Below are 56,046 nucleotides of genomic sequence, written 5' to 3'. Positions count from 1 at the left end.
GTACTGGTTCGCGCTATCCGGCAGATATTTTTTGCCAAATTTGTCGCTGATGTAGCCGCGAACCATGTTCAGCGCGTCCTGACTCAGGTTGGTGGAGTCGGTACGCATATAGGTGATGTGCCCTGCCTCATAGAGTCGCTGAGCCATCATCATGGTCTTTTTCACGCCGAAGCCCAGACGGGTGCTGGCCGCCTGCTGCAGGGTGGAGGTGATGAACGGCGCGCCCGGCTTGCTGCTGGTCGGCTTATCTTCACGCTCCAGTACGCTGTAGCTGGCTTTTTCCAGCAGCGATACCGCCGCCATGGTCTCATCACGGCTGACCGGACGGAACGGCTTATCATCCTTATGGGTTACCTGCAGCGGCAGGGCGTCACCGCCCGGCGTGGTGGTGCTGGCGTCGACTTCCCAGTACTCTTCCGGGACGAACGCTTTAATTTCACGTTCACGCTCCACCACCAGGCGGACCGCGACGGACTGCACGCGCCCGGCAGAAAGACCACGGGCGATTTTTTTCCACAGCAGCGGCGAAACCATATAGCCCACCACGCGGTCCATAAAACGACGCGCCTGCTGGGCGTTAACCCGATCGATATTCAGTTCGCCCGGCTTTTCAAAGGCCTGACGAATAGCGTTTTTGGTGATCTCATTGAACACCACGCGGCTGTAACGCTGTTCATCGCCGCCGATGACTTCCCGCAGGTGCCAGGCAATGGCTTCCCCTTCGCGGTCAAGGTCGGTTGCGAGATAGATGTGGTCAGCTTTTTCCGCCAACTGTTTGAGTTCTGAAACTACCTTTTCTTTACCCGGAAGTACTTCATAGTGCGCATTCCAGTCATGCCATGGGTCCACGCCCATACGGTTAACCAGAGCACTACGTTCGTCCTTTTTAGGCTTTTTAGCCCCTTTGGTGGCGGTAGAGTCGGCGCTCTTTTTGGAAGCTGATCCACTGGTCGGCAAATCGCGGATATGACCGACGCTGGATTTCACCACGTAGTCATTACCCAGATACTTATTGATCGTTTTGGCTTTTGCCGGGGACTCAACGATAACGAGAGCTTTACCCATATTCACCTTTACCTAATTTGATTCATCCAGGAATACATCGCACATTCATACACCCTCCACTGGCGACTGCCTCATATGTTGCGGCACCGTCGGTGAATATCAACCCTGAACACCCGTTTCATCTCCGTAAAACCAGGCGCTTGAGTTTGCTGACTTTTTCTCGTCAGGTGACATAGCACGAAGAATTTTTGGCCGAATGTCAAGCAAATCTGTTGCCAGATCGCCGAAAGCGTCACACTGTACCTGATAAAATTCGTTACGCAACTTTATTAGCATGCAAAAGCAAATCCCGCCAGTAAACGGCTGTTTCTCCACTGGTTACCATTACCCCTGATTTATGCATGGAAAATTTGCCCCACGCCGCCGCGCGGCGTAAACTACGCGCGGAGAAAAAGAGGAGTCCGTTATGCAAGGTACAACCCAACCAATCGATCGCCAGACGCTGCTCGAAAAAGCCAACAAACTTATTCGCGAACATGAGGATACGTTAGCCGGTATCGAAGCCACCGACGTCGTTCAGCGCAACAATGTCCTGGTGTTTAGCGGTGAGTTTTACCTTGATGAGCAGGGACTACCGACGCCGAAGAGTACAGCGGTATTTAACATGTTTAAGTATCTTGCTCACGAGCTGTCGGACAAGTACCACCTGGTCGATTAAGACCAGTGAAAACAATAATGCGAGGCCCAGGCCTCGCGTTATGTTATTTACATCAGCGGTTTCTGACCGCGCTGCCACCAGCGCAGCAGAAGCCGATCGGCGCTCTCCGCCGCGCTACCGGTAAAGCGGTCGAGCATCTTCTTACGCTGTTGATAACGCACCCCGATCACCTCGTGGCTCTCCATCAGCCCCAGCAGCAGCTCATCGCTGGTTTCAACCGCATCCACCAGACCTTTTTCCAGCGCCTGCACCCCGTACCAGTGTTCGCCGGTGGCCACCTGCTCAATATCAAGTCCCGGACGCATCCGGTGGACGAAATCCTTGAACAAATGATGTGTTTCATTGAGATCCTCGCGGAACTTGCGCCGCCCTTCCTCGGTATTTTCGCCCAGCATGGTGAGCGTTCGTTTGTACTGCCCGGCGGTGTGCAGTTCGATATCGATATCTTTATTCTTCAGGAAGCGGTGCAGGTTCGGGATCTGCGCCACCACGCCAATAGAGCCGAGGATCGCAAACGGCGCCGAGACAATTTTGTTCGCCACGCAGGCCATCATATAGCCGCCGCTGGCCGCCACTTTGTCGACCGCCACCGTCAGCGGGATCTGCTTGTCGCGCAAGCGCTGCAGCTGAGAGGCGGCCAGACCGTAGCCGTGCACCACCCCGCCGGGGCTTTCCAGGCGAATCACCACCTGATCGCGCGCTTTCGCCGCCGCCAGTACCGCGGTGATCTCTTCCCGCAGGCTATTGACCTCATGGGCATCCATACTGCCTTTGAAATCCAGCACCCAGGCGCGCGGCTTGCCTTCCGGCTCGGCATTACCCAGCTTCGCCCGCGCTTTGGCCGCCTTCGCCTCTTGTTTTTGCTTTTTCTTCTGCGCCTTATGCCACTGCTTCTGCTGCGGGCCGTCCAGCAGCGCCACCGCCAGCGATTCCTTCATCTCTTTATAATGCTCGCTAAGATTGGTCACCCGCAGCTCGCCGCGCTGCTTCTTGCGCTGAGCGAGGTTGACGATAATAGCGGCAATCACCGCGATGGCGACGACAACCGTCGCGATCTTGGCTAAAAATAAGCCGTACTGAGCAAGTAATTCCACGTTTTCACCTTGTGTAAAGCACTGACGTTGCTGCACAGTGTACCTCAGCCGCTGGCGAGAAGTCTTTGTGCTTTGTGTTCTCTGCGCAGCGGATTCCGTTTTTTTTCGCGCGGCTGAAATCGTTGCAAGATATTAATTTTGTGAATACTTTCCGCTTCGCCGATTGCAATGGCGGGCGCTTTCAGGCATAACAGCGCAAAAGTGAGATACCAAAGATGAAGCGCGATCGGGAACCGATCGCCCAAGGAGTTGCCGTGCATTATCAACCACAACGTCACTTGCTGAAAGAGCGCATCATCCTGGTCACCGGGGCCAGCGACGGGATTGGTCGTGAAGCGGCCCTGACCTACGCGCGCTATAGCGCCAGCGTTATCCTGCTGGGTCGCAACGACGACAAACTGCGCACCGTCGCCCAGGAGATTGAGCGTGAGGGTGGTATTCCCCCTCGCTGGTTTACCCTCGACCTGCTCACCTGTACGCCCCAGGCGTGCCAGCAGCTGGCGCAGCAGATCAGCATGCACTATCCCCGCCTTGACGGCGTGCTGCATAACGCTGGCCTGCTCGGCGACATCTGCCCAATGGAAGAGCAGAAGCCGGAGGTCTGGCAGCAGGTGATGCAGGTGAACGTTAATGGCACCTTTATGCTGACCCAGGCGCTTCTTCCTTTATTACTCCGTTCGGAATCGGGCTCGCTGGTCTTCACCTCATCCAGCGTCGGTCGTCAGGGCCGCGCCAACTGGGGCGCCTATGCCGTTTCCAAATTCGCCACCGAAGGGATGATGCAGGTGCTGGCCGACGAGTATCAAAGCCGCCACCTGCGGGTAAACTGTATCAACCCCGGCGGCACTCGCACCGGAATGCGCGCCAGCGCGTTCCCGACGGAAGATCCGCTGAAACTGAAAACCCCCGCTGACATTATGCCCGTCTATCTGTGGCTGATGGGTGACGACAGTCGTCGCAAGACGGGAATGACCTTCGACGCCCAACCGGGACGTAAACCAGGAATTGCCCAATGAGTGATGAACGCTACCGCGAACGCCAGCAGCGGCTGAAAGATAAAGTTGACGCCCGGGTGGCGGCGGCCCAGGACGAGCGCGGCATTGTGATGGTCTTTACCGGCAACGGCAAAGGCAAAACCACCGCCGCCTTTGGCACCGCGACCCGCGCCGTCGGCCATGGCAAAAAAGTCGGCGTGATCCAGTTTATCAAGGGGACCTGGCCTAACGGCGAGCGTAATCTGCTGGAGCCTCACGGCGTCGAATTTCAGGTGATGGCCACAGGTTTCACCTGGAACACCCAGGATCGCGACAGCGACACCGCCGCCTGCCTGGCGGTCTGGGAGCATGCCCGCCGTATGCTCGCTGACGACCAGCTCGATCTGGTGCTGCTGGACGAGCTGACCTACATGGTGGCGTATGATTACCTGCCGCTGGAGTCGGTGCTGAGCGCCCTGCGTGAGCGCCCTGCCCATCAGTCGGTGATCATCACCGGCCGCGGCTGTCATCGCGATATTATTGAACTGGCCGATACCGTCAGCGAACTGCGTCCGGTCAAGCATGCATTTGATGCCGGGATTAAAGCGCAGATGGGGATTGACTACTAAGGGCCTGATAGCGCGGAGGAAGTACGCGTTCCGGCGGCAAGTCACCGGAACGCATAACATTAACCGTTAGTCTTATTGCGAGTACTGGAACGACGGTTGCTGTTGTTACCCTGGCGCGGATTAGCGCTGGTCTGGCTGTGACGCTTCACCGCCCGACGGATCTGATTGGCTTTCAACCGCCGACGGTCTTTCTCGACGGCAACCTTAGAGCTGGTTTCCGGCGTGAGCTCCACCAGCTCGCGCAGGTAGTTGGTCTGCGCCAGGTCCAGCTCGGTATAGCCGCCGCGCGGCAGGCCTTTCGGCAGCAGAATATCGCCGTAGCGCACGCGGATCAGACGGCTGACCTGCACGCCGACCGCTTCCCACAGGCGACGCACTTCGCGGTTACGCCCTTCGGTCAGGGTAACGTTATACCACTGGTTAATCCCTTCGCCGCCGGTGAATTTGATGGTTTTAAACGCTGCCGGACCATCTTCTAACTGTACGCCGCGCGACAGCTGGCGCAGCTTATCATCATCCACCTGGCCGAAAACGCGAACGGCGTACTCACGCTCGACTTCACGGCTCGGGTGCATCAGGCGGTTGGCCAGTTCGCCATCGGTGGTGAACAGCAGCAGGCCGCAGGTATTCACGTCCAGACGACCAACGGCAATCCAGCGCGCGCCGCGCAGTTTAGGCAGACGATCAAACACCGTCGGGCGTCCTTCCGGATCGTTACGGGTGCACAGCTCGCCTTCCGGTTTATAGTAAGCCAGCACGCGGCAGATCTGCTCGGCAGACTCTTTCACCGAGATCAGATGACCATCGATACGAATTTTTAAACCAGGGACAATTTCCACACGATCGCCGAGGGTGGCGATTTTGCCGTCGACGCTGACGCGGCCAGCTTCGATTTTCGCTTCAATTTCACGGCGGGAGCCGTGGCCGGCGCGGGCCAGCACTTTTTGCAGTTTCTCGCTCATTGAGCTTCCTTAAGGTGTCGCCTTCCCAGGCGTCTGGTATGCTTTATGAAACAATGAGGCCAAAAGCACAACTCATTGTTACGTATATACTTTTAACGTAAAGTCTCGTCGGCGCGTTCAGGATATCCACCGCGAGCCCGTATTCGTGGCCGAACATACTACACTAACTTCGTCGGGAAAGCTTCTGTTCGCCGCGCCCCGTCTTTAGTATGGAACAGATTTTCCTCATTCTCCTGTGCCCATTCACGCATACGGATCTTTATCGGACAGCGCCCCCCTCATTACGCGCGCTCCTCAGCAACGGCCGGGCGCTGGCCAAGCAGCCAGTCGCGAAAACAGCGGTTGGCAGGCGCCAGCAGCGCGGTCTCGTGGTAAACCAGATGATAGGCCAGCGGACAGGCGATGGGCTGCGCCAGAGGATTAACCAGCCGCCCCTGCGTCAGCGCAGGCGCTATGAATGAGCGTCGCAGTAATGCCATCCCCATACCGGCGAACGCCGCCTCCGTCACGCCGTTGGAATCAGTGAACACCGGCCCACGCCGCGCGAAGTGCGGCGCCAGCCCCACGGCCTTACACCACAGCGCCCAGTCTTCACGATGTTCATCGTGCAGCAGCGGATACTGCAGTAGATCGCTCGCATCGGTGAGCGTCCGGCGCGGAGCAATCAGTTGCGGGCTACAGACCGGCATCAGGTCGTCATCCAGCAGGCGGTAAGCCTGCAGTTCCGGCCAGCCGCCGACACCATGACGCACGGCAAAATCGATCCCTTCACTCAGCAAATCCACTCGCCGGTTGGTGGTGCCGATCTGGATCTCTATCTGCGGATAGCGTTGTTCAAAATCAGCCAGCCGCGGCAGCAGCCACTGAATGGCGAAGCCGCTGGTACAGCTGATAGCTACCTTTTCTGGTCCCGGGGGCACCTGCAGACGCTGGGTGGCGGCGGCTATCTGATGAAACGCCGGCTGAACGGCCCGCAGGTAGATCTCTCCCACCGCCGTTAACTGTAACCGTCGCGGAGTACGGATAAATAGCGGGACATTCAGCGTCTCCTCAAGGCGGGCAATCTGCTGGCTGACGGCGCTGGGCGTGACGCAAAGCTCACTGGCGGCCAGCTTCAGGCTGAGCAGCCGCGCCGCCGCCTCAAAGCAGCGCAACGCATTCAGCGGCGGGAGTTTCATGGGTATGGAACCTCGGTTAAGAAAAACTTAATCATGTAAGCATAACGCGTTTGTCGCACGCTGCACGTGGGTTCTACAGTTGACTTCCTTCGTGACTACAAGGAGTCAATCATGCGTGTTATCGACTATGGCCGCCTGCTGCTGCTCGCCGCCCTCTGGGGCGCCAGCTTTTTGTTTATGCGCATCACCACCCCGGCCTTCGGGGCGTTGAACAGCGCTTTTCTTCGCGTACTGTTCGCCGCTATCGCGCTCGGGCTGTTACTCGGCGTGCAGGGTAAATGGAGCGGGTATCAGGGAAAATTCACATCCACTCTGCAGCTGGGGGTCATTAATTCAGGCCTTCCTTTTCTCATGTACTGCCTTGCCGCGCAATGGCTGCCGGCAGGGTACTCCGCCACGCTTAACGCCACGGCGCCGATGATGGGGGTGCTGATCGGCGCGTTATGCTTTGCAGAACCGTTAACCCTGCGCAAAGGCGGCGGCGCGATACTGGGCGCCATTGGCGTGGCGGTGATCGCGCGCCCGACGTCTGGCCTTAGCGCCGCCCTGCTGCTGCCGGGGATTGGCGCCTGCCTGACCGCGACCGCCTGTTACGGTCTGGCCGGCTTTCTGACCCGCCGCTGGATCCAGCAGCGAGGCGGCCTCGAGGCTGAACGCGTCGCGCTGGGTAGCCAGGTCGGCGCCACGCTGTTTCTGTTTCCTTTCTTTCTCTGGTCCTGCTGGCATGGGCCTGCCGTAGACTGGCGGCAGAGTCTGCCGTGGATAGCGATAGTCATGCTGGGCGTGGTCTGCACGGCGGCAGGGTATATTATCTACTTCCGCTTGATTGCAGATATAGGGCCGCTGCGTTCGCTGTCGGTGACCTTTTTGATCCCACCTTTTGCGGCGCTGTGGGGCTATCTCTGCCTCGGAGAGACAGTGGAGAAAGGATTGATTCTCGGCGCGCTGCTGGTTTGTGTAGCGCTATGGATGATTATCGTGCCGTCGGGGCGAAAACGCGGGGTACCGGACGGCGCATGATGCACCGCCCGGCAGATAGCCTTAGAGAAACGGCCTCACGTCGCCGACGCCTTCGCGCAGCACCACCGGGGTGTCTTCAGTGAGATCGATAACCGTGGTCGGCTGCTGCCCAAGGAAACCGCCGTGAATGATGAGGTCCACCACTTTCTCCAGACGATCTTTGATCTCTTCCGGGTCGGATTCGGTAAAGTCGCTGCCGGGCAGCATCAGCGACGTGGAGAGCATCGGCTCGCCTAAGGTCTCGAGCAACGCCTGAGCGATGGGGTTAGACGGGACGCGCATGCCGATGGTTTTACGCTTCTCCTGCAGCAGCCGACGCGGCACCTCTTTGGTCCCCTTAAGGATAAAGGTATAGTTGCCCGGCGTGTTGTTTTTCATCAGGCGAAATGCCACATTATCCACAAAAGCGTAGGTTGACAGCTCGGACAGATCGCGGCACATCAGGGTAAAGTTGTGGCCGTCCGGCAGCTGACGGATGCGGCAGATCCGCTCCATCGCCCCCTTGTCTTCAATTTTGCAGCCCAGCGCGTAGCCGGAGTCGGTAGGATAAACGATCACCCCGCCCTTACGCACAATCTCCACCGCCTGGTTAATCAACCGCGCCTGCGGGTTATCCGGATGGATATAAAAAAACTGGCTCATACTTCCCTCTCAATTTTTATTCGGCGGCCGCTTCCCAACTGTGCCAGACGCCTTCCACGCCGGCAGGAAGCCAGAGCTTACGGCCAAGTTCGATCCACGCGCAGGGCTGATGAAAATCGGATCCCTGCGACGCCAGAAGACCAAACTGCACGGCCAGGGTGGCCAGCTGGGCGCGTTCATGGGGCGCCTGCTGACACTGGGCCACTTCCATGGCATCACCGCCCTGCTCGCTAAAGTGGGCCAACAGCCGCTTCAACCACTTGGCGGAGAGATCGTAGCGCCCGGGATGGGCAATCACCGCCTTGCCGCCAGAATGATGAATCACATCAATCGCTTGTTTTATTGTACACCACTGCGGCGGCACGTAACCGGTTTTCCCGCGGGCAAGGTATTTTTTGAAGACTTCCGCCATGTTTTTCGCATGGCCGGCCTCCACCAGAAAACGGGCAAAATGGCCGCGGGTGACGGCGCCACCGTCCGCCAGTCGCAGCGCCCCTTCCCAGGCGCCGGGGATCCGCGCCTTCTCCAGGCGCTCGGCAATCATCTGACCGCGCTGCTGGCGCCGCGCTTTCTGCTCCTCCAGCAGGGCGGTCATCGTTGGGTGCGCAATATCAATATTCAGACCCACAATATGAATCTCGTGATTCTCCCAAAGGGTGGAAATCTCGACGCCGTTCACCAGGGTCAAGGGTAATCCGGCGCGGGCGATCTCCTCCCGGGCCGCCGGGATCGCCGCCACGCTGTCATGGTCGGTGATCGCCAGGGTGCCGACGCGCATCTCATGGGCGCGATGGACCAGTTCCTGCGGAGTCAGCCGCCCGTCAGAGGCGGTGGTATGGCTGTGCAGATCGTAAATCACTGCGTATTGGCTGTCGCTCAAAAGGACTCCTGCTGGACATCAACGTAAATAAGCGCATTATCATACCGACAGGCAGAGAAAATCTGCAAACAAGGGTTGACTTTATTCCATTGAACTAGTTAACTAGTACGCAAGTTCACATGAAGGGGTATCACGATGAAAATGCACTTTATCACTCTGCACAGCTGGTGGCGCACCTCCTGACGACGGGCGGCGTGATCGCGTTTTGCATTCAGCATACAGATACCCGGCCCGCCAATGAGCGGGCTTTTTATTGGACAAAAATAATACGAACAGGCGAGAACAATAATGCAAACATCCAAACCGGCACTCGAGCTTCTCACCAGCGACGCCATCTACCGGGAGAACCCGACGGCGTTATTCCACCAACTGTGCGGCGCCCGTCCGGCGACGCTGCTGCTGGAATCCGCTGACATCGACAGCAAAGATGACTTAAAAAGCCTACTGCTGGTCGATAGCGCGCTGCGCATTACGGCCCTTGGTGACACTGTCACTATTCAGGCCCTCTCCGCCAACGGCGCGGCGCTGCTGGAACTACTGGACGGCGCGCTGCCCTCCGGGATCATCAATCAGCGCCAGCCCAACGGCCGCATCCTGACCTTCCCGGCCGTCAGCGCCCTGCTCGATGAAGACGCCCGTCTCTGCTCACTGTCGGTGTTTGACGCCTTCCGTCTCCTGCAGGAGCTGGTGAGCGTTCCGGACAACGAGCGCGAAGCGATGTTCTTCGGCGGCCTGTTCGCCTATGACCTGGTGGCCGGTTTTGAAGATCTTCCCCAGTTGCAAAGCGACACCACCTGCCCGGACTACTGCTTCTATCTGGCGGAAACCCTGCTGGTCATCGACCATCAGACCAAGCATACCCGCATTCAGGCCAGCCTGTTCACCCCGCTGGAGAGTGAAAAACAGCGCCTGGAGCAGCGCCTGAGCCAGCTGCGTCAGCAGCTGAACGAGCCGCCGGCGCCGCTACCGGTTACCACCGTGGCCGAAATGCGCTGCGACGTTGACCAGAGCGATGAAGAGTACGGCGCGGTGGTGCGCAAAATGCAGCGCGCGATCCGCGCCGGGGAAATCTTCCAGGTGGTTCCTTCCCGCCGCTTCTCGCTGCCCTGCCCATCGCCGCTGGCCGCTTATGATGTGCTGAAGAAGAGCAACCCCAGCCCGTACATGTTCTTTATGCAGGACAATGATTTCACCCTGTTCGGCGCCTCGCCGGAAAGCTCGCTGAAGTATGATGCCGTCAGCCGTCAGATTGAGATCTACCCCATCGCCGGCACCCGGCCACGCGGCCGCCGCGCCGACGGCTCGCTGGATCGCGACCTCGACAGCCGCATCGAGCTGGAAATGCGCACCGATCATAAAGAGCTTTCCGAACACCTGATGCTGGTGGACCTGGCGCGTAATGACCTGGCGCGCATCTGCACCCCGGGCAGCCGCTATGTCGCTGATTTAACCAAGGTTGACCGCTACTCCTTCGTGATGCATCTGGTCTCCCGTGTAGTAGGCGAATTGCGTCAGGATCTCGACGTCCTCCACGCCTATCGCGCCTGCATGAATATGGGCACCCTCAGCGGCGCGCCGAAGGTCCGCGCCATGCAGCTGATTGCCGCCGCCGAAGGTAAACGCCGCGGCAGCTACGGCGGCGCGGTGGGCTATTTCACCGCCCACGGCGACCTCGACACCTGCATCGTCATCCGTTCCGCCTACGTGCAGGAAGGTATCGCTACCGTCCAGGCCGGAGCCGGCATTGTGCTCGACTCGGTTCCCCAGTCGGAAGCGGATGAGACCCGAAATAAAGCCCGCGCGGTGCTGCGCGCCATTGCCCAGGCCCATCACGCGAAGGAGATTTTCTGATGGCTGACATTCTGCTGCTCGATAATATCGATTCCTTTACCTATAACCTGGCAGACCAGCTGCGCGCCAACGGCCATAACGTAGTGATTTATCGCAACTCCGTTCCGGCGCAGGCGCTGATTGAGCGTCTGGGCACCATGGACAACCCGGTGCTGATGCTCTCCCCGGGCCCGGGTACGCCAAGCGAAGCCGGCTGCATGCCGGAGCTGCTGACCCGTATGCGCGGCAAGCTGCCGATCATCGGCATCTGCCTCGGCCACCAGGCCATTGTCGAAGCCTACGGCGGCTATGTCGGCCAGGCGGGGGAGATCCTCCATGGCAAAGCCTCCAGCATTGAGCACGACGGCCAGGCGATGTTTGCCGGTCTGGCTAACCCGCTGCCGGTGGCGCGCTACCACTCGCTGGTCGGCAGCAATATTCCCGCCGGGCTGACGATTAACGCCAATTTCAACGGTATGGTGATGGCGGTGCGTCACGATGCGGATCGGGTGTGCGGCTTCCAGTTCCACCCGGAATCGATCCTCACCACCCAGGGCGCGCGACTGCTGGAGCAGACCCTGGCCTGGGCGCTGCAGAAGCTGGAGCATACCAACACCCTCCAGCCGATCCTTGAGAAGCTGTACCAGGCGGAAACCCTGAGTCAGCAGGAGAGCCACCAGCTGTTCTCCGCCGTCGTGCGCGGCGAAGTGAAGCCTGAGCAACTGGCCGCCGCGCTGGTCAGCATGAAAGTGCGCGGTGAGCAGCCGCAGGAAATTGCCGGCGCCGCTACCGCGCTGCTGGAAAACGCCGCGCCGTTCCCGCGCCCGGACTACCTGTTTGCCGACATCGTTGGCACCGGTGGCGACGGCAGCAACAGCATCAATATCTCCACCGCCAGCGCCTTTGTCGCTGCGGCCTGCGGGTTAAAAGTGGCGAAACACGGCAACCGCAGCGTCTCCAGTAAATCAGGCTCTTCTGACCTGCTGGCGGCCTTCGGCATTAATCTCGATATGAACGCCGATAAATCCCGCGCCGCGCTTGATGAGCTGGGCGTCTGCTTCCTGTTCGCGCCGAAGTACCACACCGGTTTCCGCCACGCGATGCCGGTCCGTCAGCAGCTGAAGACCCGCACCCTGTTCAACGTGCTGGGCCCGCTGATCAACCCGGCGCATCCGCCGCTGGCGCTGATTGGCGTCTACAGCCCGGAACTGGTGCTGCCGATCGCCGAGACCCTGCGCGTGCTGGGTTATCAGCGCGCGGCGGTGGTGCACAGCGGTGGGATGGATGAAGTTTCGCTGCATGCGCCTACGGTGGTGGCCGAACTGCATAACGGGGAAATTAAAAGCTATCAGCTGACCGCCGACGACTTCGGCCTGACGCCTTACCATCAGGCGCAGCTGGCGGGCGGCACCCCGGAAGAAAACCGTGACATTCTGACGCGCTTGCTACAAGGTAAAGGTGAAGCCGCTCACGAAGCCGCCGTCGCCGCCAACGTCGCCATGTTGATGCGTTTACACGGGCATGAAGATCTGAAAGCTAACGCTCAGCAGGTACTGGATGTGCTGCACAGCGGCGCGGCCTATGACAGAGTGACCGCCTTAGCGGCAAGAGGGTAAATAATGCAAACCGTTTTAGCAAAAATCGTTGCCGACAAAGCGATTTGGGTGGAAGCCCGCAAACAACAACAACCGTTAGCCAGTTTTCAAAATGAGATCGTTCCGACGCAGCGCAATTTCTATGACGCGCTGGCCGGCACCCGCACCGCGTTTATTCTTGAGTGCAAGAAGGCCTCACCGTCGAAGGGGTTGATTCGCGAGGATTTCGATCCGGCAGCGATCGCCAGCATCTACAAGCACTACGCCTCGGCGATCTCGGTGCTGTGTGATGAGAAATATTTCCAGGGCAGCTTCGATTTCCTGCCGATCGTCAGCCAGGTCGCGCCGCAGCCGATCCTGTGTAAGGACTTCACCATCGACCCTTACCAGATCTACCTGGCGCGCTACTATCAGGCCGACGCCTGCCTGCTGATGCTCTCGGTGCTCGACGATGAACAGTATCGTCAGCTCTCGGCGGTGGCTCACAGCCTGAATATGGGCGTGCTGACCGAAGTCAGCAATGAAGAGGAACTGGAGCGCGCCATCGCCCTGAAGGCGAAGGTGGTGGGCATTAACAACCGCGACCTGCGCGATATGTCGATTGACCTTAACCGCACCCGTCAGCTGGCGGCGCGTCTCGGCCCGGATGTCACGGTGATCAGCGAATCCGGCATCCATACCTATGCCGAAGTGCGCGAGCTGAGCCACTTCGCCAACGGCTTCCTGATCGGCTCCGCCCTGATGGAGCAGGCGGATCTGGAAGCGGCGGTTAAACGCGTGCTGCTCGGCGAGAACAAAGTGTGCGGCCTGACGCGCCCGCAGGATGCCCAGGTGGCCTGGGAGTCCGGCGCCATTTACGGTGGGCTGATCTTCGTCCCGACCTCGCCGCGAGCGGTGAATGACGCCCAGGCCAAAGCGGTGATCGCCGCTGCGCCGCTGCAGTACGTCGGCGTCTTCCGCAATGCGCCGCTGGAGGAGGTGGTCGCCCGCGCGCAGGCTCTGGGGCTGGCCGCCGTGCAGCTGCACGGTGATGAAGACCAGGCCTATATCGACGCGCTGCGCGACGCCCTCGCGGACAACGTCCGCATCTGGAAAGCGCTGAGCGTCGGCGAAACCTTCCCGGCCCGTACGCTCCACCATGTCGACAAGTACCTGCTCGACAACGGCCAGGGCGGCAGCGGCCAGCGCTTTGACTGGAGCCTGCTGCAGGGCCAGGATCTGCGCAACGTCATGCTGGCGGGCGGCCTCGGCGCCGATAACTGTGTGGAAGCGGCCAAAAGCGGCTGTGCCGGACTCGATTTCAATTCAGGCGTAGAGTCGCAACCAGGGATGAAAGACGCCAGCAAGCTGGCCTCCGTATTCCAGACGCTGCGCGCATATTAAGGAGCAATAATGAGCACTTTACTGAACCCCTACTTCGGCGAATTCGGCGGCATGTATGTGCCGCAGATCCTGATGCCCGCCCTGCGCCAGCTGGAAGAAGCCTTTGTCAGCGCGCAGAAGGACCCGGCCTTTCAGGCGGAATTCACCGACCTGCTGAAAAACTACGCCGGTCGTCCGACGGCCCTGACCAAATGCCGGAATCTGACCGAAGGCACCCGCACCACCCTGTACCTGAAACGCGAAGATCTGCTGCACGGCGGCGCGCACAAAACCAACCAGGTGCTGGGCCAGGCCCTGCTGGCCAAACGGATGGGTAAAACCGAAATTATCGCCGAGACCGGCGCCGGCCAGCACGGCGTCGCCTCAGCGCTGGCCAGCGCCCTGCTCGGCCTGAAATGCCGTATCTACATGGGTGCCAAGGACGTCGAGCGCCAGTCGCCGAACGTGTTCCGTATGCGCCTGATGGGCGCCGAGGTGATCCCGGTGCACAGCGGCTCCGCCACGCTGAAAGATGCCTGTAACGAGGCGCTGCGCGACTGGTCCGGCAGCTACGAAAAGGCGCACTATATGCTGGGCACCGCCGCCGGTCCGCACCCGTTCCCGACGATTGTGCGTGAATTCCAGCGCATGATTGGCGAAGAGACCAAAGCGCAGATCCTTGAAAAAGAGGGCCGCCTACCGGACGCGGTGATCGCCTGCGTCGGCGGCGGATCAAACGCCATCGGCATGTTCGCTGATTTTATCGAGGAAACCAACGTCGGCCTGATCGGCGTGGAGCCCGCCGGACACGGTATCGAGAGCGGCGAGCACGGCGCGCCGCTGAAGCATGGCCGCGTTGGGATCTACTTCGGTATGAAGTCGCCGATGATGCAGACCGCCGACGGCCAGATCGAAGAGTCTTACTCCATTTCCGCCGGGCTGGACTTCCCGTCCGTTGGGCCGCAGCACGCGTTTCTGAACAGCACCGGTCGCGCTGACTATGTGTCGATCACTGACGACGAAGCGCTGGACGCGTTTAAAGCGCTTTCCCGCCACGAAGGGATTATCCCGGCGCTGGAGTCCTCTCACGCTCTGGCCCACGCGCTGAAGATGATGCGCGAGAACCCGGAAAAAGAGCAGCTGCTGGTGGTTAATCTCTCCGGCCGCGGCGACAAAGACATTTTCACCGTACATGACATCCTGAAAGCGCGAGGGGAAATCTGATGGAACGCTATGAGACGCTGTTTGCCCAACTGAAAAATCGCCAGGAAGGCGCCTTCGTCCCCTTTGTCACCCTTGGCGATCCGGGACCGGAGCAGTCGCTGAAAATTATCGATGCGCTGATCGAAGGCGGCGCTGATGCCCTTGAACTGGGGATCCCTTTCTCCGACCCGCTGGCGGACGGCCCGACCATCCAGGGCGCGGCCCTGCGCGCCTTCGCCGCGGGAGTGACCCCGGCGCAGTGCTTTGAGATGCTGGCGGCGATCCGCCAGAAGCATCCGACCATCCCAATCGGCCTGCTGATGTATGCCAACCTCGTCTTCAGCCCGGGCATCGATGCGTTCTATGCCCAGTGCGCCCGCGTCGGCGTCGACTCGGTGCTGGTGGCCGACGTGCCGGTGGAAGAGTCCGCCCCGTTCCGCCAGGCGGCGATGCGCCATAACATCGCACCGATTTTCATCTGCCCGCCCAATGCGGATGACGATTTACTGCGCCAGATTGCCTCTTATGGCCGCGGCTACACCTATCTGCTGTCGCGCGCCGGAGTGACGGGTGCGGAAAATCGCGCCGCGCTGCCGCTGCACCACCTGGTGGAGAAGCTGGCGGAATATCACGCCGCGCCGCCGCTGCAGGGCTTTGGTATCTCCGCGCCGGAGCAGGTGAGCGCCGCCATTGACGCCGGAGCCGCCGGGGCTATCTCCGGTTCCGCCATCGTCAAAATCATCGAACGCCACCTCGATGAGCCGCAGACCATGCTCGACGAGCTGAAAGCCTTCGTCCAGAGCCTGAAGGCAGCGACCAAAACCGCCTGACCATCAGCCGCCTGGTATCGCGCCAGGCGGCGATTTCCACGCGTTACCTTCCTTTCCATGTCATCTTGCACGCCAACACATCAGACGGCCCGATGATCGACACCTTGACGCCAGGCGATGCGCTTTAGCGTGGAAATGGATGGCGGGCGGATACCGAAGATTTGAACTATGTTGAAAGGGAAAAATATCGCTCTCCCTGGCACAGGAGAGCGATACAGTCAGGCAATCAATATTGCCCGAATATCATTGACGTTGGTTAACGTCGGGCCGGTGATCAGCAAATCATTAAGCGCGTGAAAATAGCAGTAACTATCATGGCCATCCAGATATTGCACTGCATTAAGACCGCTCAGCTTGCCGCGCGCAAGCGTATCCGGGAAGACGATCGCACCTGCGGCATCTTCTGTGCCATCAATACCATCGCTATCTCCCGCCATGGCCCAGATACCGTGTTCCCCCTGGAGCGCACAGGCCAGACTGAGTAAAAACTCGGTATTGCGGCCCCCTTTTCCAGGCTGAGTGTTGTTTACTGTCACCGTGGTTTCGCCACCTGACAACAGCACAGCAGGCCCTGAAATCGGGTGACCATACTGCTTCGCCGATTTCGCCATACCGGCCATGACCACCGCCACTTCCCTGCTTTCACCTTCTATAGCATCCCCCAAAATAAGGGGGGTGAACCCATGTTGTCGTGCGGCCAGCCCCGCCGCCGCTAACGCCATCGCCGGCGTGGCGATAAGCCTGACCTCGCCTGTCGCGGCGTTTTCCATCGGGCCGGCCGGCTGGTTTAGCCGTTCGCTAACGGGCTTCGGGATCGTAATGCCATACCGCTGCAGTACCCGGAGCGCATCACGTGGTGCGCTGTTATCGGCAACGGTGGGGCCAGACGCTACGTCCGTCGGATTATCGCCAGGCACATCGCTGATAATCAGTGATACGATGCGCGCCGGTTGCGCCATGGTCGCCAGCTTTCCGCCTTTCACCGCTGAGAGATGACGACGTACCAGATTCATCTCTTTGATGTTGGCCCCGCTATGGAGCAGGGCCCGGGTGATGGTCTGCTTATCTGCCAGCGTTAACCCCGGGGCGGGCAGCGCCATCAGCGCCGACCCTCCCCCTGAAATCAATGCCAGCACCAGATCATCGGCAGTTAAACCGCGCAGCGTCTCCACAATCAGCATTGCGGCAACCTCGCTCATGGCATCTGATACGGGATGAGCCGCCTCAATAATGCGGATGCGGCCCGCAGGAACCGCGTAACCGTAACGCGTCACCACCACGCCCGACACCGCCACATCCGGCCAGGCCGCATCCACGGCAGCCGCCATTGCCGCGGACGCTTTACCCGCACCGATCACCACACAACGGCCGCGAGGTTTTTCCGGCAGGTTAGCCAGGGTCACCGGCCCGGCGCGGGCACTGTTGACCGCATGTTGAAAGATATCCTGCAGGATCTCTGCAGCCTGTTCGTTATTCATGTTTATGCGGTCTCGGCAATGTCAGCTTTAGCGTCAATGTAGTGCACCACGGCGCGTGTCACCTCCGCGGTATTGGCTGAGCCACCGACATCTGGCGTCAGAATGCCTTTTTCACACACATACTCAATGCTTTCCATAATCAGCGCAGCGGCATGGCGTTCGCCCAGATGTTCAAGCATCTGTACCGCGGTCCAGAAAGTGGCAATGGGGTTCGCAATCCCTTTGCCGGTGATATCGAATGCGGAACCATGGATCGGTTCGAACATGGAAGGGAAACGGCGTTCAGGATCAATATTCGCGGTCGGCGCTACGCCCAGACTACCCGCCAGCGCGCCAGCCAGATCGGAAAGGATATCGGCGTGCAGATTGGTGGCAACGATGGTATCCAGGGTCTGGGGATGCAACGTCATACGGTGCGTCATGGCATCGACCAACATTTTGTCCCACTGCACATCCGGGAATTCCTGCGCCACTTCAGCGGCAATCTCATCCCACATCACCATACCATGGCGCTGGGCGTTGGATTTGGTCACCACGGTCAGCAGTTTACGTGGACGAGACTGTGCCAGTCTGAAGGCATAGCGCATAATGCGTGTCACCCCAACACGGGTAAAGATTGCCACTTCGGTACCGACTTCTTCAGGTAAACCACGGTGGGTACGGCCGCCGTTACCAGAATATTCACCTTCGGAGTTTTCGCGCACGATGACCCAGTCAAGATCGCCAGGCCCGCGGTTGCGCAGCGGTGAAGTGACGCCCGGCAGAATTTTGGTGGGTCGCACATTGGCGTACTGGTCAAAGCCCTGGCAAATAGGCAGCCGCAGGCCCCAGAGTGTGATGTGGTCAGGGACATCCGGGGCCCCCACCGCGCCGAAGTAAATGGCATCAAATGCTTTCAGCATGTTCAGCCCTTCTTCCGGCATCATCACGCCATGTTTTTTGTAATAGTCTGACCCCCAGTCAAAGGTCTCTATATCAAATTTCAGTTGCGGATCGTGGCGCGTCAGCGCGTGCAAGACTTCAATACCTGCCGAAATGACTTCCGGTCCGATACCGTCCGCAGGGATGGCAGCAATTTTGTAGTGACGCATCGTTACTTCTCCAGTTAATGAGTATGAGGATGTGGAAGCTCTGCCGTCGGCGATTTGTTCGCTCTGGCAGAAAGAATCATGACCACGAGGGCCGAGAGCGCCAGCAATCCGGCGACAAAGTACAGGCCCCAGCTGTAACTACCGGTTTGCTCGCGGATCACGCCAATCATCATCGGGCCAACGAAACCGCCGAGGTTGCCGATGGAGTTGATAGCCGCAATGCCAGCGGCCGCAGCCGGTCCGCTGAGGAACAGGGTTGGCATGCTCCACAAAGGGGGTTTTGATGCGCTAATCCCCACGGTGACCAGCGTTAAGGCGACCATTACGGTAAACAATGTGCTGACATTACCGGCGTATATCAGCCCGGCAGCCGCCAGCAGGCAGGCGCCAATGACGTGCCAGCTGCGCTCTTTGGTTCGATCGGAATGACGCGCCCAGAGGATCATGGCGATGACGCCGATCACCGCCGGAAAGGCGTTCAGGAAACCAATCTCCAGCGAGGAAGCACCGAAACTGCGAATGATTTGCGGGGACCAGATGCCAAGCGTATACAGCCCGGCTGAGGTACCGAAATAGACCAGCGCCAGCGCCAGGACGCGTATATCCGCTAGCCCTCGCCATGCGCTGGAATGGCTCTGTTTTGCCGCCCGTGCCCGCTCCTCGTCTTGCATGGCGTTTTCCAGCCAGGCACGCTCTTGATCAGTCAGCCATTTGGCCTTGGCCGGACGATCCGTCAGGAAGAACAGAACCACAACACCGAGCACCAGCGCCGGCAAAGCTTCCAGTACAAACATCCACTGCCAGCCGGCGTAGCCAAGGAAGCCATGCATCTCCAGCAGTGCGGCCGAAACCGGCGATCCCAGTGCTGTCGACAGGGGAGCTGCGGCCATAAAGATGGCAGTGACCTGCGCACGCCTGGCGGCAGGAAACCAGTAGCTGAGATAGAGAATGATCCCCGGGAAGAAACCGGCTTCCGCCACGCCGAGCAGAAAACGCAGAATGTAGAAGCTCGTCGTGCCCTGCACAAAAGCCATGCAGCCAGAGACGAATCCCCAGGTAATCATGACGCGGGCGATCCAGATGCGGGCGCCCACTTTATGAAGAATTAAGTTTGACGGTACCTCAAACAGAAAATAACCCAGGAAGAAAATTCCAGCGCCCAGACCAAAAACGGTGGGTGAAAATCCCAGATCCTGATTCATGGTCAGGGCGGCAAAGCCAATGTTGACGCGGTCAAGGAAGGCAATGAAGTACAGCAGCATGATGAAAGGAATAATGCGCAGGGTAACCTTACGCATCACCTTCTTTTCGAGGTCGTTTTTCATGACGGGATGCTCCATAGTGATGTAGGGTTGTTATCGTTTTGTAATAATCCCAGTATGAAGTTTTGAACCGCTTTATCATCGGCTCGGCTTTATATAAATAATTTGTATAATCAGGTTTTGGTGAAAAAATGGATATAAATCAGCTACGTTGCTTTGTGGTGTTAGGTGATGAGCTTCACTTTGGCCGGGCTGCCCGTAAACTCGAAATGATGCCTGCGTCACTGAGTCGCTTTATTAAGCTACTGGAAGATGATTTGGGGATCAGGCTACTGAATCGATCGACCCGCAACGTGTCGCTAACACCTGAAGGCGCCGCCTTTTTAAATGAGGCCAAAACGGTCATTGCTGATTTCGATGCGCTACGGCAGCGATTCCGGAAAAATAGCCTGTTGCAGAAAAGAACGTTGCGGATCGGGGCTATCGACAGCGCAGCCAAAGGATTACTTCCTGAATTGCTTAATCTTTTCGTCAGGCGTTTTCCTGAAGCAGATATTCATCTTACAGAAGATAAATCTCACAAACTTATCCCCCGACTCATTTCAGGGTGGCTGGATGTGGTTTTTGTGCGCCCGCCGGAACACATTGATGCCATGCTGACAACGCGATTTATTGCCAATGAAACTTGCGTGCTCGCCGTGCCCGCTCATCACCGGCTGGTCAGTTATGATGAAGTCAGTATCGATGACTTTCGGCACGAGCCTGTTATCTTGCCGGAAAGACGCACCCGGCGTCACAGCCATGACCTGACAATGAATATTTTCAAAGAGGGGGGCAGCATGCCTGTCATCGCGCAGTATGCTGAAGAGAAGCAGACTATCCTGAGTTTTGTTGCCGCAGGACTCGGCATTGCTCTGGTGCCAGCGTCCTATAAAGACATGAATGCCGACGGCGTGAAATACCTTGCGCTCACGCCGAAAAAGCATGTCGAAGGGCTCCCCCTCAGCGCGATGTGGCATCAGGGAAACAACACTCTCTATGTGAGATCCCTGCTGGAGATACTTTCCGACAACATCGACGAACTGACCCGTGAGTTGTGACGCAAAAGCTGATTGTTGCGCCAGGCGGCAACACACGAGAATTTAGCCTGGTTGCTGCAAACTGTCGGCGTATTTGCGCGTTAAGCGAAACAGCGCCTGCACTTCATCTTCCGGCCACTGCGCCAGCACCTGATTCATTAACCGCCGCCGCGCTACCGCAATACTGTCGATCATCTGTTGTCCGCTGGCGCTAAGCGTCACTTCGCTGATCCGTCGATCATGACGGTTCGGTTGCTTACAGGCGAGTCCCTGGGCTTCCAGTTTTTTCACCTGGCGGCTGACGGTGGTGTAATCGCGCCCTAAATGATCCGCCAGCTCAACCACCCCCACCGGGCCATGGCGCCCTACTGCCACAAGCAGCGGAAACAGCATCTGTTCCAGCTGGATGCCGGCTGCCTGCAGGATCTGCTCATCGCGCAGCGGCTGGTTCATTACGCTGATGATATCCAGCAGCGCGCCGTGAAAGTCGGTAATGTCGTAGTCATTATGTGCATCTTGCATATATTAATTTTCCGCGTATAGTGCTGCAAAACAATATGTGTATTTTACACATAATTCCCGACAGGAGATAATTTATGAAAGCAGCCGTGGTTTTTGATCTCGCAGAAGGCCCGGTTTGGGCCGATTTTATCGACCCGCAGCCCGCGCCCGGCCAGACGCTCATTGACGTCCGCGCCGCCGCGATAAGCCATGTGGTTAAGGCCCGGGCATCCGGACGCCATTACAGCTTCGACGGCAATCTGCCCTTTGTGCCCGGTATCGATGGCGTCGGCACCACACCTCAGGGCCAGCGCGTCTACTTCGCCTTCCCCACCGCCCCCTTCGGCAGTATGGCGCAGCGGGCGCCGGTCGCCCTGCAGAATTGTCTGCCGCTGCCGGATGCGCTCGATGATATCCAGGCGGCGGCGATGGCCAACCCCGGTATGTCCGCGTGGGCATCGCTGGTGACACGCGCCCAGCTTCAGGCCGGCGAAACGGTGCTGATTAACGGCGCCACCGGCAGCGCCGGTCAGTTGGCGGTGCAGATTGCCCGCTATCTGGGGGCGAAAAAAATCATTGCAACCGGGCGCAATGCGCAGTCGCTGGCGGCGCTGGACGCCGATGAGTGTATTCAGTTAACCGCTGATGATAAAAACTTGAGCGGGCAATTTTCAGCGGTCAGCGCCGCGCAGATCGATGTGGTCATCGATTACCTGTGGGGACACAGCGCGGAATTATTATTGCCGGCACTGGCGAAATATACCCCTGCCGGCAGTCCGGTGCGCTATGTGCAGGTGGGTTCCCTGGCTGGCGCCGATATCGCGTTAAATGGCGCAGTGCTGCGTTCCGCCCCGCTCCTGCTGATGGGCAGCGGGATCGGTAGCCTGTCGGTATCGCAGCTGCTGGCGGCGACCGGTGAAATGCTGCAGGCGGCGGTGCCGGGGAAATTGACCATCGCCACCACCCCGCGGCCACTGCAGGAGATCGCGGCGGCCTGGCCGCAGGACGACAGCCAGAAGCGCACGGTTTTCACCCTCGGATAAAAAATCGCTTCCGCACAAAAGATGGGGTTGATATCTTAAATGAGAAATATTATCTTTCTCATCACTGAATAGTTGAGTAAATCACTCAGGTATTCAGTACGACATTGCTCACATTGCTTCCAGTATTTTTGCCCGCACTTGTGCGGGCTTTTTTTTACTCGCGACACACCTCACGCACCCGCTGCCGCAGCCAGCGGTGGCCGGGGCCTGCTCCAGACGCGGATGCCACGCCTGCGAAACCGTAATCACCTCGGTACTGACCGGCAGCGGATCGAGAGCCGCCAGCAAATTAAAATCGGGATCGTTCATTATCGCTCCAGTCGCCAGACAGGGCGTTTGCTGCAAGATATGAGTGCACTGGCGGCGTCTTCCGCCCGATCTCGGGCCTGATTATAGTGAAGACCTCCTTTCTGCAGCGAGAGACATCATGAAATCCGATCAGCACAACACTATCCTCATCGTCGGCGCCTCGCGCGGCCTTGGCCATGCTATGGCGGCGACGTTCCTCCAGCACGGCTGGGAGGTCATCGGCACCGTGCGCGATTTATCATCCCACACGCCGCTCCACGACCTGGCCAAGACGCATCCCCTGCGGCTACGCCTGGCGACGCTCGACATTCGCGATGAAGCCCAGCTGGCCGCGCTGCAGGCGACGCTTCCCCCGGCAAGCCTCGATATGCTGTTTGTCAATGCTGGCACCACCAATCGTGACCCATCGCAGACCATTGGCGACGTCTCCACCGAGGAGTTTTACCAGGTGATGCTCACCAATGCCCTGGCGCCGATGCGGGTTATCGAGCGCCTGCAGCAGGCCGTTAAACCGCAGGGGCTGCTCGGCGTGATGTCCTCCGGCCAGGGGAGCGTGACCAATAACCTTACCGGCCAGCGGGAACTCTACCGCGGGAGTAAAGCTGCGCTGAATATGTTCATGCGCAGCTTCGCCGCTCGCCCCTCCTCGGCCTCCCATCCGCTGGTGGTGATGGCCCCGGGATGGATCCGCACCGAGCTCGGCGGGGCAGATGCCCCGCTGACCATCGAAGAGACGATCCCACGCCTGGTGAACGTCCTGCTCGACAAACGGCAACGTCCGGGACTGGAGTATCTGGATTACCAGGGCCGTACCGTGCCCTGGTGATCCGTGCCGGAACAACCATCATATGGCCGCCCGGAAGTTAACCCCGCCCGGCGCGGCTTGCTACCGACCTTATTCTGCAGCACTTTCCCTATATTCCCGCTTTATCGTTCAAAAAATGTGAATTATGTAAATCGAAGTGAAGAAAGTTGTTTTAAGGTTAACTTTTCTATGTAAATATTAAGGCAAATGATAACTATTCTTTTTATCATTTATAGAATCACACCGGGTCAGCGCAAGCCAGACGACGAATAACGTCGCTTTTGCGCGGTGTGATATGTGCTCATAACAAAAAATAAGCCTGCATTTATCATGGAAAAAAACGCTTCTCTGCCTTTCGGCAGTTTCAACTCATTGGCATTGTTTACAGGTCTGTGTCTGGGAGCCTCGCCGGCAGCAGGCATCACAGCGGAAAATTCGGTCAAAAATAGTGAAGAGACGCTGGTAGTGGAAGCCGCTCCGCCTTCACTCTACTCCCCCGGCGCTTCCGCCGATCCCAAGTTCAATAAACCGCTGGTCGATACCACCCGCACCATCACCGTGATCCCGGAACAGGTGATTAAAGATCAGGGCGTCACCAACCTGACTGACGCCCTCAAAAACGTTCCCGGCGTCGGGGCGTTTTATGCCGGGGAGAATGGCAGCTCAACCACCGGGGATGCCATCTTTATGCGCGGCGTGGATACCTCTAACAGCATCTATGTGGACGGCATTCGCGACATCGGCAGCGTGACGCGCGATACCTTCAATACCCAGCAGGTGGAAGTCATCAAAGGGCCCGCCGGCACGGACTATGGCCGCAGCGCGCCCTCCGGCTCGATCAATATGATCAGCAAGCAGCCGCGCCTTGACTCCGGGATCGACGGCTCGGCCAGCATCGGCAGCGCCTGGTCGCGCCGGGGCACTCTCGACCTGAACCAGGCGTTTAGCGACAACGCTGCGTTCCGTCTGAACCTGATGGGGGAAAAAACCCATGACGCTGGTCGGGACCGCATTGAAAACGAACGCTATGGCATCGCACCGTCGCTAGCCTTCGGCCTTGATACCCCAACTCGTCTGTATCTGAACTATCTGCACGTCCGGCAGAACAACACCCCGGATGGCGGGATCCCTACCGTCGGCCTGCCGGGCTATTCGGCGCCTTCGCCGAAGTATGCCGCACTCAACTCCACCGGGAAGGTCGATACCAGCAATTTCTATGGCACCGACTCCGATTACGATAAATCTACTACCGACAGCGGTACCCTGCGCTTCGAACACGATCTGACGGAGAATACCACCGTGCGCAATACCACCCGCTGGTCGCGAGTGAAACAGGAGTATCTTTTGACCGCGGTGATGGGCGGCGCGAACAATATCACCGCCCCCGATATCAATGACGTCAACACCTGGAGCTGGTCGCGTCTGGTTAATACCAAAGATGTCAGCAACCGCATTCTGACCAACCAGACCAATATCACCTCGACCTTCGATACTGGCTCGATAGGCCATGACGTCAGCGCCGGCGTGGAGTTTACCCGGGAAAACCAGACCAACTATGGCGTTAACGCCAGGACCGCGCCGGCGGTGAATCTCTACCATCCGGTGAGCAACCTGTCGATTGGCGGGCTGGACAGAAACGGGGCGAACGCCAACGGCCAGACCGATACCTTCGGGATTTATGCCTTTGATACGCTGACGCTGACCGAGCGGATTGAGATCAACGGCGGGCTGCGTCTCGACAATTACCATACCAAATATGACAGCGCCACCGCCTGCGGCGGCAGCGGACGCGGGGCTATCGCCTGCCCGCCCGGACAGTCGACCGGCAGCCCGGTCACCACTGTCGATACCGCTAAATCCGGCAATCTGGTTAACTGGAAAGCCGGGGCGCTGTACCGCTTAACCGAGCAGGGCAATGTCTACGTCAACTACGCCATCTCACAGCAGCCGCCGGGAGGCAGCAGCTTCGCCCTGGCCGCCAGCGGCAGCGGCAACAGCGCTAACCGAACCGACTTTAAGCCGCAGAAGGCAAAATCCAGCGAGCTGGGCACCAAGTGGCAAATCTTCGACAACCGTCTGCTGCTCAGCGCGGCATTATTCCGCACCGATATTGAAAACGAAGTGGCCGCCAACGATGACGGAACCTGGTCGCAGTACGGCAAAAAGCGCGTGGAGGGGTATGAACTCTCCGCGACCGGAAACCTGACCCCGGACTGGACGATTATCGCCGGCTACACTCAGCAGCATGCGACAGTGACGGAGGGACAGAACGTTGCACAGGATGGATCTTCCGCCCTGGCCTACACCCCGAAACATGCCTTTACGCTGTGGACGCAGTATCAGGCCACCAGCGATCTGTCCGTCGGCGGCGGTGTGCGCTATGTCGGAAGCCTGCGCCGGGGCAGCGATGGTGCGGTCGGTACCCCGGATCACACCGAGGGCTACTGGGTTGCCGACGCCAAACTGGGCTATCGGGTCAACAGAAACCTCGATCTGCAGCTCAATATGTATAACCTGTTTGATACCGATTACGTGGCCTCCATCAACAAGAGCGGCTATCGCTATCATCCGGGCGAACCCCGGACCTTTATGCTGACGGCGAACGTCCATTTCTGAGTCTGCGCGTGGGGCCGTTGCGCCCCACCTTTTAGAGAGAACACCGCGATGATGTATCACATTCCTGACGTGCTATCGACAGACCAGGTGGCGGAATTTACCCGGCAGCTGGCGCAGGCCGAGTGGGTCGACGGGCGGGTTACGGTGGGTAGCCAGGGGGCGGCCGTCAAACAGAACCAGCAGATCGATACCCGAACGCCGCTGTATGCCCGCCTGCAGGCCACTGTGCTCGATATGCTGCGCGGCCATCCGCAGTTTTTTTCCGCCGCGCTGCCGCGGACGATTTCCGCGCCGTTGTTTAACCGCTATGGGCCAGGGGAGACCTATGGTTTTCACGTCGATGGCGCCGTTCGCCAGAACGGCGAGGCTGGCTGGATGCGCACTGATCTGTCAGCGACGCTGTTCCTTTGCGATCCGGAGAGCTATGAGGGTGGCGAACTGGTGATTGAAGACACCTATGGCCAACATCGGGTGAAGCTCCCGGCCGGGCATCTGGTGCTCTATCCCGCCAGCAGCCTGCACTGCGTCACCCCGGTCACCCGCGGCGTCCGCCAGGCCTCTTTCCTGTGGATCCAGTCGATGGTCCGCGACGATAAGCAGCGTGCGATGCTTTACGACCTGGACCGCACCATCCAGTCTCTGAAGGCCCGCTTTGGCGACGGAGAAGAGGTCCTCTCCCTGCTCAACATGTATCACAACCTGCTGCGCCAGTGGACGGAAGTGTGATCCGCTGTTGATGACAGAGGCTTGCGGCAGACAGGTGTGACGAGACAATGAACTGGCCATCCGTTGGCCAGTTTACAGAAGAATTTAGAACCGATAGCCTGCGGAGAACATAAACACCCACGGATCCAGACGGGTGCTGACTTTCTGGTCCACACCGCCGGCTTTGAATTTCACATCGGTATCGATATCCATGTACCACACCGACATATTCAGCAGCCAGTCGCGGTTAATCAGATAATCGAGGCCGACCTGCCCCGCCGCGCCCCAGGAGTCCTTCAGGCTCAGATCGGAAAGCCCGGCCGCCTTGCCGGTGTCGTTAAAGTCTTCATTAAAGAAGGTGGTGTAGTTGATACCGGCCCCCACGTACGGGCGCACCTTGCTTTGCGCATCGCCAAAGTACCACTGCGCCATCAGGGTGGGCGGCAGCTGATGGACGGTGGCGATAGTCCCGGTTGGCCCGGTGCCGACCTTATGGCGGAACGGCGTCGCGGCAAGCAACTCCACGCCAATGTTATCGGTCGCCATATAGGTAAAGGTTAAACCCAGCTGGGTATTGTTACTGACGTTGAAACTGCCAAGGCTGCCTAACACATTGTCAGAGCCCTCCGTCGGTCGGACGGTGGCGGTCCCGGCACGAATGAAAAACTCCCCCGCCTCATGCGCCCAGACGCTGCCGGTAGAAAGCGTGCCAAGAATCAATGCCGCCGCTGCTAACTTCTTCATATCCACTTCCTCATTATGGTTTTTCAGCGCGGCCAAATATACCTATAACGAGTTACGTTTGATCTGTTTTAGATCACACTAAGTCCTCAGATTTAACATTTATTGATCCAGATTAATTTTTGCTACCGATCGCAATGCCTTGAATTGTTCGCACATCAATTTTCACTTTTCGCGCAAAAATTTATTTCTGCCCCTCTTGCCGTCGCTGAGGCGGCTGGATAAGTTAACTGCCGACAATCTGTGTTGATGCGTTTTTTTCAGGTGTAATTATGAGTGAAATCAACCCGTGCATGACGTGCGGTGCCTGTTGTGCGTATTTTCGAGTCTCTTTCTACTGGGCGGAAGCCGACGATGCAGGCGGCCTGGTGCCCTCCGCGCTGACCGAACCGCTGACCCCTTTCCTGCGCTGCATGAGCGGCACCAATCAGCGCCAGAGCCGCTGCGCGGCCCTGTCTGGCGATATCGGCGACGCCGTTCACTGCACTATTTATGAAAACCGGCCTTCGCCGTGTCGCGAATTCGCCATGTCCGGGGAAAATGGCGAGGAAAACGATGCCTGCAACCGGGCGCGGGCGCGCTACGGCCTGCCACCATTGCGGCCTCTTTACAAAGATATACCTGCCCTGACCGGCGCAGAGAGTGCTACGACGGAACGATTTGCGGTACAATCGCCGGCTAGTTAACACCTGCGACACTCAAGGAGAATGCATGTCTATCACGGCGAAGTCCGTCTACCGTGACACCGGGAATTTTTTTCGTAATCAGTTCATTACTATTTTACTGATTGCGCTGTTGTGCGCGTTTATTACGGTAGTACTTGGCCATGCCTTTTCACCCAGCGACGAGCAGCTGTCGATACTCAGCGAAGGCGATAACCTCGCCGGTAGCGCCGGGCTGTTCGAGCTGGTGCAGAACATGACGCCGGAGCAGCAGCAGGTTCTGCTGCGCGCCTCGGCGGCATCAACCTTCTCGGGTCTGGTAGGTAATGCGATCCTCGTCGGCGGCGTCCTGCTGCTGATCCAGCTGGTCTCCGCCGGTCATCGCGTTAGCGCCCTACGCGCCATCGGCGCCTCGGCGCCGGTGCTGCCCAAGCTGCTGCTGCTGATCCTGTTCACCACCTTCCTGGTGCAGATGGGGATGATGCTGGTGCTGGTGCCCGGCGTGCTGCTGGCCATCGTGCTGGCCTTTGCGCCGATCATGCTGGTACAGGACAAAATGGGCATCCTCGGCGCCATGCGCAGCAGCATGCGCCTGGCGTGGGCCAATCTGCGGCTGGTGGCGCCGGCTATTATCGGTTGGCTGGTGGCGAAAACCCTGCTGTTACTGTTTGCTTCCAGCTTTGCCGCCCTGACGCCAAACGTCGGCGCGGTGGTGATTAATACCATCAGCAACCTGATTTCCGCCCTGTTGCTGATCTATTTATTTCGCGTGTATATGCTTATCCGCAGCTAATTTTAACCAGGACCGGGGCCTTCCCCGGTCCGTCCTGAAAGACGGGATCGATGTATGAAGCAGTTTCTGGATTTTTTACCGCTGGTGGTCTTCTTTGCCTTTTATAAGCTTTACGATATCTACGCCGCCACCACGGCGCTGATTGTGGCGACCGCCGTCGTGCTGATCTACAGCTGGGTGCGCTACCGGAAAGTGGAAAAAATGGCGCTGATCACCTTCGTGCTGGTGGCCGTCTTCGGCGGGTTAACCATCTTCTTCCATAATGATGAGTTTATTAAATGGAAGGTGACGGTGATCTATGCCCTGTTCGCCGGCGCGCTGCTGTTCAGCCAGTGGGTGATGAAAAAGCCGCTGATCCAGCGCATGCTGGGTAAAGAGCTGAGCCTGCCGCAGCAGGTCTGGTCGCGACTTAACCTGGCCTGGGCGGTGTTCTTTATTCTCTGCGGGCTGGCCAATATCTATATCGCCTTCTGGCTGCCGCAGAATATCTGGGTTAACTTTAAGGTCTTTGGTTTAACCGCCCTCACGCTGGTCTTTACCTTGCTGAGCGGGATCTACATCTACCGTCATATGCCGCAGGACGACCACCACTAACCCCTCCGCCGGCGCGCCATCGCGCGCCGCGCTCGCCCCCTATAAGCTTACTGCACTGGCAAACATTCCCTGCAACCACACAACCTCAGCGCATACGCTGACAGCTTCCCGGCCACACTGTGCAGGCTCTCTTCACGATTTCTCTCAACTGCATAAAAAGTTGCGGTAATTGTGAGGATTTTATGGAGATTCATCTCGTTACATTGTAATGATAATTGTTATCATTAATATTCTCGATCTCATTTTGCATTGTTTTGAAAAGGATATTTACATGAGATCGCCGCAATATTCTGTGCCCACGACCCTGGCGCTGGTCATATCCAGTCTCCTCGCCCCTAACGCCTTTGCTGAAGAATCAGAACAAGATACCGAAACGATGATTGTGCGCAGTACGGCGGAAGAGGCGCTTAAGCAACAGCCCGGGGTGTCGATTATCACGGCTGAGGATATTGCTAAGCAGTCGCCGGTCAACGATCTCTCAGACATCATCCGTAAAATGCCCGGGGTGAACTTGACCGGCAACAGCGCCAGCGGCAGTCGGGGCAACAACCGCCAGATTGATATCCGCGGCATGGGGCCGGAGAACACCCTGATCCTGATAGATGGGGTACCGGTCACGTCACGTAACGCGGTTCGCTATAGCTGGCGCGGCGAACGCGATACCCGGGGCGACAGCAACTGGGTACCTGCCGAAATGGTCGAACGGATTGAAGTTCTCCGCGGTCCGGCAGCCGCGCGCTATGGTTCCGGCGCGGCGGGCGGAGTGGTCAATATCATTACCAAACGTCCGACCAACACCTGGCACGGTTCGCTGTCTTTCTTCACCAACCAGCCGGAAAACAACAAAGAAGGCACGACCAATCGCGCTAACTTCAATCTCAGCGGCCCACTGGCCGGCGAGGCGCTGACGATGCGCCTGTATGGCAATATCAATAAAACGGAACCCGACGCCTGGGATATTAACCATGCGCAAAACGGCTCTTACGCTGCGGGACGCGAAGGGGTCCGCAATAAAGATATTAACACCTTGCTGTCATGGAAAATGACCCCGCAACAGATCCTCGATTTCAGCTACGCCTATAGCCGTCAGGGGAATATCTATGCTGGTGATACCCAGTACAGCAACGGCAATCTTAGCCCGAGCGGGCTGGTGGACTCCCTGTACGGCCACGAAACTAATCGCCTCTATCGCCAGTCCTGGGGACTCACCTACAACGGTCTATGGGATTGGGGCCAGTCCAAAGCCGGTGTTTACTACGAGAAAACCAACAATACCCGCCTGCAGGAAGGCTCTACCGGCCGCGTCGAAGGCATGATCAACAGTGAAGATTATGCCACCAGCCGTCTGGAATCCTGGCGTACTACCTCGGAATTAAATGTGCCTTTCTTCTGGCTGGCGGACCAGACGCTGACGCTGGGAATGGAATGGAACCATGATCAGCTTGACGACCCGGCATCAATGCAGGCCACTAACAGCAACGGCGAGACTATCCCTGGGACCTCGGGCGACCCTACGCAACGCAGTACCAAAAACAGCGCCACCCTCACCGGTATCTATCTGGAAGATAATATCGAAGCCGTGCCCGGCACCAACCTGATCCCCGGCATTCGCTTCGATTATCATAATCAGTTTGGCAGTAACTGGAGCCCCAGCCTCAATCTGTCTCAGGAGCTCGGCGATATGTTCACGCTGAAGGCCGGTATCGCGCGCGTGTTTAAAGCGCCAAACCTCTATCAATCCAGTAAAGGCTATTTGCTCTCCACCCGCGGCAACGGTTGTCCAAACACGATCGCTGAAGGCAGCTGCTACCTGCTGGGTAACCCTGACCTCGACCCGGAGATCAGTATCAACAAAGAGATCGGTATCGAATTTAACCTTAATGGTTACGCTGCCGGAGTCACCTGGTTTCGCAACGATTACAAAAACAAAATCGTCTCCGGAACAGAGGTACTGGGCTATACCTCCAGCGGCAATAATATTTTGCAATGGCAGAACGGCGGCAAAGCCGTGGTCGAGGGGCTGGAAGGAAATCTGCTGATCCCGGTGCTGAGAGATGTCCTCAGCTGGCGGACCAATGCCACCTGGATGCTCAAATCTGAAAGTAAAGAGACTGGCAACCCGCTGTCGGTTATCCCGAAATATACCGTTAACACGATGCTCGACTGGCAGGTAAACGACGCCCTGTCTGCGAATGTGAACTGGACGCTTTATGGCCGTCAGAAGCCGCGTCAGTATGCGGAGATCCGCAACGAAACCGGGACCCTTGCCACCACCGAGGTTGGCGCCTATTCCATCGTGGGTATTGGTACTCAGTATCAGCTAAACCGGGATATTCGCCTGAATGCCGGAATAAGTAATCTATTTGATAAACAACTGTATCGCGAAAATGCCGGCGCCTCGACCTACAATGAGCCTGGCCGCGCGTATTACGCCGGCGTTACCCTCTCCTTCTGAACCACCGCGCCCGCGCCAGCGGGCGTATTCCCCTATTCTCACTGCGCTATTTTCATAGTAGCATCCCGCTGATCGTCTTTGACCACAACAGAGTAGAGCATGACAACAACAGATCTCGCCCCAAAGGGCGAAATGGTTTTACGCACCCTGGCAATGCCGGCGGATACCAATGCCAACGGGGATATTTTTGGCGGCTGGCTGATGTCGCAGATGGATATTGGCGGCGCCATTATGGCCAAAGAGATCGCCCAGGGTCGCGTGGTGACCGTGCGGGTGGATGGGATGACCTTTTTACGCCCGGTCGCCGTTGGCGACGTGGTGTGCTGCTACGCCCGCTGCGTGAAGCGCGGCAACACCTCGGTGACAATCAATATCGAAGTGTGGGTGAAAAAAGTTTCTTCAGAACCGATTGGCCAGCGCTACAAGGCGACGGAAGCGCTGTTTATCTACGTTGCCGTTGATAATCAGGGAAAACCACGTCCTCTGCCAGCGGAATAAGAAGGTGCCCGGCTTGCCGGGCACCTGACTTACAGAAAGCCCAGCAGCGAAAAGAAGAAGTAACCGATGACAATCACGATCACCGGCAGCACGTACAGTGGGAAATACTGCACCAGGATCGTATGGCGCGGTACCACAATGCGTTCAGCGAGCTGCTCGCGGGTTAACCCATCTGCGCCTTTGGCCTGTTCGAGGATCAGCTGATCCTCAATCCCCTCGCGGAGAAATTTCGCCTGCCGCGCCATTCGCGCGCCGGAAGCCTGCAGGGCCATGCCGACGAACACCAGAATGAAGATGATCCAGAAGCCGATGTTCAGGCTATGGTGAAAATCCGGCAGCGGCGAGTTGTACCAGAAAAAGTTCAGGAACGGCGTGTTAAAGCGCATCATCTCAATCATCACGTGCGCAAAATCCATCATTACCGCATCAATGCCGGGTTTCTTTTCACTGTGCTCATACATAAATTTGAGCACAGAAATCAGCGTCGACAGCACGGCGGGAATAAAGATAACCCATCCTAAAATGCGTTTGATAACCGCTATGCGTCCAGCTTGTTGGTACGTCATGAGTTCCCCTTGTTAAAGACGCGTTGGTGGTTCGCCTGCTGCCTGTTGCGTGGCGCTGGCTTCCCTCGCTCCCCCGAGTATGTCGGGTATAAGTCTATCTGCCACGGCGAATTTCGCCCAATAATGCGCGGTATGATATACCATGATTGCCGATTCGTTTATCTGATTACGCAACAGGAGAAGGACATATGTCAGCGAAGCGCCGCATTGAGGCCGCGATATTTGATATGGACGGGTTGCTGATTGACTCGGAGCCGCTCTGGGATCAGGCGGAGGTCGAGGTCATGGAGAGCCTGGGAGTGGATACCCGTCGCCGCGATGAACTGCCCGACCTGCTCGGTCTGCGAATCGACCTGGTGGTGGATCTGTGGTACGCGCAGCAGCCGTGGCACGGCGTAGACCGGGCGGAAGCTACCGCGCGCATTATTCGTCGCGCCATTGAGCTGGTGGAAGCCTCACGCCCGCTGCTGCCGGGCGTACGCGAGGCAGTGGCCCTGTGTAAAGCTCAGGGCTTAAAGGTGGGCCTGGCCTCGGCCTCGCCGCTGATGATGCTGGAGAAAGTGCTCGATATGTTTGAACTGCGCGACCAGTTTGATGCTCTCGCCTCCGCGGAGCATTTACCCTGGAGCAAACCGCACCCGCAGGTCTACCTCAACTGCGCCGCTGCCCTGGGAGTCGACCCGCAGCGCTGCGTCGCGCTGGAGGATTCGGTCAACGGCATGATCGCCAGCAAAGCCGCGCGCATGCGGTCTATCGTGGTGCCGGAAGCGGAGAACAGCCGCGACCCGCGCTTTGCGCTGGCGGACGTCAAGCTTCCGTCACTGCTGGCACTCACTGCTGAGAACTTGCTCGGCTAAGACCGCTGGCGGGTGCAACAATCGCTGTCACGCCGCCAGCAACAAAATCAAAACATTGTTTCATTTTAATTGTAATTTTGTTTTCCTCCCTCTATGCTGGTCACAGGTGGCGTCATCGTACGCCAGTAGATCAGCTGACAGAGGTGAATATGGTACTGAACGCCTTCGACCTGACGGGTAAGGTCGCCATCGTGACCGGTTGCGATACCGGCCTGGGACAGGGAATGACGCTGGGCCTGGCGCAGGCCGGGTGCGATATCGTCGGCATCAACCGTAAAATTCCCCATGATACGGCCGCCCAGGTGCTGGCGCTGGGCCGCCGCTTTCACGCCATTCAGGCGGATCTCAGCCAAGAGAATGATATGAGCGGTCTGGTCGACCAGGCGGTGGCAGCGATGGGCCGGGTCGATATTCTGGTCAACAACGCCGGAATTATACGCCGCCATGATGCCCTGACCTTCACGGAAAGCGACTGGGACGCGGTGATCGACCTGAATCTCAAAGCGGTTTTCTTTCTCAGCCAGGCGGTCGCCAGGCAGTTCATTCGCCAGGGGGAAGGCGGGAAAATCATTAACATCGCCTCGATGCTGTCGTTTCAGGGCGGGATCCGCGTCCCCTCCTACACCGCCTCGAAAAGCGGCGTGCTGGGTTTGACCCGTCTGCTGGCCAACGAATGGGCTGGCCAGGGTATCAACGTCAACGCCATAGCGCCCGGGTATATGGCCACCAACAACACCCAGGCGCTGCGCGAAGATGAAGAGCGTAACCAGGCGATCCTCGAGCGCATTCCCGCTGGTCGCTGGGGAGTGCCGAAAGACCTGCAGGGGCCGGTGGTGTTTCTCGCCTCATCAGCGGCCGACTATATTAACGGCTATACGCTGGCCGTCGATGGCGGATGGCTGGCGCGCTGAGAGTTTGTGACAAAGAGTTACACCGTCACCTCTTCCGTACACTGTATAAAAACCCTATACTGTATGAATCGACAGTTTAGGGTGTGTTATCATGACGGCGGAAGGCCATCTCTTCTTTTCAATCGCCTGCGCAGTATTTGCCAAAAACGCAGAGTTAACGCCGGTGCTGGCGCAGGGCGACTGGTGGCATATTGTGCCCTCGGCGGTATTGACCTGCCTGCTGCCGGACATCGATCACCCAAAGTCGTTTCTTGGCCAACGGCTGAGCTGGATCTCAAAGCCCGTGGCGCGGGCCTTTGGCCACCGCGGCTTCACCCACAGCCTGCTGGCCGTCTTTGGCGCGCTGACGCTGTTCTATCTGAAAGTGCCTGACAGCTGGATTGTCCCGGCAGACGCTCTCCAGGGCCTGGTGCTGGGCTATCTCAGCCACATTCTCGCCGATATGCTCACCCCCGCCGGTGTGCCGCTGCTGTGGCCCTGTCGCTGGCGCTTCCGGCTGCCGATCCTTGCGCCGCGCAAGGGCAATCAGCTCGAACGCGCCTTGTGTATGGCGCTGTTCGTCTATGCCGTCTGGATGCCGCAGACGCTGGCGGACAACAGCGCGATACGCTGGTCATCCGGGGTGATCAATTCCCTGCAGATCACCTTCAATCGCTTTATAAGTCACCAGAGTGGGCGATAAAGCGGCGGAAAACGCCATTTGGTTATAACCCATTCCATTTGAATATAAGTCCTTGATAACGCCTTCTGCTAACCTTGCCGTCATAAGAGCTGGTTATCCACCAGCCCAGGTTATAAAAATATCAGGAGAACGGGGATGAACTTTCCATTAATAGCGAACGTAGTCGTGTTCGCCGTATTACTGTTTGCGCTGGGGCAAACACGTCATAAACAGTGGAGCCTGGCCAGAAAAGTGCTGGTCGGTCTGGCGACTGGCGTGGTCTTTGGTCTGGCGCTGCAGCTAATCTACGGGTCTGACAGCCAGGTGCTGAAGGATTCCATCCAGTGGTTCAATATCGTCGGCAACGGTTACGTCCAGCTGCTGCAAATGATTGTTATGCCGCTGGTCTTCGCCTCCATCCTTAGCGCGGTGGCCCGCCTGCACAATGCCTCGCAGCTGGGGAAAATTAGCTTCCTGAGCATCGGTACTCTGTTGTTCACCACCCTGATCGCCGCCCTGGTTGGCGTGCTGGTGACCAATATGTTCGGCCTCACCGCCGAGGGTCTGGTCCAGGGCAGCGCGGAGACCGCCCGTTTGAACGCCATCCAGAGCAACTATGTGGGGAAAGTAGCGGATCTCAGCGTCCCGCAGCTGATCCTTTCCTTCGTGCCGAAGAACCCGTTTGCTGACCTGACCGGGGCTAACCCAACCTCCATCATCAGCATCGTCATTTTCTCGGCGTTCCTCGGCGTCGCAGCGCTTAAGTTGCTGAAAGAGGATGTGGAAAAAGGCCAGCGCGTGCTGACCGCGATCGATACCCTGCAGGGCTGGGTAATGAAGCTGGTTCGTCTGGTCATGCAGCTGACCCCTTACGGTGTGCTGGCCCTGATGACCAAAGTGGTTGCCGGGTCGAATTTGCAGGACATCATCAAGCTTGGCGGCTTCGTGGTAGCCTCGTACATTGCGCTGGGTATTATGTTTGTCGTCCACGGCCTGCTGCTGGCGATTAACGGCGTCAGCCCGCTGAAGTACTTCCGTAAAGTCTGGCCGGTGATCACCTTCGCCTTTACCAGCCGCTCCAGCGCCGCCTCCATTCCGCTGAACGTTGAGGCGCAAACCCGTCGTCTCGGCGTACCGGAGTCGATTGCCAGCTTCTCCGCCTCCTTTGGTGCCACCATCGGCCAGAACGGCTGCGCCGGTATCTATCCGGCAATGTTGGCGGTGATGGTCGCGCCGACCGTGGGCATCAACCCGCTGGATCCGATGTGGATTGCCACCCTCGTGGGCATCGTCACCGTCAGCTCGGCGGGCGTCGCCGGGGTGGGCGGCGGCGCGACCTTCGCCGCGCTGATCGTCCTGCCGGCGATGGGCCTGCCGGTGACCCTGGTAGCCCTGCTCATCTCCGTCGAACCGCTGATCGATATGGGGCGTACCGCGCTGAACGTTAACGGCTCAATGACCGCCGGGACGCTGACCAGCCAGTGGCTGCGCCAGACCGACAAGTCGATCTTCGATAGCGAGGAAGAAGCCGAACTGGCGCATCGCTAAACGGCAAGCACAAAAAAAACCGCTGATCATTCAGCGGTTTTTTTATTTCTGCAGCCGACTCAGGCTTCAATCTCACCTTCCTGACGCACCTGGTTAGCCCAGCGCTGCGCCGACTCCGGCACGCTGAATGCCGGTGAGCGACGGAAATGCTCCCCCATCAGCAGAAAAGCGACATACTTCCCGCGCAAAATCCAGACATCGCGAAAATGGTCCATTTTCACGGCATGTTCCGGGGGCGCAGGCTCCACGCGCGGCACGTAGCTAATGACAGGGCGATTTTGTTGGCGCAATGGTTTCATAACAAATGGATTCACTAAACATAGCGGGAAACAGAAACCTCTATCATAGCCGATTGTGGCCCCGTTCGTCGCCCCTTCGCCGCCGATGCGCATTTTAGGATAACTCCCTGCCCCCTCGCCGGGCGCAGACAGCGTAATGTTCTATAGTTAGAAGGGTTTTGGTCTATCAACGACCACTTTTAGCAATGAAAGCAGGAGACGAGTAATGTCTGATAAGCACCCGAACCCTCACCAACAGCAGGCACCGGTCCACGACAGCGAGGAAGCGCAGCCGGGTCTCGATTCGCTGGCGCCGGACGATCGGGAGTGGCGCCCCACGCCGAAACCTACCGCTCCGGGCGTCGAACCCACCGCCCCAGGCAGCCTGAAAGCGCCCGATACTCATAACAGCAAACTGGATTCCCTGGAGGCGCAACGCAAAGGGGGGGAAGATTTTCCGCTGACCACCAACCAGGGCGTGCGCATTGCTGACGATCAGAATTCGCTGCGCGCCGGTAGCCGCGGCCCAACGCTGCTGGAAGATTTTATCCTGCGGGAGAAGATCACCCACTTTGACCACGAGCGTATTCCGGAGCGTATCGTTCATGCCCGCGGCTCTGCCGCCCACGGCTACTTCCAGCCCTACAAAAGCCTGGCTGCGTTGACTAAAGCCGATTTTCTTTCGTCAGCCGATAAAATCACCCCGGTGTTTGTACGCTTTTCCACCGTGCAGGGCGGCGCGGGGTCGGCGGACACCGTCCGCGATATTCGCGGCTTCGCTACCAAGTTTTACACTGACGAAGGGATTTTTGACCTGGTGGGCAACAACACACCGGTCTTCTTCATCCAGGACGCGATGAAGTTCCCCGACTTTGTCCACGCCGTGAAGCCTGAACCCCACTGGGCCATCCCACAAGGGCAGAGCGCCCACGATACTTTCTGGGACTATGTTTCCCTGCAGCCGGAAACGCTGCACAACGTGATGTGGGCGATGTCGGATCGCGGCATCCCGCGCAGCTATCGCACCATGGAAGGCTTCGGGATCCACACCTTCCGTCTGATTAATGCCGAGGGCAAAGCCACCTTCGTTCGTTTTCACTGGAAACCGGTCGCCGGCAAGGCGTCGCTGGTGTGGGATGAAGCGCAGAAGCTGACCGGCCGCGACCCCGATTTTCATCGCCGCGATCTATGGGAGGCCATCGAAGCCGGGGACTACCCGGAATTTGAGCTTGGCCTGCAATTGATCCCCGAAGAGAATGAATTTGCTTTTGACTTCGACCTGCTCGATCCCACCAAGCTGATCCCCGAGGCGCTGGTGCCGGTGCAGCGGGTTGGCAGAATGGTCCTCAACCGCAACCCGGATAACTTCTTTGCCGAAAATGAACAGGCGGCCTTCCATCCCGGACATATCGTCCCGGGCATTGATTTCAGCAACGATCCGCTGCTGCAGGGGCGTCTCTTCTCTTACACCGATACGCAAATTAGCCGCCTGGGTGGGCCGAACTTCCATGAAATCCCCATCAACCGTCCGACCTGCCCGTATCATAATTTCCAGCGTGACGGGATGCACCGGATGGACATTGACACCAATCCGGCCAACTACGAGCCCAACTCGATTAACGACAACTGGCCGCGCGAGACGCCGCCTGCCGCCAAACGCGGTGGCTTTGAGTCCCTCGCCGAGCGCGTCGACGGCGAAAAAATCCGCCAGCGCAGCCCTTCGTTCGGCGAATATTACGCCCAGCCGCGTCTGTTCTGGCTGAGCCAGACGCCGATTGAACAGCAGCATATTATCGATGGTTTCAGCTTCGAACTCAGCAAAGTGGTCCGCACCTGGATCCGCGAGCGGGTGGTCGATCATCTGGCCCACATTGATACTAAGCTTGCGGAAGCGGTTGGGGCGAACTTAGGCATCGAACTGAGCGACGATCAGCGCAACATTACCCTGCCCGCCCCGGTCAATGGCGTGGAGAAAGATCCCAGCCTCAGCCTCTACGCCGACGCCGAAGGAGATGTGAAAGGTCGCGTGGTGGCAGTCCTGCTCAACGAACGCACCTCAGCGCAGGATCTGGTTCAGCTCCTGCAGGCGCTGCAGGCCCAGGGCGTGCACAGCAAGCTGCTCTACTCGCGAATGGGCGAAGTCATTGCCGACGATGGTTCTCCGCTGCCGATCGCCGGCACCTTCGCCGGTTCCCCGTCGCTGACGGTGGATGCGGTGGTGGTGCCCGGCGGCGACCTCAGCGCCCTGAGTCAGAGCGGTGACGCGCGCTATTACCTGCTGGAAGCCTATAAACATCTGAAGCCGATCCTGCTGGCAGGGGATGCGCGGCAGCTGACGTCCGTTCTGCATGTTCCGACCCAGGGTGAAGAGGGGGTCATCGTCACCGATGCGCTCGACACGCCAGCGGCGGACAAACTGCTCGCCCTGATGACGGCCCACCGCGTGTGGTCGAGAAGCCCGAAAATCGCCGCTATTCCGGCGTAGTAAAAAGCCCGGCACGCTGTGCCGGGCTTGATTCACTTTCCCTTTCCCCCGTCGGGCTTACACGTCGCGGTAGGTTCCCAGACGATAACCCCGGTCGGCCACCGCCGCTTTCAGCGAGGCAGATGTCAGCACATCAAGCTCATCCAGTCGCGGATAGCAGTAGGCGCTGCCCATAATGATCCGATCGACATAAGCCGGATGACACATCACCTCCAGGGAGCGCTCCCCGCGGGCGATGGAGGCATCCAGCGTCTGCAGAAACAGTTCCTCAGAGACCGCTTCGCCGTAAAACTCGCTGCTGAAGCCGGCGCTGCTGCGCGCCGCCTGCTGGTCGAGCCCACTCTGCGCCGCCACCTGGCGGTCAATGCGTAACGCAATGCCCTTCTCGCGGGCAAAGGCCGCGACGATGGGATAAATCTGGGCGAACATATGCACATGGTGATGGCTGTCGATATGCGTCGGCTCGTGGCCGAAGAGTTCGACAAAACGACGGTACTGACACGCCAGCTCGTGGGCGATCTCTTCCAGCGGCAGGATATCTTCTTCCGCCTGCTGCCAGATCCATTTGCCCAGCCGGCCATCGCGGGTTAATCCCGGCATGGCCGACAGCGGCTCGCCCAGCGTCAGTACAAAGTGCATACCGACCGCCAGCTCCGGAGTACTGCGGCTCAGCTGGGCGGCGTGGTCAATGGCTGCGCCGTTGACCAGCGCGGTGGTCGATGTCACCACGCCGTTGCGACAGGCCTCGATAATGCCGTAGTTCTGCCCTTTACTGAGGCCGAAGTCGTCGGCATTGACGATCAATACGCGTTCCATTTGCTACTCCCGTTACGATTTTAGTTTTTCGATCGTCGCCGCAAAGTTCGGCAGCCATTTTTCATGCGCCAGAATCATCTCCCGCGCCAGCTGTTCGGCGTCACGATCGGAATGGATCAGCGGGCTTAAGTTCAGCGCCAACAGGACATCGTTCAGCTCACCGCTGATCGCCGCCTGGCTGGCCGCCACTTCGAACCCCTTGATGGTGTAGATAAGCCCTAACACCTTCTCATCGAAATGAGTAATGCGCGGCGTCGGCTTCGCGCCGTCGCGGCCTAAGGTGCAGCTCATCTCTACCGCCCAGTCCGCCGGGATATTATCGACATGACCATGATGCGGGATATTCACATAGTGCTCAGTCTGCTTGTCGTTATAGATGGCATTGATTACTTCGCAAGCGGCATCAGAGTAATAGGCCCCGCCGCGCTGCTCCAGCTCCTTCGGCTTAACGTTAAGATCCGGGTTTTTATACAGCTCGAACAGCTGTTTCTCCACCTTCTGCACCACCTGGGCGCGCGCACCGCCTTTGTAGTACTCGCCCATCTCAATCGCCAGCATCTCTTTTGGCTTAAAGTAGTAGAGCAGGTAAGAGCATGGGATCAGGCGCAGGGAGCGGATCAGCCCTTCGCTAAACGGCAGGTCGAAGATGTTTTTCACCGAGTTCGCGGTCAGACGGCCGGAGGCCACGCCGTCCAGCAGTTCATCGAAGCGCGAGACGCCGTTAACCAGCACGTCGCGGACGAACACCAGGTGGTTCAGACCAAACAGGTCGATATTCAGCTCATCGCTCGGGCTCAGCTGCAGCACGTCGGTGATGAACATCTTCATGCCGATAGGAATGTTGCACACCCCGATAAAGCGTTTGAAATTGGTGTGGCGATAGACCGCCTCGGTGACCATGCCCGCCGGGTTGGTAAAGTTGATGATCCATGCGTCGGGGCAAATTTCCTGCACATCTTTCACGATGTCGAAAATCACCGGGATGGTGCGCAGTCCTTTAAACAACCCGCCCGCCCCGTTGGTCTCCTGGCCCAGGTAGCCGTGACTCAGCGGGATGCGCTCATCTTTTTCACGCGCCTTCAGCTGGCCCACGCGCAGCTGGGTGGTGACGAAATCTGCGCCCTGCAGCGCTGCGCGGCGATCCAGCGTTTTATAGACTTTCATCGGCACGCCGGCTTTTTCCACCATCCGCTGGCACAGCGCGTGGATAATATCGAGCTTCTCCTGTCCCTCTTCGACGTCTACCAACCACAGTTCGCTTACCGGCAGTTCATGATAACGTTTCAGAAATCCTTCCAGTAATTCCGGGGTATAGCTGCTGCCGCCGCCAATAGTGACTACTTTTAATTTCTGGCTCATCTTTTTCTCCCTTAGGCGCTGCGCCTGGACGCAGGCCGCTCTCCGCAACAATGCGGACAGTTAACTTGAATGATTTTCGGTATAAACCTGGCGGCGAACGCCGCGCGGGTTTAATTAATACTGGTCAAATGTTTGCGATAACTGCTCGGCGTAAACGACGTCAGTTTTTTAAAGGTTTTAATAAACAAGCTCGGGCTGCTGTAACCTGATTCATACGCAATATCCGTCACCGAATAATTGGTAATTTCCAGCTGTTTTTTGGCAAAGTTGATACGGATATCATTAATTATCTGCATCGGCGTTTTACCATAATAGCGCTGGGTCGCCCGGGTTAAATATTCCTGCGTTTTTCCGGATAAGCGAACCATATTTTCAAGAGCGCCTTCACCGAATTTCAGCTTATCATGCATGGCTTCCACGGTATTTTTTAACCATTGCGGCGTCACGTCGGCAACCGGCTCTTCACGATAGTGGCGTAAACGGTTAATGACATAAAAGGAGACCAGCTCGATAAATTCGTCAAATTCCGTTTCGCGAAAATTGAGTGAGGCGATGACCGACTCAACGTAGCCGAGAAAAGCGCTCTGCACGGCGTAGACTTGCGAAGCCACCAGACCAAACGGCAGCAGCGGCAGGTAGTGTTTCTCAAAGAAGCGTCTGCTGATGCCGACGTTAAGGATGCGCGTCGCCCCGAACTCGTAAAAGCTCTGGTGGTGCGAGCCCATCGGGATAAAGACGAAATCCCCGCGCTCCAGCAGCACCCGTTTGCCATTGATCTCCTGGTAATAGCGCCCGGTTAACACCACGGTAAATTCGTAGTAATCATGCTGGTGAAGCCCGCTCACGCTTTCCGTTTTGTTATAGATGACCACATGAAAGTTCTTCCCGTTGAACAGCTGTTGTTCTCTGGCGGTACTGATCTCGGTGGTCATCATTCTGGGCTGCCTCATCGTCGCGATGGCCTATTGTACCTTCTCGTGCAGCTCAATCAATTCGGCCACCAGCTCACGAGCCAGCATGGAGGTCATCAGATGGTCCTGGGCATGCACCAGCACCAGGCTGACCTTCATTTTCCCTTCGCCCTCGTCGCTTTCGATAAGCTGGGTCTGCACGCGATGCGCCTCGCTCAGCGCCTGGCGCGACTGCTCCATCATCGCTTTCGCTGCGGCAAAGTCGCCCTGCTTCGCCTGCTTCAGCGCGGCATAGGCCAGGCTGCGGGCTTGTCCGGAGTTGATAATCAGCCCCATCACTACCTCTTCGAGGTCATTTTCCGGGGTCTCTACCGCGTTGATGTTGTCCAGATCAAACATAATATTTCCCTCATTTATCAGGCGGTACGGGACGCTGCCCGTACCGCGCGGTATCAGAATTTCAGTGCGTTAGCGATGTCTTCTTCGCTCTCTTCCTGCTCGATAACGGTCTGCGCTTTATTCGACAGCACCACAAACGGCAGGTAGACCAGGGTAGCGACGCCAAGGTTGAACAGGGCCACCAGCAGGGCGGCAACGCTGCCGTTACTGTTAAAGAACGCTCCCAAACCGGTCGGCATAGTCCACGGCGCCAGGTTGGTCACCGGTGGGATAATCCCCAGGCTGTAGGCCGCCAGCGTAATGGCCGCCAGAATCGGCTGAACCAGCACGAACGGGATGAACATCACCGGGTTCATGATGATCGGCAGACCAAACAGAATCGGTTCGTTAATCTGGAAGATGCCTGACGGCAGCGCCAGCTTAGCAACCTGACGATGGTCAGCGCGGCGAGAAGCGATAAAGATGGCGATAATCAGACCCAGCGTCGCCCCGGAGCCACCCAGCAGGATGTAGGAGTCGAGCATCGGCTTAGCCCAGAAGTGGAACTGTTTGCCCGCTTCGATGGCCGCATCAACAGAGCCGTACTGGTTGTACAGCGCGATGTTTTCCAGCGCCCACGGCGTCATGATGCCGTTATCCAGGGCGGTAAGCGCCAGAGAACCGTGCACACCGAAGAACCACAGCAGAGAGTTAAAAATAACGTATGCCCAGCCAACCACGCTGCCCATCGCCGCCAGCGGCGTCGAGATAGAGTCCATGATGATCTGGTGGAAGTTGCTGCCATAGCTCGCCAGGGCCCACGAGATAATGCCGAAGATGGAGAGGATCAAGAAGCCCGGGATCAGCGCTGAGAAAGAGCGTGATACCGACCCCGGCACGCTGTCCGGCAGTCTAATCACCCAGTTGCGACGGATCACGAAGGTGAACAGTTCCGCAACGACCAGACCGATAATCATCCCGGAGATGATGTTCTGCCCGCCCAACCAGTTGGCGCCCACCGCATAGGCTTCGCCCACGCTATACGGGGTCACGGTCATGAAGGCCGCCACCGCCAGCAGGCCAGCTGCCATCGGGTCAACTTTGCGCTCTTCCGCCAGCGCGGAGCCGATAAAGAACGGCGCCATTAGCGACATAATCCCGAGGGTGCCGTTATAGACGTTTCCGCCGATAGCCTTAAAGCCGTTTAAGGTTTCAATGGTGGAGGCATCCAGGCGAATGCCCATGGAATAAAAGAAAGAGCCTTCGCCGAAGCTCAGAAAAACGTTGTTAATTAACACAAACATGGCCCCGGCGAGGGTCAACGGCATTAATTTAATAAATCCATTTTTTTATTGCATTAATATGCGGCTGCTTTCCTATTTTCACTGCAAAAGGAAGGAGTACCTTTTCAAGCGAATCGATCACTTTACTCATAGTCAATACCCTTAAAAGCCGCAATAAACTATTACGGCGATGATGTATGAAATTACTCTTTGACGGGAAAATAAACTCATTATTTTTTGACGTCCGGCAACAGTCAGCCGCCAGGCGTCAAAATACATCGAGTTTTAAAAGTTAAAATTATTGTGCTGCAGCTTTCTTAATAGCCGCGACGGCGGCTTTCAATACCCCTAAACCATCAACTTTGCCATAGAGAAGGGAGTCGATAACTTCAACCGGTTTATTCGGCAGCAGGCGCTGAATTTCCGGTAACATATACGCAATTTGTGGCCCTAATAATACTACGTCGGCTTCCGGCCCTTTTTCGCCCGCGAGGGTTTCGGGATAGGCTTCAATAATGACCGGGACTTCATATTTTTCCGCCTGCGCCCGCATTTTGGAGACCAGCAGTGACGTGGACATGCCTGCCGAGCAGAAGAGATAAATGTGTTTCTTTTCCATGAACGCTTCCTCAATGTGTGAGACCAGGGCCTTCAGTAACCGCTGAGAGCCGGTAAGACTGGTAACATCCGGTTAATTCTGTTTATGAGTTGAGTATACGGCAAGCTGAGCCGCCAGGATAATTCGCTGTTGAACAGAATTGTCTCTCATTGACCTCCGGTTTTGACTACCCTCACATTTTCATCCAAATAATTCGCGCAATTAAATAAGCATCATTACTCACAAAAAAGCCCGACCAGTGGTCGGGCTTACGTAGAAGTCAGTAAACAGTAGGAAGCTTACCTGGCGTTGCGCGGGTCGGTATCATACTCGGCGCAGGTCTGGTAGCCGGAGTTCATGACGTGACCCGTTTCGTCGAGGGCCACAAAGTAGGTTTCAACTTTACCATCTCGTTGACCGAGGATATAGGTCTGGCAGGTGCCGCGGGCATGGACCATGGTGACTTCCGTTGAAGGTTTGCCGGCGATCTGCATCACCTGCTGACGCGACATCCCTTTCTTCACATCTTTCACCACCGGCTGGGTAAACTGGTCTTTGGTACGATCGTAAGCGGTACAGCCCGCCAGTAAGGTTAACGCGACGGTGACGCCCAGTATTCCTGCTAAGCTTTTGTTCATTTTGGTTCCTCTTTTCTACTGTGTAACGATAAGCCTGGAATAAATAGTGTTATTTTTCAAGCCGAACAGCGAAATCATGTCAGGTTATGTTATTGCGTAAACAGGATTGATCTGCCGACGTCGGACGGCGGCGCAATGCGCGGTACAGCATCTATAATGAAAACCTATGTCATTGATTGCCTTCTTTTCCGGCAGTCAAAACCACGGTCCTTGTCGTTTCAGCGGCAAAGAGGTAGCTTTAAGCCAACAGCTTGCCAAACAGATTCACTTTCGGAGGGCGCGATGACGCTACAACAAGAGATTATTCAGGCGCTGGGCGCAAAGCCGCAGATTGATGTCGCAGGCGAGATCCGCCGCAGCGTCGATTTCCTGAAGTCATACCTGCAGACCTACCCGTTTATTAAATCGCTGGTGCTGGGTATCAGCGGCGGTCAGGACTCCACCCTGACGGGAAAACTGTGCCAGATAGCGATAAACGAACTGCGTGCCGAAACCGGCGACAGTAGCCTGCAGTTTATCGCCGTCCGTTTACCCTATGGCGTGCAGGCTGATGAGCAGGACTGCCAGGACGCCATCGCATTTATCCAGCCTGACCGGGTGTTGACAGTCAATATTAAAGCTGCGGTGCTGGCCAGCGAACAGGCGCTGCGCGAAGCAGGCATCGAACTGAGCGACTTCGTTCGCGGAAATGAAAAAGCCCGTGAGCGAATGAAGGCCCAGTACAGCATCGCCGGAATGACCAAAGGAGTTGTGGTCGGTACCGACCATGCGGCGGAAGCGATTACCGGCTTTTTCACCAAATATGGCGACGGCGGCACCGACATCAACCCAATTTTCCGCCTGAACAAACGTCAGGGCAAACAGCTGCTGGCCCATCTCGGCTGCCCGGAACATCTGTATAAGAAGCTGCCCACCGCCGACCTGGAAGACGATCGCCCCTCCCTGCCGGATGAAGTGGCCCTGGGTGTCACCTACGAGAACATCGACGATTATCTGGAAGGCAAAACGCTGGACCCGAGCATCGCCAAAACGATCGAGGGCTGGTATCTGAAAACCGAACACAAGCGTCGGCCGCCGATCACCGTCTTTGACGATTTCTGGAAAAAATAGTCTCTCCCCCCGCCCCGGCCTGCGCCGGGGTTATTTTTTGTCCTTTTCGCCGCAAAAATGGCCTGCTATACTGGATGGATAGACAGTACCAGGAGTTATTGTGGCCAGAAAGCAATCAGCCCCGCGTCTCGAGTTTGAGGCGGCGGCGATCTATGAATATCCCGAACATCTTCGCCCGTGGCTGGAGGCGCTGCCGAAGCTGCCGGGCGTCTATCAGTTTCACGGCGACAGCGACACGATGCCGCTCTATATCGGTAAGAGCGTCAACCTCCGCAGCCGGGTGTTATCCCACCTGCGCACCCCTGAAGAGGCCGCGATGCTGCGTCAGTCGCGGCGTATCACCTGGCAGCGCACCGCTGGCGAGCTGGGAGCGCTGCTGCTGGAGGCGCGGTTGATTAAAGAGCAGCAGCCGCTGTTTAACAAGCGGCTACGGCGTAACAAGCAGCTCTGCGCCTGGCTACTTGCGGACGACCGGCCGCAGATTGTCTATGCCCGTGAGGTTGATTTCTCGCACCAGCAGCATCTCTATGGCCTGTTCGCCAACCGGCGGGCGGCGCTGCAGATGCTGCAGAGCCTCGCTGACGAACAGCGCCTCTGTTATGGCCTGCTTGGTCTGGAACCGCTCAGCCGCGGCCGCGCCTGCTTTCGCTCCGCGCTGGGCCGCTGCGCCGGGGCCTGCTGTGGAAAGGAGAGCGTGGAGGCGCACAAAGAGCGCCTGCTGGCGCAGATGAGCAGACTGCAGCTGGTGTGCTGGCCGTGGGCGGGGCCCGTGGCGCTGGAGGAGCGCGGCCCGGACATGACGCAGTATCACGTCATTCATAACTGGCTGTGGCTGGGCGCCGTTGAATCGCTCGACCAGGCGGCGGAGTTGACCCGTCTGCCCGCCGGATTTGACCAGGATGGTTACAAGATCCTCTGTAAGCCTTTGCTCAGCGGAGACTATCCGCTGCATCCGCTTGGCTGAGAAGCCACCAATAAAAAACCGCCGGCCCTGCCCAACGCCTGATGGCATTATTGGGCAAGACCGGCGGTCTTGATTCAGTGCGCTACATTATTCAGCAGGTGCAGGCATTTTACCTGCCGGCGCGTTGCGTTCTGTCAGATGCTTCTCAAAATTAGCATTGAACTGTTTTTTCTGCTCTGGGGTCAGAATGTTGTAGATCTTGTTCTGCGTTTCCAGGCGGGACAGCGCCATCGCTTTATGCTGCGCTTCCATCTTATCGATCTGCGCTTCCGCCTTCGCCTTATCGAAGGTGTCGCTGGCGATCAGATCGTGCATCGCGCGGCGTTCTTCAAGGGACGGACGTTTCATATTTTCGCGCTGGCTCTTCATGATGTCGCGGATCTGCTGCTTCTGCGCATCGGTCAGGTTCAGGCCTTTAAACATCATGTCATGCTGACCCGGGCCGCCTTTATGATGCATCATCATCGGCTTGCTGTCGCTCGGCGCGGTGGTGGTATCGGCGGCGTGTGCCAGGTTAGCCGCGCCCAGAGCCAGAGTAGAGGCAACAAACAGTGCAGTGAGTTTCTTCATCATTCAATCCTTACTTTACGTTATTCTTACGGCGCGTTGCCGTGTTGACGAGATTAACTTTACGACGTTAATCGTCAATTAGTCAGAGCAAGAGTAAAACAATGAAAGTGTAAAAAACAGTTTCTCGCCAATTATGGAGAAAATAAGGAATTTAGCCGAAGAATTGCAATAAAAAATAAATAAATTACTGTTTTGCAGAGAAATTATGGAGAGTATAAAGGAGGGGAGATTAAAAACAAAGCATTTTACCAGGAATAATCTGCAAATTTATACTGGGGCACGAAAAAATAAGATGGCGAAAAAAGACGCGCGAAATAAAGCAGGCCGCCCGGCGGACGGCTTGCCCTCAGGATAATTTCTCCAGCATCAGGCCGGCGCGCAGTCCTTTCGCCACCGTCGGGTTAGGAAACAGAACATACTCCGTCTCAGGCCCCACCACATACCGCCTCTCGCCCTCCTCCGCCAGCAGCGTGCCGGGTTCGAAGGGGGTGAAGTTCAGCGTCTGATCCGCCATATGCAAGCGGAAATCATCACTATGGCGGGTTAGCTGCTGTACCACCCGGTAGCGCAGCGGCGCTGGGGCGTCGGCAATGGCCAGATCCCCCACCAGCAGCCGGGAGAGCGCCCGCTGGACGGCGGCAAACTGCGTCAGATCGTTTTCCCCCAACGGCAGAGCTTTGCCCAGCTCAAGGGTGCAGGCCAGCGCCGCGAACCGTTCGCAGCTGAAGTGGGTGAAGGTCCCGCCGGGCTGGCGATGAAACACCAGTGCCTCCAGCCCGGCGCCGCCCAGCCAGTGAAGAAAATCCTCCTCCCACGGCGTATCGCGGGCCGGGAGCACGCCGAAGCGCGGATGTAGCGACCCGCGGATCGCGGTATGCAGATCGAGGTGCCAGCGCGGGCCATCGTGGTCGCGATAAAAGCGGGCCACCGCCTGCTCCAGCCGCTGCGCCCGCTGCGTCTCCTCACTGAGCGGAAACTGCCGCCAGCGCTCGCCAAACATGCGGTTCATATCGCTGTGCAGATAGCGCTTATTCGCCCGCAGCGCTGGTGGGTTGCCGACGATCACCAGCAGCCGCCAGCGCAGCGGGAGCGCCTCCCGGACCAGTCGCTGCACCAGCTGGTCGACTATCTCCACCGGCGCCGTTTCGTTGCCATGAATGGCGCAGGAAAGTACCAGCCCGCGCTCGCAGCGCGCATGCGGCGTCAGCTCAAGGATCCCTTCCCCGAGCCAGTGCCAGCGGGAATGAGCCGTCTCGCCGTGAAAGTGATGGGGCAATCGCCCCGCCAGGGTTAATGCCAGAAAATGTTCCACCGCGCCCCCTTATTGCTGAAATGGATAAACCGAACCGAGCTGCAGGATCTGGGTCAACCGATCCAGCGCGTCGCGCCCTTCCCGCAGCAGCTGCGGGTCGGCGAGGTCGGTCTGGGTGAGACGATCGCGATAGTAGCGATCCACCCAGTCATTGAGGGTGGCAAACAGCGTATCGTTCATCAGGACGTGCGGATTGACCGCCTGATACTCCTCGGCCGTCAACACCACCCGCAGGCGCAGGCACGCCGGACCGCCGCCGTTGGCCATGCTCTCGCGCAGATCGAACACCCGCAGGTCGGCGATAGGGTTATCCCCGGCCAGCAGCTCATTGAGGTATTCCCAGACGCCGGCATGCTCCTGCGCTTCCTGAGGCAGGATAAGCGCCATGCTGCCATCCGCCCGGCTCAACAGCTGGCTGTTGAACAGATAGGTGGCAACCGCCTCTGCCACCAAGACCCGGCTGGCGGGAACCACCAGCGGCGTAAAACCCGGCACCCGCTGCGCCAGCTGCTGGAGAAGCGCGGTCTGGTCGGCAAAGGCCTGCTCATGGCAGAACAGGACCTGACGGTTGCTCACCGCGATGACGTCGTTATGAAAAACCCCCGTGTCGATCGCCGCCGGATGCTGGCGGGCGAAGATCAGCTGGCGGGGATTGACCTGATTGAGGCGCGCTACCGCCTGGCTGGCCTCAAGGGTTTGCCGCGCCGGATAGCGACGCGGCGCCTCCTCGCTCCCCCGGCGGCGGCCATAGACAAAGAGCTGGACGCCGGGAGCGCCATACTCGCCGCCGAGACGATTATGGTTCGCCGCCCCTTCGTCGCCAAACCAGGCCGAGGCGGGCAGCGCCGGGTGGATAGCAAATCGCGTGCGGTCGGGGAAAATCGCCTGCAGCAGCGCCTCTGTAGTCGGTGCTTCGCTGGCGCGGTGGAATTTATCCTGCAGATTCGCCACCGTCAGATGCACCAGGCCATCCAGCGAATCGGCGGAGGGACACACCGTCGCCGCGTTCGCCACCCACATCGCCGAGGCCGAACTCACCGCCGACAGCAGATCCGGCTCCTGCTGCGCCACCCGGGCCACCACCTGCTCATCGCTGCCGCTAAAGCCCAGCTGGCGCAGAAGCGGCACGTTGGGACGCTCCTGCGGCGGGATCACCGCCTGCGGGTAGCCAGCGTCGGCGAGGGCTTTCATTTTTTTCAGCCCCTGCTTTGCCGCCAGCTGCGGGTTAGACACCCGATAGCGATGCCGGGTGGAAGCCTCATTGCCAAAGGAGAGTCCGGCGTAGTGATGGGTCAGCCCGGGCAGACCGTCAAAGTTGACTTCGCGGGCGGTCATGACGCCTCCCCCGCCAGAAAGTCGAGCCCCGGGCTCAGGCTGGCGGGCAGCGTCAGGGTCGGCGATTCAAGGCTGGCCATCGGCCAGGCGCAATAATCGGCGGCATACCAGGCCCCCGGACGATGGTTACCGGACGCCCCGGTGCCGCCGAACGGCGCGGTACTCGCCGCCCCGGTCAGCGGTTTGTTCCAGTTAACTATCCCTGCCCGCGCCTCAAGCAGCAGTCGATCGAACTTCTCCCGTTCCGGGGAGATTAACCCACAGGAGAGGCCGAAGCGGGTAGCGTTGGCTAAGGCAATCGCCTCCTCGAACGTGTCGTAGCGCCAGACCCCAAGCAGCGGGCCAAACACCTCTTCATCCTCGACATTGGCCACGTCGCTCATGTCGACAATCCCCGGCGTTAGCAGCGACGTCCCGGCCTGCAATAACCGCGGCTCCAGCAGGGTGACCGCGCCAGCGGCGACCCGCTGCAGCCAGGCCTGATGCACTTTCTGCGCGGCTTGTTCAGAGATAAGCCCGCCGAGAAACGGCTGCGGCTCGGCGTCCCACGCCGCCGGGATCAGCCGCTGGCTCACCGTCACCAGCCGGGAGAGGAAGGCATCGCCCGCCTCGCCGCGCCGGACCAGCAGACGGCGGGCGCAGGTGCAGCGCTGGCCGGCGGTAATAAAGGCGGACTGGATGGTCAGATGCACCGCGGCATCCACGTCCCTCGGATCGTCGACGATCAGCGGGTTATTGCCGCCCATCTCCAGCGCGAGGATCTTCTGCGGCTGCCCGGCCAGCTGGCGATGCAGATGAAAACCGGTGGTTGAGCTGCCGGTAAACAGCAGTCCGTCGATATCCGCCTGGCCGCTAAGCGCCTCGCCGGTTTCCCGACCGCCCTGCACCAGGTTGAGCACCCCGGCGGGCAGGCCGGCCTGCTGCCATAGTTTCACCACCGCTTCGCCGCTGCGCGGGGTGAGTTCGCTGGGTTTAAAAACCACGGTATTGCCCGCCAGCAGCGCCGGCACGATGTGCCCGTTCGGCAGATGGCCGGGAAAGTTATAGGGGCCAAACACCGCCAGTACGCCGTGCGGCCGGTGACGCAGCGTGGCGGCGCCGTCGGGCAGGTCGCTGTGCTGTTCGCCGGTGCGGACGTGGTAGGCCTTCACCGAGATCGCCACCTTGTTGATCATCGCCGTCACTTCCCCGGCCGCCTCCCAGCGCGGCTTTCCGGTCTCGGCGCCGATAACCGCCGTCAGCTCCGCCTTACTGGCTTCCAGCAGAGCGGCAAACTTTTCAACGATCGCCTGACGGGCGGCAAACGGCAGCCGCGCCCAGGACGGGAACGCCTGGCGGGCAGCCGCCACCGCCTCGGCAACCTGCCCGGCATCCGCCGCCTCGCCCTGCCAGACAACCTTCAGGTTAACCGGATCCTGTTTACTGAAACCTGGCCCACGGCCGGGCCGCCACTCGCCGTTAATCCACAGACTCATGCAGTTTTCTCCTCAGGGATCAGGCGCACCATGCGCACCTGGTCGCCGGCATGACACTTCAGCATATCCAGTTCGCGGGCGCTGAGGGTCAGGGTGTCGCCATCCGGATCGGCATGCACCAGCAGAGCGCGGAACTGGTGATACTGTTCATTCGCCACCAGGCACAGCGGCCAGTCACCGGGCGGGGTTTCACCTGCCTCGGTAGTCACCAGACGGCTTTTGCGGATCGCCCGCACCCGGTCGATGTCGCACTCCAGAGTCGGGCCGCCGTCGAAAATATCGATGTAGTTCAGGTAGCGGAACCCCTCTTTCTCCAGCACCGTCCGGGCCGGGGCGGTCTGCGGATGAACCTTGCCGATCACCGCCTGTGCCTCAGGGGAAAGGAAATCGATATACAGCGGATGCTTGGGCATCAGGGCGGCAATGAAAGCCTTCTGTCCGGTGCCGCACAGGTAGTCGGCACGGGAAAACTCCATGGCGAAAAAGCGTTTGCCCAGGCTCTCCCAGAACGGCGAGTAGCCCTGCTCGTCAATCACCCCGCGCATCTCGGCGACCACCTTCTCATTGAAGCGCTCGCGAAAGGCGGCCATAAATAAGAAGCGTGATTTCGACAGCAGATAGCCATTGCCCTCTTTGCGCCACTGCGGGTCGAGGAACAGGGTGCACAGCTCGCTGCTGCCGGTATGATCGTTGCTGAGAAACAGCGTCGGCAGCGCCTGATAGACGTTGAGCTCCTTCGAGGCATGGACCTGGGTGCCGACCCGGTAGTTATACCAGGGATCGTTGAGCCCCACCGCCACCTCGATCGCGCAGATGCCCACCACCGCGCCGCTTTCGCTCTCCTCCAGCACAAAGACATAGCCCTGCTCGCTTTTCGGTAGCTCGCCGCGCCAGGTCTGCTGCGAGCGGGCGATCCGTGCCGCGAGGGTCGCTTCATCCACCGGCAGCGAGGTCAGCCCGCCGCCGGTCTCCGCTGCCAGCTTCAGCAGCCCGGGCAAATCGCCCGGCTCCACCGGTCGAATAACCATCATGATGAGACTCCTGCCACGAAACGCGCGCAGGCCCGCTCGACGCGATCCAGCCCGCTGTTCACCTCTTCTTCACTGACGTTCAGCGCCGGCGCGAAACGCACCACGTTGGCGCCGGCGATCAGAATCATCACCCCCTCTTCCGCCGCCAGGTTACTGAGGGTTTTCGCCTTCCCGGCCCAGGCGTCGTTTAGCACGCAGCCGAGCAGCAGTCCCAGGCCGCGGATCTCCTTGAACAGGCCATAGCGGGCGTTAATTGCCTGCAGGCGTTCACAAAACCACTGATGGCGCTGTCTGACGCCGGAGAGCACTTCCGGGGTGTTGACGATCGACAGCAGTTCGCCGGCCACCGCCCCGGCCAGCGGGTTACCGCCGTAGGTGGTGCCGTGGGTGCCGACGGTCATCACGCTGGCGCAGGCCTCTGTCGCCAGCAGCGCGCCAATAGGGAAACCACCGCCCAGCGCTTTGGCGGTGGTCAGCACATCGGGCGTCACGCCGTAGTGCATATAGGCATACAGCTCGCCGGTGCGCCCGACCCCGGTCTGCACTTCATCGAAAATCAGCAGGGCGTTGTGCTGGTCGCAAAGCTGACGCAGGCCGCGTAAAAACTCGACGCTGGCCGGCACCACGCCCCCTTCGCCCTGCACCGGCTCGACGATCACCGCGCAGGTCTGGTCATTGATTAAGGCCTTTGCCGACTCGAGATCGTTAAATACGGCATGCTGGATCTGCGGCGGCAGCGGGGCGAAATCCCGGGAATAGGCCGGCTGACCGCCCGCCGAGACGGTGAACAGCGTCCGCCCGTGGAAAGCGTTCTGAAAGGCGACGATGCCACTTTTCTCGCTGCCAAAGCGATCGTGGGCATATTTACGCGCCAGCTTGAGCGCTGCCTCATTGGCCTCGGCGCCGGAGTTACAGAAGAAGACCCGGTCGGCGAAGGTAGCATCGATAAGCATTTTGGCCAGACGCAGGATCGGCTCATTGGTGTAGCCGTTGCCGGTATGCCAGAACTTGCCGGCCTGGTCGGTCAGGGCTTGCACCAGACGCGGATGGGCATGCCCCAGCGCGTTCACGGCGATGCCGCCGGCAAAATCGATATACTCTTTGCCCTGCTGATCCCACAGCCGTGACCCGGCGCCCCGCACCGGAATAAACGCCGCTGGCGCGTAGACCGGCATCATCCATTCATCAAAGTGGTTACGCGTAATTGACTGAGACATATCGACCTCTTCCGGTAAATTAAAAGTAGCAATAATGTTAATAAATATGAGTTATTACGCTGTAAATGTAGATTGCACGGTTCGTGCCAGCCAGCGATAAAAATGCATAAATCGGATGAGATAACGCAGAATCAATGAGTTACAGCTGAACGCCATTCACATAAAATGCATATTTAGTGAATAAGTATCCGACAAAGGGGGATAAACAGTGATTAAAGAAGATAAATTATGCAACGGTAAGATATAATTCTGTAATTGTGATCCTCTGCGAAATTTATCGTATCTATTTGCCCTTTTTTGGCGCGGCATGCCCGCAAAAGGGGCACCCACGGCACGCTCATGCGCAGCGATTGGCAGAATGACGCATCCGGTGGCAGCCAGCCTGGCGAATTTCTGCTACCATCCCTGCACTATTCACCTTGCACAGTGGCAGCGACTATGAAATTCGTCTCTTTTAATATCAACGGCCTGCGTGCCCGCCCACACCAACTGGCCGCCATCGTCGAAAAACACCAGCCGGACGTGATTGGCCTGCAGGAAACCAAAGTTCACGACGACATGTTCCCTCTCGAAGAGGTTGCCAGGCTCGGCTATAACGTCTTTTATCACGGGCAGAAAGGCCATTATGGCGTCGCGCTGCTGACCAAAGAGACGCCGATTGCCGTCCGCCGCGGTTTCCCGGACGATGGCGAAGAGGCTCAGCGCCGCATCATTATGGCGGAGATCCCGTCGCCCTTCGGCAACGTCACAGTGATTAACGGCTATTTCCCTCAGGGTGAAAGCCGCGATCATGAAACCAAATTCCCGGCCAAAGCGGCGTTCTATCAGAATCTGCAGAACTATCTGGAGACCGAGCTCAACAAAGAGAATCCGGTGCTGATCATGGGCGATATGAACATCAGTCCTACCGATCTGGACATCGGTATCGGTGAAGAGAACCGCAAACGCTGGCTGCGCACCGGCAAATGTTCCTTCCTGCCGGAAGAACGGGAATGGATGGACCGCCTGCTGGGCTGGGGCCTGGTGGATACCTGGCGTCAGGCTAACCCCGACAATCATGAGCATTTCTCGTGGTTTGATTACCGCTCCAAAGGCTTCGACGATAACCGTGGGCTGCGCATCGATCTGCTGCTGGCCAGCCAGCCTCTGGCGCAGCGCTGCGTGGAAACCGGGATCGATTACGAGATCC

59 protein-coding genes (2 of these 59 only partly in view) are annotated in these 56,046 nt (G+C 58.3%); 28 read left to right on the top strand and 31 right to left on the bottom strand.

Annotated features, from left to right (window positions below; genetic code table 11):
• On the bottom strand, positions 1-1,065 hold the start of the coding sequence (locus KPHS_21750; protein ID YP_005226475.1) for a DNA topoisomerase I. It extends 1,533 nt beyond the left edge of the window; 1,065 of the gene's 2,598 nt are visible here — the first part of the coding sequence; it begins with the start codon at positions 1,063-1,065; its stop codon lies beyond the left edge, outside the window.
• Positions 1,066-1,164: 99 nt separating this feature from the next.
• The gene (locus tag KPHS_21740; protein YP_005226474.1) at positions 1,165-1,380 is read right to left on the bottom strand and encodes a hypothetical protein; all 216 of its coding nucleotides are present in this window, start codon (positions 1,378-1,380) and stop codon (positions 1,165-1,167) included.
• A gap of 91 nt (positions 1,381-1,471) precedes the next feature.
• Between KPHS_21740 and KPHS_21730 the strand changes: the two genes are divergently transcribed.
• Positions 1,472-1,723 carry a YciN family protein gene (locus tag KPHS_21730; protein ID YP_005226473.1) on the top strand — a complete coding sequence of 84 codons (252 nt, stop codon included), beginning with the start codon at positions 1,472-1,474 and terminating at the stop codon, positions 1,721-1,723.
• A gap of 47 nt (positions 1,724-1,770) precedes the next feature.
• Here the strand turns inward: KPHS_21730 and KPHS_21720 are convergent, their stop codons facing one another.
• On the bottom strand, positions 1,771-2,853 hold the full coding sequence (locus KPHS_21720) for a Peptidase S49 domain protein (protein ID YP_005226472.1): 1,083 nt from the start codon (positions 2,851-2,853) through the stop codon (positions 1,771-1,773).
• Positions 2,854-2,861: 8 nt separating this feature from the next.
• Positions 2,862-3,062 carry a hypothetical protein gene (locus KPHS_21710; protein ID YP_005226471.1) on the bottom strand — a complete coding sequence of 67 codons (201 nt, stop codon included), beginning with the start codon at positions 3,060-3,062 and terminating at the stop codon, positions 2,862-2,864.
• 9 nt (positions 3,063-3,071) lie between these two features.
• On the opposite strand from KPHS_21710, the gene KPHS_21700 reads away from it, so the two are divergent.
• Positions 3,072-3,833, top strand: coding sequence for a short chain dehydrogenase (locus KPHS_21700; RefSeq protein YP_005226470.1), 762 nt, complete (start codon positions 3,072-3,074; stop codon positions 3,831-3,833).
• Positions 3,830-4,420, top strand: coding sequence for a cob(I)yrinic acid a,c-diamide adenosyltransferase (locus KPHS_21690; RefSeq protein YP_005226469.1), 591 nt, complete (start codon positions 3,830-3,832; stop codon positions 4,418-4,420). The genes KPHS_21700 and KPHS_21690 overlap by 4 nt, the downstream gene beginning before the upstream one ends.
• A gap of 59 nt (positions 4,421-4,479) precedes the next feature.
• Here the strand turns inward: KPHS_21690 and KPHS_21680 are convergent, their stop codons facing one another.
• Positions 4,480-5,382, bottom strand: coding sequence for a 23S rRNA pseudouridylate synthase B (locus KPHS_21680; RefSeq protein YP_005226468.1), 903 nt, complete (start codon positions 5,380-5,382; stop codon positions 4,480-4,482).
• A 281-nt stretch (positions 5,383-5,663) separates the two neighbouring features.
• Positions 5,664-6,560 carry a putative LysR family regulatory protein gene (locus KPHS_21670; protein ID YP_005226467.1) on the bottom strand — a complete coding sequence of 299 codons (897 nt, stop codon included), beginning with the start codon at positions 6,558-6,560 and terminating at the stop codon, positions 5,664-5,666.
• 111 nt (positions 6,561-6,671) lie between these two features.
• Between KPHS_21670 and KPHS_21660 the strand changes: the two genes are divergently transcribed.
• On the top strand, positions 6,672-7,580 hold the full coding sequence (locus tag KPHS_21660) for a putative metabolite transporter (protein ID YP_005226466.1): 909 nt from the start codon (positions 6,672-6,674) through the stop codon (positions 7,578-7,580).
• Between the two features lie 21 nt (positions 7,581-7,601).
• Here KPHS_21660 and KPHS_21650 read toward each other — a convergent pair whose 3' ends face one another.
• Together KPHS_21650 and KPHS_21640 are read right to left on the bottom strand one after the other, a co-directional pair.
• Complete coding sequence (locus KPHS_21650) at positions 7,602-8,222, bottom strand: threonylcarbamoyl-AMP synthase (protein YP_005226465.1); 621 nt, start codon at positions 8,220-8,222, stop codon at positions 7,602-7,604.
• A 16-nt stretch (positions 8,223-8,238) separates the two neighbouring features.
• Positions 8,239-9,102 carry a putative enzyme of the trp operon gene (locus KPHS_21640; protein YP_005226464.1) on the bottom strand — a complete coding sequence of 288 codons (864 nt, stop codon included), beginning with the start codon at positions 9,100-9,102 and terminating at the stop codon, positions 8,239-8,241.
• Positions 9,103-9,390: 288 nt separating this feature from the next.
• On the opposite strand from KPHS_21640, the gene KPHS_21630 reads away from it, so the two are divergent.
• From KPHS_21630 to KPHS_21590, 5 genes are read left to right on the top strand one after another with little or no spacing between them, the layout of a single operon-like run.
• Positions 9,391-10,953 (top strand): anthranilate synthase component I, encoded by a 1,563-nt coding sequence (locus KPHS_21630; RefSeq protein ID YP_005226463.1) that lies wholly within the window; start codon positions 9,391-9,393, stop codon positions 10,951-10,953.
• A complete protein-coding gene (locus KPHS_21620; RefSeq protein ID YP_005226462.1) occupies positions 10,953-12,548 on the top strand; it encodes a bifunctional anthranilate synthase/anthranilate phosphoribosyltransferase in 1,596 nt (531 codons plus the stop codon). Before KPHS_21630 ends, KPHS_21620 begins: the two co-directional genes overlap by 1 nt.
• Before the next feature lie 3 nt (positions 12,549-12,551).
• On the top strand, positions 12,552-13,910 hold the full coding sequence (locus KPHS_21610) for a bifunctional indole-3-glycerol phosphate synthase/phosphoribosylanthranilate isomerase (RefSeq protein YP_005226461.1): 1,359 nt from the start codon (positions 12,552-12,554) through the stop codon (positions 13,908-13,910).
• Between the two features lie 9 nt (positions 13,911-13,919).
• Positions 13,920-15,113 (top strand): tryptophan synthase subunit beta, encoded by a 1,194-nt coding sequence (locus KPHS_21600; protein ID YP_005226460.1) that lies wholly within the window; start codon positions 13,920-13,922, stop codon positions 15,111-15,113.
• Entirely contained in the window at positions 15,113-15,922 is an 810-nt protein-coding gene (locus KPHS_21590) for a tryptophan synthase subunit alpha (protein ID YP_005226459.1), read from the top strand. Before KPHS_21600 ends, KPHS_21590 begins: the two co-directional genes overlap by 1 nt.
• Positions 15,923-16,140: 218 nt before the next feature.
• On the opposite strand, the gene KPHS_21580 is transcribed toward KPHS_21590, so the two are convergent.
• From KPHS_21580 to KPHS_21560, 3 genes are read right to left on the bottom strand one after another with little or no spacing between them, the layout of a single operon-like run.
• Positions 16,141-17,400: a putative hydroxypyruvate reductase gene (locus KPHS_21580; RefSeq protein ID YP_005226458.1), complete on the bottom strand. Its 1,260-nt coding sequence runs from the start codon at positions 17,398-17,400 to the stop codon at positions 16,141-16,143.
• A gap of 2 nt (positions 17,401-17,402) precedes the next feature.
• Complete coding sequence (locus KPHS_21570; protein ID YP_005226457.1) at positions 17,403-18,491, bottom strand: putative tartrate dehydrogenase; 1,089 nt, start codon at positions 18,489-18,491, stop codon at positions 17,403-17,405.
• A gap of 14 nt (positions 18,492-18,505) precedes the next feature.
• The gene (locus KPHS_21560; protein YP_005226456.1) at positions 18,506-19,816 is read right to left on the bottom strand and encodes a putative transmembrane transporter; all 1,311 of its coding nucleotides are present in this window, start codon (positions 19,814-19,816) and stop codon (positions 18,506-18,508) included.
• A 128-nt stretch (positions 19,817-19,944) separates the two neighbouring features.
• On the opposite strand from KPHS_21560, the gene KPHS_21550 reads away from it, so the two are divergent.
• Positions 19,945-20,853: a transcriptional regulator gene (locus KPHS_21550; protein ID YP_005226455.1), complete on the top strand. Its 909-nt coding sequence runs from the start codon at positions 19,945-19,947 to the stop codon at positions 20,851-20,853.
• Between the two features lie 42 nt (positions 20,854-20,895).
• Here KPHS_21550 and KPHS_21540 read toward each other — a convergent pair whose 3' ends face one another.
• Positions 20,896-21,354 carry a putative MarR family regulatory protein gene (locus KPHS_21540; RefSeq protein ID YP_005226454.1) on the bottom strand — a complete coding sequence of 153 codons (459 nt, stop codon included), beginning with the start codon at positions 21,352-21,354 and terminating at the stop codon, positions 20,896-20,898.
• Positions 21,355-21,428: 74 nt separating this feature from the next.
• Here KPHS_21540 and KPHS_21530 point away from each other — a divergent pair, with 74 nt between their 5' ends.
• Positions 21,429-22,376: a putative dehydrogenase gene (locus tag KPHS_21530; RefSeq protein ID YP_005226453.1), complete on the top strand. Its 948-nt coding sequence runs from the start codon at positions 21,429-21,431 to the stop codon at positions 22,374-22,376.
• Positions 22,377-22,484: 108 nt separating this feature from the next.
• On the opposite strand, the gene KPHS_21520 is transcribed toward KPHS_21530, so the two are convergent.
• Complete coding sequence (locus tag KPHS_21520) at positions 22,485-22,685, bottom strand: hypothetical protein (protein ID YP_005226452.1); 201 nt, start codon at positions 22,683-22,685, stop codon at positions 22,485-22,487.
• A 118-nt stretch (positions 22,686-22,803) separates the two neighbouring features.
• Here KPHS_21520 and KPHS_21510 point away from each other — a divergent pair, with 118 nt between their 5' ends.
• The 3 genes from KPHS_21510 (at position 22,804) to KPHS_21490 (ending at position 26,832) form a co-directional block, all read left to right on the top strand.
• The gene (locus KPHS_21510) at positions 22,804-23,511 is read left to right on the top strand and encodes a short-chain dehydrogenase/reductase SDR (protein ID YP_005226451.1); all 708 of its coding nucleotides are present in this window, start codon (positions 22,804-22,806) and stop codon (positions 23,509-23,511) included.
• A gap of 276 nt (positions 23,512-23,787) precedes the next feature.
• Complete coding sequence (locus KPHS_21500) at positions 23,788-26,106, top strand: catecholate siderophore receptor Fiu (protein YP_005226450.1); 2,319 nt, start codon at positions 23,788-23,790, stop codon at positions 26,104-26,106.
• 48 nt (positions 26,107-26,154) lie between these two features.
• Positions 26,155-26,832: a putative hydroxylase gene (locus tag KPHS_21490; RefSeq protein ID YP_005226449.1), complete on the top strand. Its 678-nt coding sequence runs from the start codon at positions 26,155-26,157 to the stop codon at positions 26,830-26,832.
• Between the two features lie 84 nt (positions 26,833-26,916).
• Here KPHS_21490 and KPHS_21480 read toward each other — a convergent pair whose 3' ends face one another.
• The gene (locus KPHS_21480) at positions 26,917-27,591 is read right to left on the bottom strand and encodes an outer membrane protein W (protein ID YP_005226448.1); all 675 of its coding nucleotides are present in this window, start codon (positions 27,589-27,591) and stop codon (positions 26,917-26,919) included.
• Positions 27,592-27,920: 329 nt separating this feature from the next.
• Here KPHS_21480 and KPHS_21470 point away from each other — a divergent pair, with 329 nt between their 5' ends.
• The 5 genes from KPHS_21470 to KPHS_21430 all read left to right on the top strand — a co-directional run bounded on the left by KPHS_21470 (position 27,921) and on the right by KPHS_21430 (position 32,554).
• The gene (locus KPHS_21470) at positions 27,921-28,238 is read left to right on the top strand and encodes a putative ferredoxin (RefSeq protein ID YP_005226447.1); all 318 of its coding nucleotides are present in this window, start codon (positions 27,921-27,923) and stop codon (positions 28,236-28,238) included.
• A 25-nt stretch (positions 28,239-28,263) separates the two neighbouring features.
• Entirely contained in the window at positions 28,264-29,007 is a 744-nt protein-coding gene (locus KPHS_21460; RefSeq protein ID YP_005226446.1) for a UPF0259 family protein, read from the top strand.
• Between the two features lie 54 nt (positions 29,008-29,061).
• Entirely contained in the window at positions 29,062-29,601 is a 540-nt protein-coding gene (locus tag KPHS_21450) for an intracellular septation protein A (protein ID YP_005226445.1), read from the top strand.
• Between the two features lie 208 nt (positions 29,602-29,809).
• A complete protein-coding gene (locus tag KPHS_21440) occupies positions 29,810-32,056 on the top strand; it encodes a TonB dependent outer membrane siderophore receptor protein (protein YP_005226444.1) in 2,247 nt (748 codons plus the stop codon).
• Positions 32,057-32,188: 132 nt separating this feature from the next.
• Positions 32,189-32,554 carry an acyl-CoA thioester hydrolase YciA gene (locus tag KPHS_21430; RefSeq protein ID YP_005226443.1) on the top strand — a complete coding sequence of 122 codons (366 nt, stop codon included), beginning with the start codon at positions 32,189-32,191 and terminating at the stop codon, positions 32,552-32,554.
• Between the two features lie 29 nt (positions 32,555-32,583).
• Here the strand turns inward: KPHS_21430 and KPHS_21420 are convergent, their stop codons facing one another.
• Positions 32,584-33,120 carry a putative transmembrane protein gene (locus KPHS_21420; RefSeq protein ID YP_005226442.1) on the bottom strand — a complete coding sequence of 179 codons (537 nt, stop codon included), beginning with the start codon at positions 33,118-33,120 and terminating at the stop codon, positions 32,584-32,586.
• Positions 33,121-33,308: 188 nt separating this feature from the next.
• On the opposite strand from KPHS_21420, the gene KPHS_21410 reads away from it, so the two are divergent.
• The 4 genes from KPHS_21410 to KPHS_21380 all read left to right on the top strand — a co-directional run bounded on the left by KPHS_21410 (position 33,309) and on the right by KPHS_21380 (position 37,097).
• On the top strand, positions 33,309-33,977 hold the full coding sequence (locus tag KPHS_21410; protein YP_005226441.1) for a putative enzyme with a phophatase-like domain: 669 nt from the start codon (positions 33,309-33,311) through the stop codon (positions 33,975-33,977).
• Positions 33,978-34,126: 149 nt separating this feature from the next.
• Positions 34,127-34,888, top strand: a complete 762-nt coding sequence (locus KPHS_21400) for a putative 2-deoxy-D-gluconate 3-dehydrogenase (RefSeq protein YP_005226440.1) — start codon at positions 34,127-34,129, stop codon at positions 34,886-34,888.
• Positions 34,889-34,979: 91 nt separating this feature from the next.
• Positions 34,980-35,570, top strand: a complete 591-nt coding sequence (locus KPHS_21390; RefSeq protein YP_005226439.1) for a metal-dependent hydrolase — start codon at positions 34,980-34,982, stop codon at positions 35,568-35,570.
• Between the two features lie 135 nt (positions 35,571-35,705).
• Positions 35,706-37,097: a sodium:dicarboxylate symporter family protein gene (locus KPHS_21380; protein ID YP_005226438.1), complete on the top strand. Its 1,392-nt coding sequence runs from the start codon at positions 35,706-35,708 to the stop codon at positions 37,095-37,097.
• A gap of 59 nt (positions 37,098-37,156) precedes the next feature.
• On the opposite strand, the gene KPHS_21370 is transcribed toward KPHS_21380, so the two are convergent.
• A complete protein-coding gene (locus KPHS_21370; RefSeq protein YP_005226437.1) occupies positions 37,157-37,318 on the bottom strand; it encodes a cell division modulator in 162 nt (53 codons plus the stop codon).
• A gap of 283 nt (positions 37,319-37,601) precedes the next feature.
• Here KPHS_21370 and KPHS_21360 point away from each other — a divergent pair, with 283 nt between their 5' ends.
• Positions 37,602-39,860, top strand: a complete 2,259-nt coding sequence (locus KPHS_21360; RefSeq protein YP_005226436.1) for a hydroperoxidase II — start codon at positions 37,602-37,604, stop codon at positions 39,858-39,860.
• Between the two features lie 57 nt (positions 39,861-39,917).
• On the opposite strand, the gene KPHS_21350 is transcribed toward KPHS_21360, so the two are convergent.
• From KPHS_21350 to KPHS_21270, 9 genes are all read right to left on the bottom strand, one after another.
• Positions 39,918-40,676 carry a chitin disaccharide deacetylase gene (locus KPHS_21350; RefSeq protein YP_005226435.1) on the bottom strand — a complete coding sequence of 253 codons (759 nt, stop codon included), beginning with the start codon at positions 40,674-40,676 and terminating at the stop codon, positions 39,918-39,920.
• Positions 40,677-40,688: 12 nt separating this feature from the next.
• Positions 40,689-42,035 (bottom strand): 6-phospho-beta-glucosidase, encoded by a 1,347-nt coding sequence (locus KPHS_21340; protein YP_005226434.1) that lies wholly within the window; start codon positions 42,033-42,035, stop codon positions 40,689-40,691.
• A gap of 110 nt (positions 42,036-42,145) precedes the next feature.
• Entirely contained in the window at positions 42,146-42,970 is an 825-nt protein-coding gene (locus tag KPHS_21330; RefSeq protein ID YP_005226433.1) for a DNA-binding transcriptional regulator ChbR, read from the bottom strand.
• A 27-nt stretch (positions 42,971-42,997) separates the two neighbouring features.
• Entirely contained in the window at positions 42,998-43,345 is a 348-nt protein-coding gene (locus KPHS_21320) for a PTS system N,N'-diacetylchitobiose-specific transporter subunit IIA (RefSeq protein YP_005226432.1), read from the bottom strand.
• A 53-nt stretch (positions 43,346-43,398) separates the two neighbouring features.
• A complete protein-coding gene (locus tag KPHS_21310; RefSeq protein YP_005226431.1) occupies positions 43,399-44,652 on the bottom strand; it encodes a PEP-dependent phosphotransferase enzyme II in 1,254 nt (417 codons plus the stop codon).
• A gap of 4 nt (positions 44,653-44,656) precedes the next feature.
• On the bottom strand, positions 44,657-44,782 hold the full coding sequence (locus tag KPHS_21300; RefSeq protein YP_005226430.1) for a PEP-dependent phosphotransferase enzyme II: 126 nt from the start codon (positions 44,780-44,782) through the stop codon (positions 44,657-44,659).
• On the bottom strand, positions 44,770-44,886 hold the full coding sequence (locus KPHS_21290) for a hypothetical protein (protein YP_005226429.1): 117 nt from the start codon (positions 44,884-44,886) through the stop codon (positions 44,770-44,772). The genes KPHS_21300 and KPHS_21290 overlap by 13 nt, the downstream gene beginning before the upstream one ends.
• Before the next feature lie 19 nt (positions 44,887-44,905).
• Positions 44,906-45,226: a PTS system, N,N'-diacetylchitobiose-specific IIB component gene (locus KPHS_21280; protein ID YP_005226428.1), complete on the bottom strand. Its 321-nt coding sequence runs from the start codon at positions 45,224-45,226 to the stop codon at positions 44,906-44,908.
• A 278-nt stretch (positions 45,227-45,504) separates the two neighbouring features.
• The gene (locus KPHS_21270) at positions 45,505-45,843 is read right to left on the bottom strand and encodes a DNA-binding transcriptional activator OsmE (protein ID YP_005226427.1); all 339 of its coding nucleotides are present in this window, start codon (positions 45,841-45,843) and stop codon (positions 45,505-45,507) included.
• 282 nt (positions 45,844-46,125) lie between these two features.
• Here KPHS_21270 and KPHS_21260 point away from each other — a divergent pair, with 282 nt between their 5' ends.
• Positions 46,126-46,953 carry an NAD synthetase gene (locus tag KPHS_21260; RefSeq protein YP_005226426.1) on the top strand — a complete coding sequence of 276 codons (828 nt, stop codon included), beginning with the start codon at positions 46,126-46,128 and terminating at the stop codon, positions 46,951-46,953.
• 100 nt (positions 46,954-47,053) lie between these two features.
• Positions 47,054-47,917 carry a nucleotide excision repair endonuclease gene (locus KPHS_21250; protein YP_005226425.1) on the top strand — a complete coding sequence of 288 codons (864 nt, stop codon included), beginning with the start codon at positions 47,054-47,056 and terminating at the stop codon, positions 47,915-47,917.
• A gap of 87 nt (positions 47,918-48,004) precedes the next feature.
• Here KPHS_21250 and KPHS_21240 read toward each other — a convergent pair whose 3' ends face one another.
• On the bottom strand, positions 48,005-48,490 hold the full coding sequence (locus tag KPHS_21240; RefSeq protein YP_005226424.1) for an ATP-independent periplasmic protein-refolding chaperone: 486 nt from the start codon (positions 48,488-48,490) through the stop codon (positions 48,005-48,007).
• A 202-nt stretch (positions 48,491-48,692) separates the two neighbouring features.
• Between KPHS_21240 and KPHS_21230 the strand changes: the two genes are divergently transcribed.
• Positions 48,693-48,842, top strand: a complete 150-nt coding sequence (locus KPHS_21230; RefSeq protein ID YP_005226423.1) for a hypothetical protein — start codon at positions 48,693-48,695, stop codon at positions 48,840-48,842.
• On the opposite strand, the gene KPHS_21220 is transcribed toward KPHS_21230, so the two are convergent.
• From KPHS_21220 to KPHS_21180, 5 genes are read right to left on the bottom strand one after another with little or no spacing between them, the layout of a single operon-like run.
• Positions 48,834-49,799, bottom strand: a complete 966-nt coding sequence (locus tag KPHS_21220) for a succinylglutamate desuccinylase (protein YP_005226422.1) — start codon at positions 49,797-49,799, stop codon at positions 48,834-48,836. The two genes, KPHS_21230 and KPHS_21220, sit on opposite strands and share 9 nt — an antisense overlap.
• Before the next feature lie 9 nt (positions 49,800-49,808).
• On the bottom strand, positions 49,809-51,134 hold the full coding sequence (locus tag KPHS_21210; RefSeq protein ID YP_005226421.1) for a succinylarginine dihydrolase: 1,326 nt from the start codon (positions 51,132-51,134) through the stop codon (positions 49,809-49,811).
• Positions 51,131-52,609 carry an aldehyde dehydrogenase gene (locus KPHS_21200; protein ID YP_005226420.1) on the bottom strand — a complete coding sequence of 493 codons (1,479 nt, stop codon included), beginning with the start codon at positions 52,607-52,609 and terminating at the stop codon, positions 51,131-51,133. Before KPHS_21200 ends, KPHS_21210 begins: the two co-directional genes overlap by 4 nt.
• Complete coding sequence (locus tag KPHS_21190; protein ID YP_005226419.1) at positions 52,606-53,640, bottom strand: arginine N-succinyltransferase; 1,035 nt, start codon at positions 53,638-53,640, stop codon at positions 52,606-52,608. The genes KPHS_21200 and KPHS_21190 overlap by 4 nt, the downstream gene beginning before the upstream one ends.
• Positions 53,637-54,857: a bifunctional N-succinyldiaminopimelate-aminotransferase/ acetylornithine transaminase protein gene (locus tag KPHS_21180; protein ID YP_005226418.1), complete on the bottom strand. Its 1,221-nt coding sequence runs from the start codon at positions 54,855-54,857 to the stop codon at positions 53,637-53,639. The genes KPHS_21190 and KPHS_21180 overlap by 4 nt, the downstream gene beginning before the upstream one ends.
• Positions 54,858-55,196: 339 nt before the next feature.
• On the opposite strand from KPHS_21180, the gene KPHS_21170 reads away from it, so the two are divergent.
• On the top strand, positions 55,197-56,046 hold the 5' portion of the coding sequence (locus KPHS_21170; RefSeq protein ID YP_005226417.1) for an exodeoxyribonuclease III. 56 nt of this gene lie beyond the right edge of the window; only the first 850 of its 906 coding nucleotides appear in the window; the start codon lies at positions 55,197-55,199; its stop codon lies beyond the right edge, outside the window.

The sequence above is a fragment of the Klebsiella pneumoniae subsp. pneumoniae HS11286 genome (assembly GCF_000240185.1).
GTDB classification, from domain to species: Bacteria; Pseudomonadota; Gammaproteobacteria; order Enterobacterales; family Enterobacteriaceae; genus Klebsiella; species Klebsiella pneumoniae.
This window is presented reverse-complemented; position numbering and strand designations above follow the sequence as displayed.

Bases quoted from the DNA above. Each gene is read 5' to 3' on its own strand.
- KPHS_21380 (YP_005226438.1), top strand. From the start codon at position 35,706: ATGAACTTTCCATTAATAGCGAACGTAGTCGTGTTCGCCGTATTACTG.
- KPHS_21270 (YP_005226427.1), bottom strand. From the start codon at position 45,843: ATGAACAAAAGCTTAGCAGGAATACTGGGCGTCACCGTCGCGTTAACC.
- KPHS_21430 (YP_005226443.1), top strand. From the start codon at position 32,189: ATGGTTTTACGCACCCTGGCAATGCCGGCGGATACCAATGCCAACGGG.
- KPHS_21730 (YP_005226473.1), top strand. From the start codon at position 1,472: ATGCAAGGTACAACCCAACCAATCGATCGCCAGACGCTGCTCGAAAAA.
- KPHS_21190 (YP_005226419.1), bottom strand. From the start codon at position 53,640: ATGATGGTTATTCGACCGGTGGAGCCGGGCGATTTGCCCGGGCTGCTG.
- KPHS_21200 (YP_005226420.1), bottom strand. From the start codon at position 52,609: ATGAGTCTGTGGATTAACGGCGAGTGGCGGCCCGGCCGTGGGCCAGGT.
- KPHS_21350 (YP_005226435.1), bottom strand. From the start codon at position 40,676: ATGGAACGCGTATTGATCGTCAATGCCGACGACTTCGGCCTCAGTAAA.
- KPHS_21180 (YP_005226418.1), bottom strand. From the start codon at position 54,857: ATGTCTCAGTCAATTACGCGTAACCACTTTGATGAATGGATGATGCCG.
- KPHS_21260 (YP_005226426.1), top strand. From the start codon at position 46,126: ATGACGCTACAACAAGAGATTATTCAGGCGCTGGGCGCAAAGCCGCAG.
- KPHS_21660 (YP_005226466.1), top strand. From the start codon at position 6,672: ATGCGTGTTATCGACTATGGCCGCCTGCTGCTGCTCGCCGCCCTCTGG.
- KPHS_21510 (YP_005226451.1), top strand. From the start codon at position 22,804: ATGAAATCCGATCAGCACAACACTATCCTCATCGTCGGCGCCTCGCGC.
- KPHS_21600 (YP_005226460.1), top strand. From the start codon at position 13,920: ATGAGCACTTTACTGAACCCCTACTTCGGCGAATTCGGCGGCATGTAT.
- KPHS_21330 (YP_005226433.1), bottom strand. From the start codon at position 42,970: ATGATGACCACCGAGATCAGTACCGCCAGAGAACAACAGCTGTTCAAC.
- KPHS_21340 (YP_005226434.1), bottom strand. From the start codon at position 42,035: ATGAGCCAGAAATTAAAAGTAGTCACTATTGGCGGCGGCAGCAGCTAT.
- KPHS_21540 (YP_005226454.1), bottom strand. From the start codon at position 21,354: ATGCAAGATGCACATAATGACTACGACATTACCGACTTTCACGGCGCG.
- KPHS_21590 (YP_005226459.1), top strand. From the start codon at position 15,113: ATGGAACGCTATGAGACGCTGTTTGCCCAACTGAAAAATCGCCAGGAA.
- KPHS_21560 (YP_005226456.1), bottom strand. From the start codon at position 19,816: ATGAAAAACGACCTCGAAAAGAAGGTGATGCGTAAGGTTACCCTGCGC.
- KPHS_21530 (YP_005226453.1), top strand. From the start codon at position 21,429: ATGAAAGCAGCCGTGGTTTTTGATCTCGCAGAAGGCCCGGTTTGGGCC.
- KPHS_21490 (YP_005226449.1), top strand. From the start codon at position 26,155: ATGATGTATCACATTCCTGACGTGCTATCGACAGACCAGGTGGCGGAA.
- KPHS_21390 (YP_005226439.1), top strand. From the start codon at position 34,980: ATGACGGCGGAAGGCCATCTCTTCTTTTCAATCGCCTGCGCAGTATTT.
- KPHS_21680 (YP_005226468.1), bottom strand. From the start codon at position 5,382: ATGAGCGAGAAACTGCAAAAAGTGCTGGCCCGCGCCGGCCACGGCTCC.
- KPHS_21610 (YP_005226461.1), top strand. From the start codon at position 12,552: ATGCAAACCGTTTTAGCAAAAATCGTTGCCGACAAAGCGATTTGGGTG.
- KPHS_21360 (YP_005226436.1), top strand. From the start codon at position 37,602: ATGTCTGATAAGCACCCGAACCCTCACCAACAGCAGGCACCGGTCCAC.
- KPHS_21580 (YP_005226458.1), bottom strand. From the start codon at position 17,400: ATGAATAACGAACAGGCTGCAGAGATCCTGCAGGATATCTTTCAACAT.
- KPHS_21290 (YP_005226429.1), bottom strand. From the start codon at position 44,886: ATGTATTTTGACGCCTGGCGGCTGACTGTTGCCGGACGTCAAAAAATA.
- KPHS_21570 (YP_005226457.1), bottom strand. From the start codon at position 18,491: ATGCGTCACTACAAAATTGCTGCCATCCCTGCGGACGGTATCGGACCG.
- KPHS_21550 (YP_005226455.1), top strand. From the start codon at position 19,945: ATGGATATAAATCAGCTACGTTGCTTTGTGGTGTTAGGTGATGAGCTT.
- KPHS_21690 (YP_005226469.1), top strand. From the start codon at position 3,830: ATGAGTGATGAACGCTACCGCGAACGCCAGCAGCGGCTGAAAGATAAA.
- KPHS_21670 (YP_005226467.1), bottom strand. From the start codon at position 6,560: ATGAAACTCCCGCCGCTGAATGCGTTGCGCTGCTTTGAGGCGGCGGCG.
- KPHS_21520 (YP_005226452.1), bottom strand. From the start codon at position 22,685: ATGAACGATCCCGATTTTAATTTGCTGGCGGCTCTCGATCCGCTGCCG.
- KPHS_21400 (YP_005226440.1), top strand. From the start codon at position 34,127: ATGGTACTGAACGCCTTCGACCTGACGGGTAAGGTCGCCATCGTGACC.
- KPHS_21450 (YP_005226445.1), top strand. From the start codon at position 29,062: ATGAAGCAGTTTCTGGATTTTTTACCGCTGGTGGTCTTCTTTGCCTTT.
- KPHS_21210 (YP_005226421.1), bottom strand. From the start codon at position 51,134: ATGACCGCCCGCGAAGTCAACTTTGACGGTCTGCCCGGGCTGACCCAT.
- KPHS_21420 (YP_005226442.1), bottom strand. From the start codon at position 33,120: ATGACGTACCAACAAGCTGGACGCATAGCGGTTATCAAACGCATTTTA.
- KPHS_21650 (YP_005226465.1), bottom strand. From the start codon at position 8,222: ATGAGCCAGTTTTTTTATATCCATCCGGATAACCCGCAGGCGCGGTTG.
- KPHS_21440 (YP_005226444.1), top strand. From the start codon at position 29,810: ATGATAATTGTTATCATTAATATTCTCGATCTCATTTTGCATTGTTTT.
- KPHS_21320 (YP_005226432.1), bottom strand. From the start codon at position 43,345: ATGTTTGATCTGGACAACATCAACGCGGTAGAGACCCCGGAAAATGAC.
- KPHS_21240 (YP_005226424.1), bottom strand. From the start codon at position 48,490: ATGATGAAGAAACTCACTGCACTGTTTGTTGCCTCTACTCTGGCTCTG.
- KPHS_21630 (YP_005226463.1), top strand. From the start codon at position 9,391: ATGCAAACATCCAAACCGGCACTCGAGCTTCTCACCAGCGACGCCATC.
- KPHS_21280 (YP_005226428.1), bottom strand. From the start codon at position 45,226: ATGGAAAAGAAACACATTTATCTCTTCTGCTCGGCAGGCATGTCCACG.
- KPHS_21310 (YP_005226431.1), bottom strand. From the start codon at position 44,652: ATGCCGTTGACCCTCGCCGGGGCCATGTTTGTGTTAATTAACAACGTT.
- KPHS_21410 (YP_005226441.1), top strand. From the start codon at position 33,309: ATGTCAGCGAAGCGCCGCATTGAGGCCGCGATATTTGATATGGACGGG.
- KPHS_21620 (YP_005226462.1), top strand. From the start codon at position 10,953: ATGGCTGACATTCTGCTGCTCGATAATATCGATTCCTTTACCTATAAC.
- KPHS_21230 (YP_005226423.1), top strand. From the start codon at position 48,693: ATGGAGAGTATAAAGGAGGGGAGATTAAAAACAAAGCATTTTACCAGG.
- KPHS_21460 (YP_005226446.1), top strand. From the start codon at position 28,264: ATGTCTATCACGGCGAAGTCCGTCTACCGTGACACCGGGAATTTTTTT.